This is a genomic window from Cryobacterium sp. M96, from assembly GCF_002929845.1.
In the GTDB taxonomy this organism is placed as follows: Bacteria; Actinomycetota; Actinomycetes; order Actinomycetales; family Microbacteriaceae; genus Cryobacterium; species Cryobacterium sandaracinum.
Genome location: NZ_PJJS01000043.1, coordinates 57,442 through 104,887 on the forward strand (window position 1 = coordinate 57,442; position 47,446 = coordinate 104,887).

39 protein-coding genes, 2 pseudogenes and 1 riboswitch are annotated in these 47,446 nt (G+C 68.1%); of the genes and pseudogenes, 21 read left to right on the forward strand and 20 right to left on the reverse strand.

Features of this window, described 5'->3' with window-relative positions:
• Positions 1 to 56 precede the first annotated feature (56 nt).
• Entirely contained in the window at positions 57 to 1,862 is a 1,806-nt protein-coding gene (locus CXY79_RS06545) for a biotin carboxylase N-terminal domain-containing protein (RefSeq protein ID WP_104100335.1), read from the forward strand.
• Between the two features lie 87 nt (positions 1,863 to 1,949).
• On the opposite strand, the gene CXY79_RS06550 is transcribed toward CXY79_RS06545, so the two are convergent.
• A complete protein-coding gene (locus tag CXY79_RS06550) occupies positions 1,950 to 3,386 on the reverse strand; it encodes an NAD(P)H-quinone dehydrogenase (RefSeq protein WP_104100336.1) in 1,437 nt (478 codons plus the stop codon).
• 191 nt (positions 3,387 to 3,577) lie between these two features.
• On the opposite strand from CXY79_RS06550, the gene CXY79_RS06555 reads away from it, so the two are divergent.
• Complete coding sequence (locus tag CXY79_RS06555; RefSeq protein ID WP_104100337.1) at positions 3,578 to 4,411, forward strand: purine-nucleoside phosphorylase; 834 nt, start codon at positions 3,578 to 3,580, stop codon at positions 4,409 to 4,411.
• Positions 4,412 to 4,539: 128 nt separating this feature from the next.
• Entirely contained in the window at positions 4,540 to 6,339 is a 1,800-nt protein-coding gene (locus CXY79_RS06560; RefSeq protein ID WP_104100376.1) for a phospho-sugar mutase, read from the forward strand.
• 113 nt (positions 6,340 to 6,452) lie between these two features.
• Here CXY79_RS06560 and CXY79_RS06565 read toward each other — a convergent pair whose 3' ends face one another.
• From CXY79_RS06565 to CXY79_RS06610, 10 genes are all read right to left on the reverse strand, one after another.
• Positions 6,453 to 6,725, reverse strand: a complete 273-nt coding sequence (locus tag CXY79_RS06565) for a PTS sugar transporter subunit IIB (RefSeq protein ID WP_104100338.1) — start codon at positions 6,723 to 6,725, stop codon at positions 6,453 to 6,455.
• Positions 6,722 to 7,186: a PTS sugar transporter subunit IIA gene (locus CXY79_RS06570; protein ID WP_104100339.1), complete on the reverse strand. Its 465-nt coding sequence runs from the start codon at positions 7,184 to 7,186 to the stop codon at positions 6,722 to 6,724. Before CXY79_RS06570 ends, CXY79_RS06565 begins: the two co-directional genes overlap by 4 nt.
• 41 nt (positions 7,187 to 7,227) lie before the next feature.
• Entirely contained in the window at positions 7,228 to 8,349 is a 1,122-nt protein-coding gene (locus CXY79_RS06575; RefSeq protein ID WP_104100340.1) for an adenosine deaminase, read from the reverse strand.
• Between the two features lie 95 nt (positions 8,350 to 8,444).
• Entirely contained in the window at positions 8,445 to 9,758 is a 1,314-nt protein-coding gene (locus CXY79_RS06580) for a thymidine phosphorylase (RefSeq protein ID WP_104100341.1), read from the reverse strand.
• A gap of 2 nt (positions 9,759 to 9,760) precedes the next feature.
• Positions 9,761 to 10,198, reverse strand: coding sequence for a cytidine deaminase (locus CXY79_RS06585; protein WP_255409024.1), 438 nt, complete (start codon positions 10,196 to 10,198; stop codon positions 9,761 to 9,763).
• On the reverse strand, positions 10,195 to 11,490 hold the full coding sequence (locus CXY79_RS06590) for an ABC transporter permease (RefSeq protein ID WP_369827948.1): 1,296 nt from the start codon (positions 11,488 to 11,490) through the stop codon (positions 10,195 to 10,197). The genes CXY79_RS06585 and CXY79_RS06590 overlap by 4 nt, the downstream gene beginning before the upstream one ends.
• Positions 11,487 to 12,755, reverse strand: a complete 1,269-nt coding sequence (locus CXY79_RS06595) for an ABC transporter permease (protein ID WP_166784761.1) — start codon at positions 12,753 to 12,755, stop codon at positions 11,487 to 11,489. The genes CXY79_RS06590 and CXY79_RS06595 overlap by 4 nt, the downstream gene beginning before the upstream one ends.
• Positions 12,752 to 14,272 (reverse strand): ABC transporter ATP-binding protein, encoded by a 1,521-nt coding sequence (locus CXY79_RS06600; protein WP_104100342.1) that lies wholly within the window; start codon positions 14,270 to 14,272, stop codon positions 12,752 to 12,754. The genes CXY79_RS06595 and CXY79_RS06600 overlap by 4 nt, the downstream gene beginning before the upstream one ends.
• Before the next feature lie 177 nt (positions 14,273 to 14,449).
• Entirely contained in the window at positions 14,450 to 15,544 is a 1,095-nt protein-coding gene (locus tag CXY79_RS06605; RefSeq protein ID WP_104100343.1) for a BMP family protein, read from the reverse strand.
• A gap of 212 nt (positions 15,545 to 15,756) precedes the next feature.
• Positions 15,757 to 16,878: a mannose-1-phosphate guanylyltransferase gene (locus CXY79_RS06610; protein WP_104100344.1), complete on the reverse strand. Its 1,122-nt coding sequence runs from the start codon at positions 16,876 to 16,878 to the stop codon at positions 15,757 to 15,759.
• 79 nt (positions 16,879 to 16,957) lie between these two features.
• Here CXY79_RS06610 and CXY79_RS06615 point away from each other — a divergent pair, with 79 nt between their 5' ends.
• From CXY79_RS06615 to CXY79_RS06655, 10 genes are all read left to right on the forward strand, one after another.
• Positions 16,958 to 18,112 (forward strand): glycosyltransferase family 1 protein, encoded by a 1,155-nt coding sequence (locus tag CXY79_RS06615; protein ID WP_104100345.1) that lies wholly within the window; start codon positions 16,958 to 16,960, stop codon positions 18,110 to 18,112.
• Between the two features lie 113 nt (positions 18,113 to 18,225).
• On the forward strand, positions 18,226 to 18,639 hold the full coding sequence (sdhC, locus tag CXY79_RS06620) for a succinate dehydrogenase, cytochrome b556 subunit (protein WP_104100346.1): 414 nt from the start codon (positions 18,226 to 18,228) through the stop codon (positions 18,637 to 18,639).
• Positions 18,640 to 18,652: 13 nt separating this feature from the next.
• Positions 18,653 to 19,105, forward strand: coding sequence for a succinate dehydrogenase hydrophobic membrane anchor subunit (locus CXY79_RS06625; protein ID WP_104100347.1), 453 nt, complete (start codon positions 18,653 to 18,655; stop codon positions 19,103 to 19,105).
• Positions 19,106 to 19,122: 17 nt separating this feature from the next.
• Positions 19,123 to 20,937 carry a succinate dehydrogenase flavoprotein subunit gene (sdhA, locus tag CXY79_RS06630; RefSeq protein ID WP_104100348.1) on the forward strand — a complete coding sequence of 605 codons (1,815 nt, stop codon included), beginning with the start codon at positions 19,123 to 19,125 and terminating at the stop codon, positions 20,935 to 20,937.
• 1 nt (position 20,938) lies between these two features.
• Complete coding sequence (locus CXY79_RS06635) at positions 20,939 to 21,727, forward strand: succinate dehydrogenase iron-sulfur subunit (protein ID WP_174721886.1); 789 nt, start codon at positions 20,939 to 20,941, stop codon at positions 21,725 to 21,727.
• Positions 21,728 to 21,826: 99 nt separating this feature from the next.
• A complete protein-coding gene (locus tag CXY79_RS06640) occupies positions 21,827 to 22,918 on the forward strand; it encodes a YihY/virulence factor BrkB family protein (RefSeq protein ID WP_104100349.1) in 1,092 nt (363 codons plus the stop codon).
• 190 nt (positions 22,919 to 23,108) lie between these two features.
• Entirely contained in the window at positions 23,109 to 23,876 is a 768-nt protein-coding gene (locus CXY79_RS06645) for an exodeoxyribonuclease III (protein ID WP_233191326.1), read from the forward strand.
• A gap of 64 nt (positions 23,877 to 23,940) precedes the next feature.
• On the forward strand, positions 23,941 to 24,945 hold the full coding sequence (gene trpS / locus CXY79_RS06650) for a tryptophan--tRNA ligase (protein WP_104100351.1): 1,005 nt from the start codon (positions 23,941 to 23,943) through the stop codon (positions 24,943 to 24,945).
• Between the two features lie 19 nt (positions 24,946 to 24,964).
• A complete protein-coding gene (locus CXY79_RS16180; RefSeq protein WP_199186732.1) occupies positions 24,965 to 25,102 on the forward strand; it encodes a hypothetical protein in 138 nt (45 codons plus the stop codon).
• Between the two features lie 3 nt (positions 25,103 to 25,105).
• Positions 25,106 to 25,909 (forward strand): HAD family hydrolase, encoded by an 804-nt coding sequence (locus CXY79_RS06655; protein ID WP_104100352.1) that lies wholly within the window; start codon positions 25,106 to 25,108, stop codon positions 25,907 to 25,909.
• 529 nt (positions 25,910 to 26,438) lie between these two features.
• On the opposite strand, the gene CXY79_RS06660 is transcribed toward CXY79_RS06655, so the two are convergent.
• From CXY79_RS06660 to CXY79_RS06675, 4 genes are all read right to left on the reverse strand, one after another.
• Entirely contained in the window at positions 26,439 to 27,329 is an 891-nt protein-coding gene (locus tag CXY79_RS06660; protein WP_104100353.1) for an endonuclease domain-containing protein, read from the reverse strand.
• A gap of 418 nt (positions 27,330 to 27,747) precedes the next feature.
• Positions 27,748 to 29,262, reverse strand: a complete 1,515-nt coding sequence (gene glpK, locus CXY79_RS06665; protein ID WP_104100354.1) for a glycerol kinase GlpK — start codon at positions 29,260 to 29,262, stop codon at positions 27,748 to 27,750.
• Between the two features lie 68 nt (positions 29,263 to 29,330).
• Entirely contained in the window at positions 29,331 to 30,095 is a 765-nt protein-coding gene (locus tag CXY79_RS06670; RefSeq protein WP_104100355.1) for an MIP/aquaporin family protein, read from the reverse strand.
• A gap of 206 nt (positions 30,096 to 30,301) precedes the next feature.
• Positions 30,302 to 31,990, reverse strand: a complete 1,689-nt coding sequence (locus CXY79_RS06675) for a glycerol-3-phosphate dehydrogenase/oxidase (protein ID WP_233191328.1) — start codon at positions 31,988 to 31,990, stop codon at positions 30,302 to 30,304.
• 168 nt (positions 31,991 to 32,158) lie between these two features.
• Between CXY79_RS06675 and CXY79_RS06680 the strand changes: the two genes are divergently transcribed.
• Positions 32,159 to 33,127 (forward strand): sugar-binding transcriptional regulator, encoded by a 969-nt coding sequence (locus CXY79_RS06680; RefSeq protein WP_104100381.1) that lies wholly within the window; start codon positions 32,159 to 32,161, stop codon positions 33,125 to 33,127.
• Positions 33,128 to 33,185: 58 nt separating this feature from the next.
• Here CXY79_RS06680 and CXY79_RS06685 read toward each other — a convergent pair whose 3' ends face one another.
• From CXY79_RS06685 to dhaK, 4 genes are all read right to left on the reverse strand, one after another.
• Positions 33,186 to 34,331: a glycerol dehydrogenase gene (locus tag CXY79_RS06685; protein ID WP_104100357.1), complete on the reverse strand. Its 1,146-nt coding sequence runs from the start codon at positions 34,329 to 34,331 to the stop codon at positions 33,186 to 33,188.
• A gap of 338 nt (positions 34,332 to 34,669) precedes the next feature.
• Entirely contained in the window at positions 34,670 to 37,120 is a 2,451-nt protein-coding gene (gene ptsP, locus CXY79_RS06690; RefSeq protein WP_104100358.1) for a phosphoenolpyruvate--protein phosphotransferase, read from the reverse strand.
• 3 nt (positions 37,121 to 37,123) lie between these two features.
• Positions 37,124 to 37,768, reverse strand: coding sequence for a dihydroxyacetone kinase subunit DhaL (dhaL, locus tag CXY79_RS06695; protein WP_104100359.1), 645 nt, complete (start codon positions 37,766 to 37,768; stop codon positions 37,124 to 37,126).
• Positions 37,769 to 37,772: 4 nt separating this feature from the next.
• Positions 37,773 to 38,771, reverse strand: coding sequence for a dihydroxyacetone kinase subunit DhaK (dhaK, locus tag CXY79_RS06700; protein WP_104100360.1), 999 nt, complete (start codon positions 38,769 to 38,771; stop codon positions 37,773 to 37,775).
• Between the two features lie 208 nt (positions 38,772 to 38,979).
• Here dhaK and CXY79_RS06705 point away from each other — a divergent pair, with 208 nt between their 5' ends.
• The 6 genes and pseudogenes from CXY79_RS06705 (at position 38,980) to CXY79_RS06730 (ending at position 44,639) form a co-directional block, all read left to right on the forward strand.
• A complete protein-coding gene (locus tag CXY79_RS06705; protein WP_104100361.1) occupies positions 38,980 to 39,765 on the forward strand; it encodes an IclR family transcriptional regulator in 786 nt (261 codons plus the stop codon).
• Between the two features lie 81 nt (positions 39,766 to 39,846).
• Positions 39,847 to 39,978: riboswitch (FMN riboswitch) on the forward strand.
• Positions 39,979 to 40,076: 98 nt separating this feature from the next.
• Positions 40,077 to 41,093, forward strand: coding sequence for a bifunctional diaminohydroxyphosphoribosylaminopyrimidine deaminase/5-amino-6-(5-phosphoribosylamino)uracil reductase RibD (gene ribD / locus CXY79_RS06710; RefSeq protein WP_104100362.1), 1,017 nt, complete (start codon positions 40,077 to 40,079; stop codon positions 41,091 to 41,093).
• 7 nt (positions 41,094 to 41,100) lie between these two features.
• Positions 41,101 to 41,733 carry a riboflavin synthase gene (locus tag CXY79_RS06715; protein ID WP_104100363.1) on the forward strand — a complete coding sequence of 211 codons (633 nt, stop codon included), beginning with the start codon at positions 41,101 to 41,103 and terminating at the stop codon, positions 41,731 to 41,733.
• A complete protein-coding gene (gene ribB, locus CXY79_RS06720) occupies positions 41,730 to 42,992 on the forward strand; it encodes a 3,4-dihydroxy-2-butanone-4-phosphate synthase (protein ID WP_104100364.1) in 1,263 nt (420 codons plus the stop codon). Before CXY79_RS06715 ends, ribB begins: the two co-directional genes overlap by 4 nt.
• Positions 42,989 to 43,459: a 6,7-dimethyl-8-ribityllumazine synthase gene (ribH, locus tag CXY79_RS06725; RefSeq protein ID WP_104100365.1), complete on the forward strand. Its 471-nt coding sequence runs from the start codon at positions 42,989 to 42,991 to the stop codon at positions 43,457 to 43,459. The genes ribB and ribH overlap by 4 nt, the downstream gene beginning before the upstream one ends.
• 94 nt (positions 43,460 to 43,553) lie before the next feature.
• A pseudogene (locus CXY79_RS06730) lies at positions 43,554 to 44,639 on the forward strand (MFS transporter).
• Positions 44,640 to 44,771: 132 nt separating this feature from the next.
• On the opposite strand, the pseudogene CXY79_RS06735 reads toward CXY79_RS06730, so the two are convergent.
• A pseudogene (locus tag CXY79_RS06735) lies at positions 44,772 to 44,948 on the reverse strand (ATP-binding cassette domain-containing protein); the annotation flags it as partial.
• Between the two features lie 145 nt (positions 44,949 to 45,093).
• Here CXY79_RS06735 and CXY79_RS16425 point away from each other — a divergent pair.
• On the forward strand, positions 45,094 to 47,289 hold the full coding sequence (locus CXY79_RS16425) for an ABC transporter ATP-binding protein (protein ID WP_233191329.1): 2,196 nt from the start codon (positions 45,094 to 45,096) through the stop codon (positions 47,287 to 47,289).
• The last annotated feature ends 157 nt before the right edge of the window (positions 47,290 to 47,446 follow it).

The following is a 47,446-nucleotide window of genomic DNA, read 5'->3' on the forward strand; positions in this document are numbered from 1 at the left end:
CTTTTTGTGGGAGAGAACCAAAAACCCGGTCGCTCTGCCCCATAAGCTAGGGCACTGTGCCCCCAATAACGAAGGTCCTCATCGCAAACCGGGGCGAAATCGCCGTCCGGGTGGTCCGAGCCGCAAAAGACAGCGGCATTGCCTCGGTTGCCGTCTACGCTGACCAGGATCGCGACTCGATGCATTCGCATCTGGCCGACGAGGCCTACGGTCTCGACGGAACCACGAGCGCCGACACCTACCTCGTCATCGAAAAGCTGCTCTCCGTGGCCCGACGGTCCGGCGCCGATGCCGTGCACCCCGGCTACGGGTTCCTCGCCGAGAACGCCGACTTCGCCCGCGCCGTGATCGGGGCCGGCCTGATTTGGATCGGCCCCTCCCCCGACGCCATCGAGAAGCTCGGCGACAAGGTCTCCGCACGGCACGTCGCCGAGAAGGTGCATGCGCCGATGGCGCCCGGCACCCTCAACCCGGTGGCGGATGCCGCGGAGGTGCTCGATTTCGTCGACCTCCACGGCCTGCCGGTTGCGATCAAGGCGGCCTTTGGCGGCGGCGGTCGCGGCCTCAAGGTCGCCCGCACCCGCGAGGAGGTGCCCGAGCTCTTCGACTCCGCCACCCGCGAGGCCATTGCCGCGTTCGGTCGCGGCGAATGCTTCGTCGAAAAGTACCTGGACAAGCCGCGCCACGTCGAGACCCAGTGCCTCGCCGACGCATCCGGCACGGTCGTCGTCGTCTCCACCCGCGATTGTTCCCTGCAGCGCCGCCACCAGAAGCTGGTCGAGGAGGCCCCCGCGCCGTTCCTGACCGACGCGCAGCGTAACGAGATGTATCGCGCGTCCAAGGCGATCCTCGCCGAGGTCGGCTACGTGGGCGCCGGCACCTGCGAGTTCCTGATCGGCCAGGACGGCACCGTCTCGTTCCTGGAGGTCAACACCCGGCTGCAGGTCGAGCATCCCGTGTCCGAGGAAGTGACCGGAATCGATTTGGTGCGCGAGCAGTTCCGCCTGGCCGAGGGCGGTCGCCTCGACTACCCCGACCCGGAGCCGATCGGACACTCCTTCGAGTTCCGCATCAACGGCGAGGATGCCGGCCGCGGCTTCATGCCGGCCCCCGGCCCCGTGCACGTCTTCAAGCCCTCCGGGGGCCCCGGGGTGCGCGTGGACAGCGGCGTCACCGCCGGCGACGTCATCTCGGGTTCGTTCGACTCCCTTCTCGCAAAGCTCATCGTCACCGGCGCCACCCGCGAGGAAGCGCTCGAGCGTTCCCGCCGGGCCCTGGACGAGTTCGAGGTCGCGGGTCTCCCCACCGTGCTGCCGTTCCACCGCCGGATCGTGCGCGACCCCGCGTTCGCCCCCGCCGACGGTGAGCCGTTCACGATCTTCACCCGGTGGATCGAAACCGAGTTCGTCAACGACATCGAGCCGTGGAACGGCTCGCCGGAAGTGCTGACCGGCCCCGCTAAGCGCCACAACGTCGTCGTCGAGGTGGAGGGGCGACGGATCGAGGTCAGTCTGCCGGTCCGCCTGCTGCCCGGCGCCGCCTCCGAGAACACGGCCGGCCCGGCACCCCGTCGGCGCGGCGGCTCCCCCTCCGTCAGCTCGGCCACCGGCGACGCCGTACACGCCCCGATGCAGGCGACCATCGTGAAGCTGGCCGTGGCCGAGGGCGACCTCGTCGTCAAGGGTGATCTGCTGCTGGTGCTGGAGGCCATGAAGATGGAGCAACCACTGACCGCCCACAAGGACGGCATCGTCGGCAACGTGGGGGCGATCATCGGCGCGACCGTGGCCTCTGGCTTCCTGCTGATGGCCGTCATGGACGCCGTTGAAGCCGTGGACGCCGTGGAAGCCGTGGACGCCTGACCCGCGTCACCGGCTGACACGTCAACGCCCTCGTTCCAAGAACGAGGGCGTTGTCTTTTCTTTCGTTTGTGGTGTCTCTCGAAGGCGTCAGAGCACGATGTGCATGGCGCGGGCGGCATCCGTGATCGAATGCGTCAGCGACGGGTAGACCGGGAACGCTCGTGCGACCTCGTCGACGGTGAGCCGGTGCTCCACGGCCAGGGCGAGCGGGAAGATCAGTTCGCTGGCCTTAGGGGCCACGATCACGCCGCCGATGACGGTGCCGGTGGTGGTGGTGGCGAACAGCTTCACGAAGCCGTCCTTGATGCCCATCATCTTGGCCCGAGGGTTCGAAGCGAGCGGGAGCTTGTAGATGCTGCCGCGAGTGAGGCCGTCCTCGATCTGCTTCTGGGTCCAGCCGACCGTGGCGATCTCCGGCTGCGTGAAGATGTTGGCCGCGACGTTGCGAATCTCGATCGGGTTGACCGCGTCGCCCATGGCGTGGAACACGGCCGTGCGGCCCATCATCGAGGCGACGGATGCCAGCGGCAGCTCGGTCGTGCAGTCCCCGGCCGCGTAGATGTTCGGCATCGACGTGCGCGCGACCCGGTTCACCCGGATGTGACCGGAGTCGGTGAGCTGCACGTCGGCTTCCTCGAGGCCGAGGCCCTTCGTGTTCGGCACGGACCCGACCGCGATCAGGCAGTGGCTACCCTCGACGGTTCGGCCGTCGGCCAGCGTGGCCAGCACTCCACCCACCGTGCGCACGACGGACTCGGCGCGGGACTTGCTGAGCACGACCATGCCGTTGCGCTTGAATACGTTCTCGACCACGTTCGCGGCGTCGGCGTCCTCACCGGGCAGCACGCGGTCGCGGCTGGAAATCAGGGTGACCTTGGCACCGAGGGCGCGGTAGGCGGAGGCGAATTCGGCCCCGGTCACCCCGGAGCCCACGACGATAAGGTGATCGGGTACGGCCCGCAGGTTGTAGAGCTGCGTCCAGGTAAGGATGCGCTCGCCGTCGGGGAGCGCGGTGGGCAGGATGCGCGGGGTTGCCCCGACGGAGACGACGATCGTGTCGGCCTCGATCCGGTCGAAGTCCGTGCCGGAGCCGTCTTCGGCCGTGGACACGATCACGCCGCTGGTACCGTCCAGCCGGCCGTGGCCGTGCACCAGGTTGACCCCGGCGCGCATGAGGGTGGACTTCATGTCTTCGGACTGCTGGCGGGCCAGTGCCAGGAGCCGCTTGTTGACCGCGGCGAGGTTGATGGCCACCTCGGGGCGGGCCGGCTTGCCTTTTTCGCCGCGCACGAACAGCTGTACGCCGAGCTCGGTCGCGTCGTGGATCGAGTTGGTGGCCTCGGCCGTCGCGATGAGGGACTTGGACGGGACGACGTCCGTGATCACGGCCGAACCGCCGACGCCGACACGCTCGATCAGGGTGACCTCGGCGCCCTGCTGAGCGCCGGCCAGGGCGGCCTCGTACCCGCCGGGGCCTCCGCCGAGGATAGCGATGCGCTGCTTGCGTTCGAAGTCGTAGGCCATGCTCATATTCTCCTGCCCCGGCGCGCCCGCCGCCAAACCCCGGGGCTCCGCTCCCCCGTCGACGAACCAATTCGACGGAGATTCTGCCCAAAATTGACGTTCAGGCCTCTTTTTCGCCGTGAAATCCCAAAATCTCCGTCGAATTGAACAAGGGAACGGTCCCGAAATCGGCGGGCAATTAGAGTAGGGGGATGCTGAAGACCGACAATAACTTGCTTGACGCGCCAGAAACCGATCCGTTTGATGTTGCACGGACCGCCGCTTCTGAAATCGCCGAAGCCACGGGCGTAGCCCGCCACGACATCGCCCTGACCCTGGGCAGCGGATGGGGCAAGGCCGCCGATCTCATCGGCGAGACCACGCACACCCTCGACGCGCAGTACATCACCGGTTTCAGTGCACCCGCCCTGGCCGGCCACGCCGGCACGCTGCGCTCGGTGCTGCTGCCCAGCGGCAAGCGCGCCCTCCTCATCGGCGCCCGCACGCACTATTACGAAGGCCACGGCGTGCGCCGGGTCGTGCACAGCGTGCGCACCGCCGCCGCCACCGGCGCGACGACCATGATCCTCACCAACGGTGCCGGCGGCATCCGGGAGACCTGGAAAGCCGGCACCCCCGTGCTGATCAGCGACCATATCAACCTCACCGCCGACTCGCCCCTCGAGGGCGCGACGTTCGTCGACCTGACCGACCTCTACTCGCGCCGCCTGCGCGACCTGGCCCGCACCATCGACCCATCGCTCGACGAGGGCGTGTACTGCCAGTTCCGCGGCCCGCACTACGAGACGCCGGCCGAGGTGCAGATGGCCAAGGTCATCGGCGGCCACATCGTCGGCATGTCGACCGCCCTCGAGGCGATCGCCGCCCGCCAGTCGGGCATGGAGATCCTCGGTCTGTCGCTGATCACCAACCTCGCGGCCGGAATCCAGCAGGACCCGCTCAGCCACTCGGAGGTGCTCGAGGCCGGAAAGCTCGCCGAGCCCGTCATCAGCGCGCTCCTCGCCCGGATCGTGGCCGCACTGTGAGCCTCGACAATACCGACCCGCAGATCACCGGCCGGCATTCCGCCGCCGCCGACGCTGCTCCCGCGTCCGCTGCCGGTGCCGATGCCGCCACCGGCACCGGCGCCACCGAAACAGTCCTGCCCGACACGATGGTCATCAACACCATCGGCGCCGACGACGACACAGGCACCGGCACCGGCACCAGCACGGATGCCGTGAGCGGCAGCGAGACCGGCACCGACTCCGCTCCGGCCGCGGCTGCCACGCCGACCGTGATCGCCGTGGCCAATGCCTGGCTCAGCCAGGACCCCGATCCCGAGACCCAGGCCGAGCTGCGCCTCCTGCTGCGCGGGGCCGGCGACGGCGACGCCGTCGCACTCGCGGAGCTGCACGCCCGCTTCGACGAGCGCCTCGCCTTCGGCACGGCGGGTCTGCGCGGCGCCATCGCCGCAGGCTCCAACCGGATGAACCGCGTACTCGTCTGCCAGGCAGCCGCCGGCCTCGCCGCGTTCCTGACGAAGAACGCCGCCCCGGGCCGGGTCCCCTCGGTCGTCATCGGCTATGACGGGCGCAAGAACTCGCAGGTCTTCGCCACTGACTCGGCCGCGATCATGGCCGGTGCCGGGGTACGCGCCATCCTGCTCCCCCGTTTACTACCGACCCCCGTGCTCGCGTTCGCTGTGCGCCACCTCGACGTCGGCGCGGGCATCATGGTCACCGCCTCGCACAACCCGCCCAACGACAACGGCTACAAGGTCTACCTGGGCGGCGCCAACCAAGGCTCCCAGATCGTTTCGCCCGACGACGCCGCGATCGCGGCCGAGATCCTGCGCGTCGCCGCGGAGGAACGGGTTCCCGACCTGCCCCGGGCACCCTACGAGACGGCGCCCGAGTCGATCGTGCAGGCCTACATCGACGCGACGGCAGGTCTTGCCCGCCGGCCCCTCGCGCAGGTCAACACGGTTTACACGGCCCTGCACGGCGTCGGCTGGGACACCACCCGCCGGGTGCTTCAAGCCGCCGGCTTCGATCTTCCCACGCTCGTCGACGCCCAGATCGCCCCGGATGCCGCCTTCCCCACTGTCTCCTTCCCCAACCCCGAAGAACCCGGCGCGATGGACCTCGCCTACGAGACGGCCCGTGAGACCGGCGCCGAGCTGATCATCGCCAACGACCCCGACGCCGACCGCCTTGCGATCGCCATCCCGCAAGAGGGGTCCCCCGACGGGTACCGGCGCCTCAGCGGCAACGAGGTCGGGGCGATCCTCGGCTGGCGAGCCGCGGAACTGGCCGCGAGCGTCACCGGTGACGGCGGCGCCACCGGCACCCTCGCGTGCTCCATCGTCTCCACCCCGGCGCTGGAGGCCGTGGCGAAGGCTTACGGGCTGCGGTTCACCGACACCCTCACCGGCTTCAAGTGGGTATCGCGCGCGCCCGACCTGATCTTCGGCTTCGAGGAGGCCCTCGGCTACCTCGTTAACCCCGAGACCGTGCGCGACAAAGACGGCATCTCCGCCGCCGTGGCGCTGCTCTCCCTGGTCAGCAATCTGAAGGCGGAGGGCGTCACCCTCGCCCAGCACCTCGACCGTTTCAGTGAACGCTTCGGCCACTTCGCCTCCGGCCAGATCTCGGTGCGCGTCACCGACCTGACCGAGATCGAGCAGGTCATGGCGCGGCTGCGCGAGACACCCCCGGTCTTCGTCGGCAGCATCGCCGTCGACCACATCGACGACCTCTCCGGGGGCTTCAACGGCCTGCCGCCCAGCGACGTGCTGCGCATCCGGCTGGCCGACGGCTCCCGCGTCATGGTGCGCCCGAGCGGCACCGAGCCCAAGCTCAAGGTCTACCTCGACACCAGCAGTTCCGTCGGCACGGTCGCCGAACGCCGGGCCGCCGCCGAGGCAACCCTCGCGGAGCTCGACCGGGGCATGCGCGACCTGATCGCGTAGCCCCGCGAAACGCGGTGCAGCATCCGTTCGCACGGCGCGCGGGTGTTGCGCCGTTGCGCGGGTGGCGTGCCTCGCGCGTAACGGCGCAGCTGCAGCGCACCGCCGCGAGGGCGTCAGCCCAGGGCGGTCTCCAGCTTGGCGGTGAGCTCGTCCACATCGAAGTAGTTGTCGATCACGACGATATCGGCATTGGTCTTGCCGATGGCGTCGACCAGCTCCGACGAGGTCAGGATGACCTGGGCATCCGCCCCGACCGTGCTCACCCCGGCGATGTCGGTGGCCGTGACGAAAGCTTCGATATCGAGGCGTTTGAGCGCGCGCTCGGCGTTGATTTTGAGGATGGCGGAGGTTCCCACTCCCACCCCGCAGAGTGCGACGATCTTCATGAGGGCTCCTCGGTTGCGGTCGGCACGCCGAGCAGGGCGCGGATGGCGTCGGCATCCGTGGCCGCGGCGAGCGAGGGGATGACGTGCGCGTCGTTGAAGACGTTGGCCAGCTCGGCCACGAGCAGCACGTGCTCGTCGGAGCTGGTGACGGCGAGCCCGAGCACCACGCTGACCGGGTCGTTGTGCGGATGTCCGAACGCGACCGGGTCGGCCAGGGTCACGATGCTGAGACCCTCGGTGTGCACATCGGGTCCGGGTCGGGCGTGCGCGAGCGCCAGCCCGGGGGCGATGACCACGTAGGCACCGAATTCCTCGATGACGGCGATCATGCGCTTCGTGTATTCGGGGGCGGTGGCGCCGGAGCGCTCGAGGGCGTCACCGGCGGCGGCCACCGCGCCGCGCCAGTCGTCGACGTGGACGCCGATCGCGATGGCTTCGAGGGGCAGGGGCGGAAGGGGCATGGGAACTTTCACGGGGTAGGGGGTCGGCTTTCGCGAGTCGCTCAGGCGCTTTCGAAACCGGCGACGATGGCGTCCGCCAGCTCTTCGCGTTCGTCGAGCGGAAGGAACGCGGCCTGCGCCGCGTTGAGCTGGAAGACCTCGAGGTCGTCGATGTCGTAGCCGAACGCATCGCTGAGCAGCGCGAGTTCCTGGGTCAGGGTGGTGCTGCTCATCAGGCGGTTGTCGGTGTTGACCGTGACCCGGAAGCCCAGCTGGTAGAGCAGGTCGAAGGGGTGGTCGAGCAGGTCCGCGCCCCACGCGGCGATTGCGCCGGTCTGCAGGTTGGACGACGGGCTGAGCTCGAGGGCGATGTCGCGGTCGCGCACCCACTGCGCCACCGGGCCGAGCGTGACATAGGTGTTCTCCGCGTCTTCGCGGCCGATCACGATTTCCTCGGCGAGACGCACGCCGTGGCCCAGGCGCAATGCCCGGCCGTCGTAGAGTGCCCCGCGGATGCTCTCCAACCCGTCAGCCTCGCCCGCATGCACGGTGACGGGCAGGAAGGCCTTCGCGAGGAAGTCGAACGCGTCCCGGTGGTGGTGGGCCGGGAACCCCAGTTCGGCCCCGGCGATGTCGAAGCCGACAACCCCGTTGGAACGATGCCGCACGGCGAGTTCCGCGATCTCCAGGCTGCGCTCGGCATGCCTCATGGCCGTGATCAGCTGGCCGATCCGAATGCGGGACCCGGCACCCGCGACCAGCGCGATGCCGGCCTCGATGCCCTCCTGCACCGCCTCGACGCTCTGGTCGAGGGTGAGGCCGCGGGCCAGGTGCTGCTCGGGGGCCCAGCGGATCTCCCCGTAGATCACGCCGTCGGCGGCGAGGTCCTCCACGAATTCGCGGGCCACGCGCACCAGGGCCTCGCGGGTCTGCATCACGCCGACGGTGACGTCGAAAGTCTTCAGGTAGTCGACCAGGGTGCCGGAGTCGGCCTGGGTGCTGAACCAGGAGCCGAGCGATCGGGCATCCGTCGCCGGCAGCGCCAGCCCGACCGCGCCGGCCAGCTCGATGATGGTCTGCGGGCGCAGGCCGCCGTCGAGGTGGTCGTGCAGGGAGATCTTCGGCAGTGCGTTGATGCTCGTGCCGGCACCGGGCAGCAGGTAGTCCTCAGGGCTCGTGTTCACCTCCCTAATCTACCGGCTGGGTGCTGAGAGTCACACTGCTGGCTGAGCCGGCCCGCACATCCGTTCAGATGCACGGGCCGAGACCGGCGGGCGGTTCAGCGGCCGATGCGCTCGGCGATCAGCGGGCCGCCGTCCTGCACGGGCTCGCCGGGGTCGCCGATGCGATATGCGCCGTCCACGGCCTCCAGGGCCCGCGCGAAGCGCTCGGGTTCGTCGGCACTGAGGGTGAACAGGGGCTGGCCGGCGCGCACGGTATCGCCCGGCTTGGCGTGCAGGTCGATGCCGGCGGCGTGCTGCACCGGATCTTGCTTGCGGGCGCGGCCGGCGCCGAGGCGCCAGGCGCCGATGCCGAACGGCAGCGCCTGCTGCTCGACGAGCACACCGTCGCGCAGGGCGGTGACGACGTGGGTCTCGCGGGCCACGGGCAGCGGGGCGTCGGGATCGCCGCCCTGGGCACGGATCACGTCGCGCCACTTGTCCATGGCGCGTCCGTCCGTGAGAGCGGATTCCACGTCGACGTCGGTGATGCCCACCAGAGCGAGCATCTCCCGGGCCAGGGCCACGGTGAGCTCGACGACATCCGCCGGCCCGCCGCCGGCGAGAACCTCGACCGATTCACGCACCTCGTTGGCGTTTCCGATCGCGAGCCCGAGCGGCACGTTCATATTGGTGAGCAGAGCGGATGTCGCCACGCCGGCGTCCTCGCCGAGGGCGACCATGGTGCGGGCGAGCTCCCGGGACCGTTCGATGTCTTTCAGGAACGCGCCCGACCCGAACTTCACGTCCAGGACGAGGGCGCCGGTGCCCTCCGCGATCTTCTTCGACATGATCGACGACGCGATCAGCGGGATCGCCTCGACGGTGCCGGTGATGTCGCGCAGCGCGTAGAGCTTGCCGTCGGCCGGGGCCAGACCGCCGCCGGCGGCGCAGATCACGCCGCCGAATTCCTGCAGCTGCGCGAACATCTCCTCGTTGGTGAGGTGCGCACGCCAGCCGGGGATGGATTCGAGCTTGTCGAGGGTGCCGCCGGTGTGGCCGAGGCCGCGGCCGGACAGCTGCGGCACGGCCGCACCGAAGACCGCCACGAGTGGCATCAGCGGCAGGGTGATCTTGTCGCCGACGCCGCCGGTGGAGTGCTTGTCGGTGGTCGGCTTGCCGAGTCCGGCGAAGCTCATCCGCTCGCCGCTGCTCAGCATCGCCATGGTGAGATCCTTGATCTCCCGGCGATTCATGCCGTTCAGGAAGATCGCCATGGTCATGGCGGCCATCTGCTCGTCGCCGACGTAACCGCGCGTGTACGCGTCGATCAGCCAGTCGATCTGCGGCGTGCTGAGCTCGCCCCGATCACGCTTGGCATGGATCAGGTCCACGGCGTCGAAGGCCTCGATACGGTTCTCGTTGGTGCTCACAGCTACTCTTCCTGATATTCGGCGAGCTGCCTCGGCCCGAAGGCGTCCGGCAGCACTTCATCGATGGTGCGCACACCCGACACCGTCTCCAGCAGCATGCCGGGCGCGGAATGTTCGTACAACAGCTGGCGGCAGCGGCCGCAGGGCATCAGCGTTCGGCCGTTGCCGTCGACGCAGGTGAACGCGACGAGGTGGCCTCCCCCGGTCAGGTGCAGCACGGAGACGAGGGCGCATTCGGCGCAGAGGGTGAGCCCGTAGGAGGCGTTCTCCACGTTGCATCCGCTGATCACACGACCGTCGGTGACCTGCGCCGCGGCGCCGACCGGGAACTTCGAGTACGGCACATAGGCCTGGGCCATCGCCGTCGTCGCGGCCTCCCGCAGCGCCGCCCAGTCGATGTCGCCGGCCGCTGGCGAGGCGCCGTGGCTCACGCCGGTCACGATTTGATGTAGGGCTTGCCGGATGCCGCCGGTCCCCGCGACGTTCCGACGAACCCGGCAACGGCGGCGATGGTGATCAGGTACGGCAGCATGAGCATGAACTCGCTCGGCACCGGCGAACCGATGACACTGAGCACGTTCTGCAAGTTGCTCGCGAACCCGAACAGGAGGGCGGCCAGCGTGGCCCGGATCGGATCCCAACGGCCGAAGATCACGGCGGCCAGCGCGATGAAGCCGGCTCCGGCGGTCATCTCCTTGCCGAAAGCGCCCACCGAACCGAGGGTGAAGTAGGCGCCGCCGAGGCCGACGATCGCGCCGGCGAGCGACACGTTCCAGAACCGGGTGCGGCCGACGTTGATGCCGACGGTGTCTGCCGCCTGGGGGTGCTCGCCCACGCTGCGGAGGCGCAGGCCCCACCGGGTGTGGAAGATGCCGTAGTACACCAAGGCGACGGCCACATACATGATGTAGACGATCAGGGTCTGCCGGAACAAGACCGGTCCGATGATCGGGATCTCGCTGAGCAGCGGGATGTTGATCCGCTCGAATCGAGGCGGCTGGTTGAGCAGGGCCGCGTTGGGCGCCATCACCTGGGAGTAAAGGAAACCGGTGACGCCGATCACGAGAACGTTGAGCACGACACCGACGATGACCTGGTCGACGAAGTACTTGATCGAGAACGAGGCGAGCACCATCGAAACGAGAACGCCGGCGAACATGGCCGCGACGAGGCCGAGGATGGGCTGGTTGGTCAGGGACGCCACCATGGCCGAGGTGAACGCCCCGGCGAGCAGTTGCCCCTCAATGGCGATGTTGACCACGCCGACCCGTTCGGAGATGACACCGCCGAGAGCACCGAAGATCAGCGGTACAGCCAGGCTGAGCGAACCGAACAGCAGCCCGGGCACCGGGATGGACTCGCCGGCGGCGGCCCAGACCAGGAATCCGATCAGGAAGAGCACCGCGTAGACGGAGATAAGCCAGATCGGCACCTGACGCCGGGACTGCACCAGCCACACGCTCACGCCCGTGATCACAAGCAGCAGCACACTGATGACGATGCCGGTCAGCCGGGTGGGCAGCAGGAGATCGGGAAGCTGGATCAGGTCGCTCGAGGTGGAGAGCCGCATGGTGCTGACGCCCTCGCGGCCGAAGGCCACGAAGAGCGCGAAGGCGACGACGGTGAAAATCGCCAGGGCGATGGGCGACTTCCAACTCTTCACGATTTTGAAGTCGGGGCGATCGTCGGCGGTCGACGATACGGGCTGGACGGCCGGGGCAACGGTGCTCACTGTGCAGCCACCTCCTGGGAAACGTTGGGCAGTGCCCGGCGGGGCGCGGAGCCCGGGGCCGGCAGTCGGAAGATGGCCCGCACGAGAGGCGGAGCCGCGATGAAAAGCACGATCAGTGACTGCACGACGAGCACGATGTCGATCGGCACACCCTCGGCCGCCTGCATCGAGAAACCGCCGGCCTTGAACGCGCCGAACAGGATGCCCGCGGCGAACACACCCCAGGGCTTGGAACGGCCCAGCAGCGCGACCGTGATCGCATCGAAGCCGATGCCGGAGTCCAGTCCGGCGCCGAAACCGCTGGTCGTGGTTCCGAGCACCTGGTTGATGCCGGCCAGGCCGATCAGTCCGCCCGAGAACAGCATCGCGTAGACGTAGATGCGCTTGACGCTGATGCCGGCGACGCGCGCCGCGTGGGGGTTCAGTCCCACGGCCCGGAACTGGAAGCCCAGGTTCGACCGGGACAGCAGCCACCAGGTGAAAACCGTGGCGGCGATGGCCAGGATGAAGCCGAAGTGCAGCGAGTACGTCGAGCCGAGAAGGTCGGGGAAGACCGCGGTGACCTTCGTCGCCGGGCTCTTCGGGTTGTTCGATCCGGGGGTCTTCAGGAAGCCCTCGCGCAGCAGGTAGCTGACCAGGTAGAACGCGACGTAGTTGAGCATGATCGTGGTGATCACCTCATGGGCGCCGGTGCGGGCCTTGAGCAGACCCACGATCCCACCCCAGAGGGCGCCGCCGAGCACGCCGGCCACGAGGGCCGCGACCATGTGCAGGCCGTAGGGCAGGTCGACGGCGAAACCGACCCAGCCGCCGAGGGCGGCGGCGATCAGCATCTGGCCGCGGCCACCGATGTTGAACATGCCCACCCGGAAGCCCAGCGCCACGCCGAGCCCCGCCATGATCAGCGGGGTCGCGAAGGTGAGCGTCTCGGTGAGCGGCTTGATGCCGGCGGCGAAGCTCGGTCGACGGAAGTTGTAGACCGACCCCTGGAACAGGGCCGAGTAGGCGCCGGACACGGAATACCAGACTTCCCGCAGCAGGTCGCCGGGCCGGGAGAAGAAGTAGCCTGCGGCTTCCTGAACGCCCTCGTTGGTGAAGGCGATCATGATGCCGCCGACGAAGAGCGCGAGCACGACGGCGAGCACGGAGATGATCGCGTTGCCGGTGGTGATCTCGCGAAACGCCTGGTTCCAGCGGGACGGCTGTTCGGGGGCCGGGCTTGACGGCGTTCCTGACTCGGTCGTGGGACCCTGTGTCGCGCTCACGCGGCAGCTCCTTCTCCGGCGGGCGTTTCGCCGGCCATCATCAAACCGAGTACGGCGCGCGGCGTGTCACCGGGAACGATGCCGACGATGCGACCGCGGTACATGACCATGATCCGGTCCGCGAGGGCTGCCACCTCGTCGAGCTCCGTCGAGATGACGATCACGGGCGTGCCGGCATCCCGGGTGGCCACGATGCGTTCGTGGACGAACTCCACCGAGCCGACGTCGAGCCCGCGGGTGGGCTGGGCTGCGACGAAGAGGCGCAGATCGCGGCCGAGCTCGCGGGCGAGCACGACCTTCTGCTGGTTGCCGCCGGAGAGCTTGCCGACCGGGGTCTCGATGCCCTGGGCGCGCACGTCGAACTCCGTGACTTTTTTTTCGGCGAACGCGGCGAGGAAGGCCCGCTGCACGTTCCACCGTTTGACGAAGGGGAGCTTGTTCGAGCGGTCGAGCATGAGGTTCTCGGCGATGGTGAACTCACCGACCAGTCCGTCTTCGTTGCGGTCTTCCGGCACGAATCCGACTCCGGCGTCGAGTACCTGGCGCACCGAATGCCCGCGCAGCGACTTGCCGTCGAGGGTGATCTCCCCGGAGACCCGCGATTGGAGCCCCATCATCGCCTCGGTGAGTTCGGTCTGGCCGTTTCCCTGCACCCCGGCGATGGCCAGGATCTCGCCCTTGTGCACCTCGAAGCTGACGTTGTTGACCAGGATCTGGCCGTGCGGGCCCAGCACGGTGAGGTTCTTCACCGACAGAACCACCTCACCGGGCAGTGCCGGGGACTTGTCCACGGTGAGGTCGACCGCACGGCCGACCATCTGGGTGGCCAGCTCGACGTTGCTCGCGGTCGGGGACGCCTCGCCGACGACCTTGCCCAGACGGATGACGGTGATCCGGTCGGCGACTTCGCGCACCTCGCGCAGCTTGTGGGTGATGAACACGATGGAGGTACCGCTCGCCTTGAGCTGGCGCATGATGACCATCAGCTCGTCGGTCTCCTGCGGCGTGAGCACGGCGGTGGGCTCGTCGAAGACGAGCACCTTCGCGTCGCGCGAGAGCGCCTTGATGATCTCGACCCGCTGCTGCACGCCGACGGGGAGGTCTTCGACGAGCGCATCCGGGTCGACGTCGAACCCGAACCGTCGGGAGATCTCGCGCACGTGCTTGCGGGCCGCGGGCAGGTCGAGGCGACCGCCCGCCTTGGTCTCCTCATGCCCGAGCATGACGTTCTCGGCGACGGTGAACACCGGGATGAGCATGAAGTGCTGGTGCACCATGCCGATGCCGGCGGCCATGGCGTCGCCGGGGCCGCTGAAGTGCTGCACCACGTCGTCGAGGAGGATATCGCCCTCCTCGGCCCGGTACAGGCCGTAGAGCACGTTCATCAGGGTGGATTTCCCCGCGCCGTTTTCGCCGAGCAGTGCGTGGATTTCTCCGGCCTCGACGGTGAGGTCAATGTGGTCATTCGCGACCAGGGCACCGAATCGCTTCGTAATGCCTCGAAGTTCGAGCTTCATGTCGTCGATTCTATTCAGTGACGAGCGAAAGTTGACGCTCTTGCTCATATGTTGGCGGGGTGGCACCGTTCGCTTGGGTGTGCAGGCATCCCGGCCGACGACATCCGCCCACTGACGCAAGAGGGGAGGCCCGCAAGATGCGTGCCTCCCCGACTGCGTCTGAGTGCTGCTTCGGTGCTACTTCGGGGTCGCGGGCGACTCAACCTTGAGAGCACCGCTGATGATGTCGGCCTTGATGGCCTCGATCTCGGTCATGACCGCGGGGTCGACCTTGGACTCCCAGTCGTGGAGCGGGGCGATGTCGACGCCCTCGTTCTCGAGCGTGCCGACGTAGGGGGTGGACGAGAAGTCGCCCTCAGCGTCGTCGAGGATGATCTGCTCGGTGGCATCCGTCATCTGCTTGAGTACCGAGGTGAGGTACAGCGATGCGAACTCGGGCGTGGTCTCGAACAGGTCGCTGTCGACACCGATGATGGCGACGTCCTTGCCGGAGTCCTGAATGGCCTGCGCGGTGCCCTGGAAGAGCGGTCCGGCGACCGGGAGGATGATGTCAGCGCCGGCGTCGATCAGAGTGGTGCTGAGCGCCTTGCCCTGGTTGATGTCGTCGAAGCCACCGGCGAACAGGCCGGTCTGGGTGGCCTTGTCCCAGCCGCTGACGGTGACGTCGGTGCCCTTCTTCTCGTTGTGGTACGCGACGCCGTCGACAAAGCCGTCCATGAAGATGGTGACCGACGGGAACTGGAGTCCGCCGTAGGTGCCGACGACTCCGGTCTTGGTGGTGCCCGCGGCCAGGTAGCCGGCCAGGAACGCGGCCTGCGCCGTGTCGTACAGCACCGGCTTCACGTTGTCGAGCGTCAGCGGGCTGAAGTCGTCATTGGAGAGCGCGGAGTCGATCAGCGCGAAGTTGGTGTCGGGCGCGGCCTGGGCGGCATCGCGGGTGGCGTTGGAGAGGGCGAAACCGACGGTGAGGACGAAGTCGCAACCCTGGTCGACCATGCTCGAGACGTTCGGGCCGTACTGGTCTTCCGACTTGGACTCGGCCTGCTGGAATTCGATGCCGAGCTCGTCGGAGGCCTTGGTGATGCCCTCGAAGCTGGACTGGTTGAAGGACTTGTCGTCGAAGCCGCCGAAGTCGGAGACGATGCAGGGCAGGTAGTCGGATTCGGCACCGCCACCAGCGGTTCCCTCATCGGTCGGCGCCGGCGCACAGGCTGCGAGAAGGGCCACGACGCCCAACGTGGCAAGGCCGCTGAATGCGACCCGTCGTTTCATGATTGTCAAAATGACCTCCAATGGTCGCCCGGCGCGGGTTCGCAAGGGGCTGTATTGGTTTACACGCTATCGAATGATTCTCTGCTCAGAGGAGCAAAACGGGCCCGTGGGCGAAAGGTTATCAAGACGCGATACTGGTCCGCGGGAGGCCCGCCGGACGCCCCGGCCGAATCGGGCCCGAAAATGCCCTCGATCGGGGGGTTTGATGCCGATTAGAGCACGTCGTTGCTGCCGGACAGCTTTAGCGCGTCGACGACGGCCTTGACCTTCTGCGCGTTGGCGCTGGTGGTGATGAGGAGGGCGTCCGGGGTGTCGACCACGACGATGTCCTCGACGCCGATCAGGGCGATCATGCGCCCGGTGTGGCTGACCACGATCCCGCTCGAGGAGTCCGCAAGCACCCGGGCACCGTCGCCGAGAATGGCGAGATCGCGCTTGCGGCCGTTGGCGTGGATTTTCGCGATCGATGCGAAGTCACCCACGTCGTCCCAGTCGAACTGGCCGGGGATCACGGCGAGCCTGCCGCGGGCGGCCGCCGGTTCGGCGACCGAGTAGTCGATCGCGATCTTCTTCAGGCGGGGCCAGACGCGGTCGACCACGGCGCCGCGGCGCGGGGTATCCCAGGCCTCGGCCAGTTCGAGCAGCCCGGCGAGAAGTTCGGGCTCGGACGCCCCGATCTCTTCGAGCAGGCGGTCGGCGCGGGCGATGTACATGCCGGCGTTCCAGAAATAGGTGCCGTTGGCCAGGTAGTCCTGGGCGGTGGCAAGGTCGGGCTTCTCCACGAAAGAGTCCACCGACAGGGCGCTGGCGGCGCCGGCAATGTGCAGCGCGCCGGCGGTCTTGATATAGCCGAAGCCGACGGCCGGCTCCGTGGGCTGAATGCCGATGGTGGCGATGTAGCCGGCGTCGGCGGCGCGCACGGCCTCGGCGACCGCCTGGCGGAACAGGTGGTGTCCCTTGATCACGTGGTCGGCGGCGAAGGAGCCGATGATGACGCCCGGTTCGCGTTTCTCCAGAATCGCCGCGGCCAGGCCGATGGCGGCGGTGGACTCGCGCGGCTCGCTTTCGAGCACCACGTTCAGGTCGGCGAGCTCGGGGAGCTGCTCCTCGACGGCGGCGCGGTGCGCGCGGCCGGTGACCACCATGATGCGCTGCTCGCCCGACAGAGGTGCGAGGCGATCCCAGGTGGCCCGGAGCAGGGTCTGGCCGGAGCCGGTCAGGTCGTGCAGGAATTTGGGGGCGTCGGCGCGGGACAGCGGCCACAGCCGGGATCCGATCCCACCGGCGGGAATCACGCTGTAGAAACGATCGAGTGGTTCCGTGGAAGGCAGCATTCGGCCAGACTACCGCCCGGTCCACGCCGTTCACGGTGCGTTCACCTGCCCGCCGGAGGGCGTGCCTAGGGTCACCCTCATGAGGGTTGCACTCATCACCGAAAGTTTTCTGCCCACGGTCAGCGGAGTCACCACGAGCGTGTGCAAGGTGCTCGAGCATCTTTCCCGCACGGGCCACGACGCGATGGTCATCGCCCCGGCCGGCGCCCCGGCCGAGTACGCCGGGTTCCCCGTGCACGGTGTTCCCGCGGCACGCTACCGGCAGTTCCCGGTGGGAATGCCCAGCCCGCAGGTGCACCGCCTGCTGGCCGATTTCGCCCCGGACGTGCTGCACGCTGCGTCGCCGTTCCTGCTCGGCGCACAGGGCATCGCGGCCGCGAACCGGCAGGACGTTCCCAGCGTCGCCGTTTTCCAGACGGATGTCGCCGGCTACGCCCGCCGCAACCGGCTCGGCCCGGCCGCGCAGTCCGTCTGGCGTTTCGTCAAGTGGGTGCACGAGGGAGCCGACCTCACCCTGGCTCCCTCCTCCGCGTCGATGGCGGACCTGCGCCGCATCGGCCTGCGGCGGCTGGCGCACTGGACCCGCGGCGTCGACCTGGTCGGCTACCACCCCAACCGGAGATCCGACCCGGAGGCGTCGGCGCTGCGGAGCCGGCTGGCCCCGAACGGGGAGGTCGTCGTGGGCTACGTCGGCCGCCTGGCACCGGAGAAGCAGGTGGAGAGGTTCCGGGCCCTGCGCGGGCTGCCCGGCATCCGTCTCGCCCTCGTCGGCGACGGCCCGTCGCGGCCGGCGCTCGAGCGGGAGCTCGCCGGGATGCCGGTGACCTGGCTCGGCCGCCTGGACGGGGCGGATCTCGCCCGGGCTTACGCGAGCTTCGACCTGTTCCTGCACGCGGGCACCGAGGAGACCTTCGGCCAGACCCTGCAGGAGGCGCACGCCGCCGGGCTGCCGGTCGTCGCACCGCGGGCCGGCGGCCCGATCGACCTGGTCAGCCACGGTGAAAACGGTTTCCTCTTCATTCCGGACGACGAGAGAGACCTGCGCCGCTGCGTCGCCCGGCTGGTCCTGGACCCTGCGCTGCGGCGGCGGATGGGCGAGGCGGGACGACGGAGCGTGCTCGGTCGATCCTGGGAAAACGTGTGCGGCGCGCTGCTGGCGCATTACGAGCAGGTCGTCGACGAACGAGCCGCCGTTCGCGCCTTGGTTGCGGTTCCGCTGTCAATGCAGCGCTAGCCGGACATTCGCGTTTTATCTCGGCACAGAGACACTTATAATTGTTCTATGCGCGCACGGCGCATTGTCGGCCAGCTTCGTCGAGGCCGCCACACAGCCAGGGAGGGTTGGTCATGCCAGAGCAGGCAGCGACACTGACATCCCAGCAGAAGACGACATCACGTCGCCCCGCCGGAACCCTGTATCGGGGCCGTGAGGGCATGTGGTCGTGGGTCCTCCACCGCATTACGGGTGTTGCGATCTTCTTCTTCTTGCTGGTTCACATCTTGGACACCGCGCTGGTGCGCGTCAGCCCGGAGGCCTACAACGCGGTCATCAGCAGCTATCAGACGCCGATCATGGGCCTCGGCGAAACCGCGCTCGTCGGGGCCATCGTGTTCCACGCCTTCAACGGGATTCGGATCATCCTGATCGACTTCTGGAACGCCAAGTACCAGAAGGCCATGTTCTACGTCGTGGTCGCCCTGTGGGTGGTAACGATGCTCGCCTTCGTGCCGCGCCACCTGATCAACGTGTTCAGCCACTAGAACGGGGAGAGCCATGACATCCACAATCGAAGCTCCCCGCAGCCCCTACTCCCGCGCGCCGCGCTCCCGCGGCGTGAACTGGGAGAAGTGGGGCTGGATCTACATGCGCGTCTCCGGCGTCGTGCTGGTCGTGCTCATCTTCGGACACCTCTTCGTCAACCTGATGGTCGGCGAGGGCGTCAGCGCCCTCAACTTTGCTTTCGTCGCCGGCAAGCTGACCACCCCGTTCTGGATGGTCTGGGACGTTCTCATGCTCTGGCTCGCCCTGATCCACGGCGGCAATGGCATGCGCACGCTGGTCAACGACTACGCCACGCAGCGTCTGACCCGCGGCATCCTGAAGTCCGCCATCCTGGCGGCCGTCGTGATCCTGATCGTGCTCGGCACGCTCGTGGTCTTCACGTTCGACCCTTGCCCGGCCGGTTCGCCCGCCGATCTTCTTCCTTCGTTTTGCTCGGCCATTTAGGAGCTGCTAAAACCCATATGACTACGGATGCTTCAACCGCGCCCTCAGAGTCCACCGTCATCGACGGTGTGCACTACCACCAGTTCGACATCGTCATCGTGGGAGCCGGGGGTGCCGGTATGCGTGCCGCCATCGAAGCCGGCTCCGGCGCCAGCACGGCCGTGATCTCCAAGCTGTATCCGACGCGTTCGCACACGGGTGCGGCGCAGGGCGGGATGGCCGCGGCCCTCGCCAACGTCGAAGAGGACAACTGGGAATGGCACACCTTCGACACGGTCAAGGGTGGCGACTACCTGGTGGACCAGGACGCGGCCGAGATCCTCGCCAAGGAAGCCATCGACGCGGTCATCGACCTCGAGAACATGGGCCTGCCCTTCAACCGAACGCCGGAGGGCAAGATCGACCAGCGCCGGTTCGGCGGCCACACCAGCGACCACGGCAAGGCACCGGTACGGCGGGCCTGCTACGCCGCCGACCGCACCGGCCACATGATCCTGCAGACGCTCTACCAGAACTGCGTCAAACGCGGCATCAACTTCTTCAACGAGTACTACGTGCTCGACCTGGTCATGACACCGGTCGACGGGGTCGACCAGCCCTCGGCCGTCGTCGCCTACGACCTGTCCACCGGCGAACTGCACGTCTTCCAGGCGAAGGCGTTCATCTTCGCCACCGGCGGGTTCGGCAAGATCTACAAGACCACCTCCAACGCGCACACCCTCACGGGCGACGGCGTGGGCATCGTGTGGCGCAAGGGCCTGCCGCTCGAGGACATGGAGTTCTTCCAGTTCCACCCGACCGGACTGGCGGGCCTCGGCATCCTGCTCACCGAGGGCGCGCGCGGAGAGGGCGCCATCCTCCGCAACGCGGCCGGCGAACGGTTCATGGAGCGCTACGCGCCCACCATCAAGGACCTCGCCCCGCGGGACATCATCGCCCGTTGCATGGTCAAGGAGGTCGCGGAAGGCCGCGGTGCCGGTCCCAACAAGGACTACCTGTACCTCGACTGCACCCACCTCGGTGCCGAGGTGCTCGAGACCAAGTTGCCCGACATCACCGAGTTCGCCCGCACCTACCTGGGCGTCGACCCGGTCACCGAACCGGTGCCGGTCATGCCCACCGCGCACTACGCGATGGGCGGCATCCCCACCAACGTGAACGCGGAGGTGCTGCGCAACAACACGACCGTCGTGCCCGGCCTCTACGCGGCCGGCGAATGCGCCTGCGTGTCCGTGCACGGCTCCAACCGCCTCGGCACCAACTCGTTGCTCGACATCAACGTCTTCGGCAAGCGCGCCGGCAACAACGCCGTCGCCTATGTCACGACGGCCGAGTTCACGCCGCTGCCGACCGACCCGGCCCGGGGTGTGCGGGAGCTGCTGGAAGGAATCCGCACCTCGACCGGAACCGAGCGCATCGCCGTGCTCCGCAAGGAGCTGCAGGAGACGATGGACGCCAAGGCGCAGGTGTTCCGCACCGACGAATCGCTCTCCGACGTCACCAACGTGATCCACGGCCTGCGCGAGCGGTACAAGAACATCGGCGTGCAGGACAAGGGCCGCCGGTTCAACACCGACCTTCTCGAGGCCGTCGAACTCGGCTTCCTGCTCGACCTGGCCGAGGTCGTCGTGTACTCCGCACGCAACCGCAAGGAGAGCCGCGGCGGGCACATGCGCGACGACTTCCCCCTGCGCGACGACGCAAACTACCTTGTGCACACCATGGCCTACCTGACCGGAGACCCGCTCTCCGCCGACGCCGCCGACCACATTGCGCTCGACTGGAAGCCGGTCACCATCACGCGCTACCAGCCGATGGAAAGGAAGTACTGAGTTGAGTACCGCAACCGCAACCGCAACCGCAACCGCACCGACAACTGCGAGTGCCCCGGTCGTGCCGGAGGAAATCCAGTCCTTCACCGTGACCCTGATCATCCGCCGGTACAACCCGGAGGTCGACGACGAACCGCACTGGGACGACTTCGACGTACAGATGTACCCGACGGACCGCGTGCTCGACGCTCTGCACAAGATCAAGTGGGAGCAGGACGGCTCACTGAGCTTCCGCCGCTCCTGTGCGCATGGCATCTGCGGCTCGGACGCCATGCGCATCAACGGCCGCAACCGCCTGGCCTGCAAGACCCTGATCAAGGACCTCGACATCACCAAGCCGGTATACGTGGAGGCGATCAAGGGCCTGCCGCTGGAGAAGGACCTGATCGTGGACATGGAGCCGTTCTTCGAATCGTTCCGTGCCGTGCAGCCGTTCCTGGTGGCGAACAACGCCCCCACCGATGGCAAGGAGCGCATCCAGACCGTCGCCCAGCGCGAACGCTTCGATGACACGACGAAGTGCATCCTCTGCGCCGCGTGCACGTCGAGCTGCCCGGTGTTCTGGACCGACGGACAGTACTTCGGTCCGGCCGCGATCGTCAACGCGCACCGCTTCATCTTCGACTCGCGCGACGACAACGCCGCCGTGCGCCTCGATATCCTGAACGACAAGGAAGGCGTGTGGCGCTGCCGCACGACCTTCAACTGCACCGAGGCGTGCCCCCGCGGGATCCAGGTCACGCAGGCCATCTCCGAGGTCAAGCAGGCCATGCTGCGCGGCATGGAGTAGCCGGTCCGAACCCTGGGGCCGGTCTTGTCACGACGTTTCGTCGTGGCGAGACCGGCCTTTCGCTTTCTCCGCTGCCCGGCTGCCGCTTAGGCTGAGCGGGTGAACACTCCCACGGCGATCGACCGGATCAAGACCCTCATCGCGCGGGTCATGCGCTCGCGCCCGGTGCGGGTCTTCACCCGGTTCGGTGAAAGCGGCGGCGGCATCCTGGCCGGCGGCATGTCCTACCAGGCCATCTTCGCGACGTTCGCGGCCCTCTGGCTGACCTTCTCCATCGCGGGACTGTGGATCACGTCCAATCCCGACCTCGAGCTGACGCTCTACTCCTTCATCAACCAGTCCGTGCCCGGGCTGATCGGCGAGGAAGGCGTGATTGACCCAAGCGTCCTCGCCGACGCCAGGGTCCTCGGCTGGTCCGGCGTCATCGCACTGGTCGGTCTGCTCGCGACCGTGCTCGGCTGGCTCTCGACAACGGCGCAGGCGGTGCGCACGATCTTCCGGATGCCGCCCGACAAGACCTTCATCCTCCTCGTCAAGCTGCGGGAGCTGGGCCTCGGAGTGCTGTTCGCGGTCGTGCTCGTGGTGTCGGCGTTGATCTCGATCGCGAGCACCGAGGCGCTCGGGGCCCTGTTCGGGCTTTTCGGGGTGTCCCGGGATTCGTTCTGGTTCAACGGCGCCGCCCGAGCGGTCGGCCTGCTCCTCGTGCTCCTGATCGACACGATCACCCTCGCCGCACTGTTCCGGGTGCTGTCGCGGGTGCGGATCCCCGTCCGCCAGCTCATCACCGGCTCCATTCTGGGCGCGGTGGGCCTCGGTGTCCTCAAGGTCCTCGGCAGCACGCTGCTCGCCGGCGCCGGCCGCAACCCGCTGCTCGCCGCATTCGCGGTGATCATCGGACTCCTGATCTGGTTCAACCTGACCAGCACCCTGACACTGCTCGCCGCATCCTGGATCGCCGTCGGCATGGACGACGCCGGGTTCTCACCGCGACGGATCAGCGCGGACGAGGTTGCCACCGAGAAGCGCCGGCAGGAGGAGGAGGCGTTCCGCGTGGTGGTGCAGGCCGAGCTTCGGGAGGCCCGCCTCGCGCACGACACCGCGGCCTGGCCCCAGCGGCTGCTCACCGCGCGTCGCCTGCGCGCCGCCGAGAAGCGAGCCGCTGAGCTGACGAACGACGGCCCCAAGGCCTGAGCCAAAGTAGAATTGGGGAATGCCTTCCGCCTCGACTGCCGCTTCCACTGCCGCTTCCACCCCGGCCGCGTCCGACCCTGCTTCCTCCGCCGCCTCCGCCGACTCCGCTGTGTCCGCGGCTTTCGCCGGCGAGCGCCTGCGGATCGCGAGCGTGAACGTGAACGGCGTGCGCGCCGCCTTCCGCAAGGGAATGGGCGACTGGCTGTCCGAACGCGACGTGGACATCCTCGCCCTTCAGGAGGTGCGTGCCTCGACCGAGGACCTCGAGGGTCTGCTCGGGCCGGGGTGGAGCATCCTGCACGACGCCGCCACCGCGAAGGGCCGGGCCGGGGTGGCCCTGGCCAGCCGATCGACCGCGGCCATCCACCGGGTCGAGCTCGGCTCCGCCGAATTCGACAGCGCCGGCCGCTGGCTCGAAGCCGACTACGAGGTCAACGGCAAATTGATCACCGTCGTGAGCACCTATGTGCACTCCGGCGAGGTGGGTACCCCGAAGCAGGTCGAGAAGTACAGGTTCCTCGACGCCATGCTCGAACGACTGCCCGAGCTCGCCGCGCACAGCGACCGGGCCGTCGTGCTCGGTGACCTGAACGTCGGGCACCGCACGCTCGACATCAAGAATTGGCGCGGAAACGTGAAGCGCGCCGGGTTCCTGCCCGAGGAGCGCGCCTACTTCGACCGCATCGTCGGCGCCGAAGCCGCCCCGGACTACAACGCCGGGGCCGGACTCGGCTGGATCGACGTGGGGCGCCGGTGGTCCGGCGAAGTGGACGGGCCGTTCACCTGGTGGTCGTGGCGCGGCCAGGCGTTCGACAACGACACCGGCTGGCGGATCGACTACCAGCTGGCCACAGCGGCGCTCGCGGCATCCGTCACCGGCTACGTCGTCGACCGCGCGGCCGCCTACGACCAGCGCTGGTCCGACCACACCCCCGTGGTCGTCGACTACACCATCTGACCTCCCCTCCAACTCGCGCTTTCGGCCCGGCCGGCGGCCACACGCTACGAAAAGATCTGATCCCATGGACAAGCCCCGCCTCTACTCGGGCATGCAGCCGAGCGCCGATTCCCTGCAGATCGGCAATTACATCGGCGCCCTCCTGAACTGGAAGGCGCTGCAGCAGACCCACGACGCGTACTTCTCCATCGTCGACCTGCACGCCCTGACCGTGGCGCAGGACCCGGTGAAGCTGCGGGAGAACACCCGCCGCACCGCCGCCCAATACATCGCGAGCGGCATCGACCCGTCGGCGTCGACACTGTACGTGCAGTCGCATGTCGCCGCGCACGCCCAGCTGGCCTGGGTGCTGAACACGATCACCGGTTTCGGCGAGGCCAGCCGGATGACCCAGTTCAAGGACAAATCCGCCCGGCAGGGATCGGACGCGACCACCGTGGGACTGTTCGCCTACCCGATGCTGATGGCCGCGGACATTCTGCTGTACGACACCGAGATCGTGCCGGTCGGCGAAGACCAGCGTCAACACGTCGAACTGACCCGCGACCTCGCGGCGCGCTTCAACGCCCGGTTCGGGCAGACATTCACAGTGCCGGAGGTCGCCATCGTCACGGAGACCGCCAAGATCTACGACCTGCAGAACCCGACGTCGAAGATGTCGAAGTCGGCCGAGTCGCACGCGGGCGTGATCTGGCTGCTCGACGAGCCGGCGGTGACGAATAAGAAGATCATGCGCGCGGTCACGGATGCCGAGGGCGGCGTGGTCTTCGACCGCGAGAACAAGCCGGGCGTGGCCAACCTGCTGACGATCTACTCGGTGCTCGCGGAACGCCCGGTGGGTTCGATCGAGGACGAGTACGCCGGCCGCGGCTACGGCGACCTGAAGAAGGGTCTCGCCGAGGTGGTCACGGGCACGTTCGGGCCGATCCGGGCGCGCGTTCTCGAGCTGCTCGACGACCCGGCCGAACTCGACCGACTCCTCGCCCTCAACGCGGACCGGGCGGCGACGGTGGCCAACGAGACGCTGGCGCGCGCCTACGACCGCGTCGGCCTGCTACCGCGGCGCTAGGGCGGTGGTGGCGATTGTGGTGAGCTCGCTACTGATGGGGCGGGGCCGGCCCGTCGACGTCGTCGTCGTCGTCATGGTCGTCGTCGTCATGGTCGTCATGGTCGTCATGGTCGTCGACGTCGTCGTCGACGTCGTCGTTGACGTCGTCGTCGGGTAGCGGATGTCCGCGCCCGCGCCCGCCGTCGTTCTGTTTGACCTCGATGACACCCTGTTCGCCCATCGCGGTGCCGTGGCCGACGGCATCCGCGCCTACCTCGGCTCTCTGGGCGGCACCTTCACCGACGCCGACCCCGGCGCGGCGCTGGCGCTCTGGGACGACCTGGAAGAGCGGCATTACCACGCCTACCTCGCCGGCAGTCTGGACTTCGCCGGGCAGCGCCGGGAGCGGGCCCGCGACTTCGCGGCGGCGCACGGCGTGACCCTGACCGGGCCGGCTGCGACGAGCTGGTTCGACGCGTATTTTCTTCACTATCGGGCGAGCTGGCGCCTCCACACCGATGCGCTCCCCTGCCTCGACGCGCTGGCCGTCGCCTTTCCGGGCGTGCGGATCGGGCTGATCACCAACGGTGAGTCGACGCCTCAGGGGCACAAACTGGCGGACACCGGGCTCGACGTGCGGTTGGAGCACGTGATCGCATCCGGCAGCCTGGGCTTCGCCAAGCCGGATCCTCGCATCTTCCGGCATGCCTGCATGGTGTTCGGGTCGGAGTCGGAGCAGACCGTCTACGTGGGCGACCGGCTGCGCACGGACGCGATCGGAGCCGCCGCGGCGGGGCTGACCGGAGTCTGGCTGGACCGGACCGCGGCCGGGGCTGGGGGTGGTGCTGGAGGTAGTGGTGCCGGGGCCGGGGCGGATGCGGCCGAGGCCGCCCGGCTGGGCATCATCCGGATCACCAGCCTCGCCGCGCTGCCCGGGGCCCTCGCGGCCCGCAGCCTCGCCCCACTGACCGCCGGCCCCCGCTGACGGCTGTTCCCCGCCCCGCTGACGGCTGCCCCCCCCTGACGGTGCCGCTGGGGTCCCCCTGGCCTGCCCCGGTGTGGCCAACTCAGGACATCCGTCGCATTCGTTTCTATTTGACCCGGAAACACGCGGGTCTGATACTACGATTCGGCAGATCTCCTGAGTTAGCCACACGAGGGTGGGTCTCGACCGCAAGGAGGTCGGGTCCGCGGGCGGGCCGCCCCGCTGCGCGCGCCGCCCGGCCACGCTGACGGCAACGCCGGGCTCGAAGCAGGCACGGCTCCTGCCTGCGTGGCCAACTCAGGACATCCGTAATATGCGTTCCTCTTCGCCCCGGAAACACGCGGGTCTGATACTGCGATTCGGCAGATCTCCTGAGTTAGCCACATGGGGGTGGGTCTCAACCGCATGACCGGCAGGTTGGGTGTCCGCTGAGCCGGACCCGGCAGCCCCGCGGGAGCGGATGTCGGCTTGCCGCGAACCGACTAGACGATGGAGGTGCGGGAGCGGATGTCGGCTTGCCGGGAACCGACTAGACGATGAAGGTGCGGTAGTGACTGGTCGACGCCAGAAGGCCGGTGATCGCGGCGATGACGCGCTCCGGGTGGTGGATGATGTCCCGGTAGAGAACCCGCAGAGTCAGGTACCCCCGCATGGCGAGGTCGCAGTCGCGGGTGCGGTCGCGCGCGTGCGCCTCCCAGCCGTCGTGGAACTGCCGACTGTCGGCCTCGACCGCTATGCGCCCCTCGACGATCATATCGACGCGACCGACGCCCCCGATCTCGACCTGGATCTCGACGTCGAAGCCGGCTCCCGTGATCACGAGGCGGAGCACGGTCTCCTGGCCCGATTCGCTGCGACAGTCGATGAGCGGGCGCAGGGACTGCAACTCCGCGGGCAGGGCTGCGAAGATCTGGGCCACGGTCTGCTCCGCGAGCAGTCTCTTGTACAAGGCATTATCGAGTGACGCGATCGCGAATCTCGGTTCCTGGCACCGGAAAACCTGGACCAGCGCATCGGCCAGCCCGATACGGAACTCGGTGCCGCCGCAGGGGTCGAGCAGCTGACCCCAGTGGAGTTCCACACCGTCTCGGTTGTGAGCGTTGAGCTGCTGAAATCGATCGTGCGGCGCCCGCAACCGGGAAGCGGTGGGGTCGACATGGATGTGCGCGAAGGTGCTGTCCAGGGCGAAGATCCCGGTATTCGCAACCGCGGAGACGCAGTCGAGTCGCCCACCCAGCCGCACCGCTTCGAGGATGTGCGCATCCGTATCGGGAAGCGCATAGTGCCCTCGACGCGCCCTCACCAGATATCCACTCTCCACGGCCGCCCTCAGCACCCGCCAATTGGCGCCGGCGGCGTTCAGCGCCCCGGTTTCGGCGATCTGCACATTGTGGACGCGGAAGTACTCTGCCCAAGTCATGTCGACAGTGTGGACAGCGCGGGCCCCGTCTGCCGCGTCGGTTGCCCACCTGTGGCCTGCTCCGGTCAGCCTGTGCTGTGGAGGATCCGCGGTGTCGCCGCCGACCCGTGGCTAATTCAGGAGAAACGGCTGTGAAGCGAGGGACAAACTGCACCAGTCCGGCATCCGTTGGCGCCGCCGGGGTAGATCTCCTGAGTTAGCCACACACCACCCACGGGAGCTGCCCTCCGGGAAGCGCCACGAAGGAACTGTCCGACGGGGCACGGATGCCGGCCGGCGCGAGGGGAAGACGGGGACGGGCACGGGCCACGGGGGACGGGGCACGGATGCCGAAACCCGGCGGCCAGGGGCGGCCGCCGGGTCTCGGTGGGGTGCGTCGTACGCGCGCAGGGACGCGGGGGGAAAAAGGGGTCGCGGGCTAGATCACGTCGGCGTCGACCCAGTCCAGGGATTTGGTGACGGCCTTCTTCCAGTTGCGCAGCAGACGGTCGCGCTCGGCGATGTCCAGGCTCGGCTCCCAGCGGGCGTCCTCCTGCCAGTTGGACCGCAGCTCACCGAGGTTGTTCCAGAAACCGACCGCCAGGCCGGCCGCGTAGGCGGCACCCAGGGCGGTCGTCTCCGCCACCACCGGGCGCACGACAGACACGCCGAGGATGTCGGCCTGGAACTGCATCAGCAGGTCGTTGGCCGAGGCCCCGCCGTCGACCTTGAGCTCGGTCAACGGAACACCGGCGTCGGCGTTGACCGCGTCCAGCACCTCGCGGGTCTGGTACGCGATCGCCTCGAGGGCGGCGCGGGCGATGTGGCCCTTGTTCACGTAGCTGGTGAGGCCGACCAGGGCACCACGGGCATCCGCACGCCAGTACGGCGCGAACAGGCCGGAGAAGGCGGGCACGAAGTAGGCGCCGCCGTTGTCCTCGACCGACAGGGCGAGTGCCTCGATCTCCTCCGCAGAGTTGATGATGCCCAGGTTGTCCCGCAGCCACTGCACGAGCGAGCCGGTGACCGCGATCGAGCCCTCTAGGGCGTAGTGCGGTTCGGCGTCACCGAGCTTGTAGCCGACCGTGGTGAGCAGACCGTTCTTGGAGTGGATGATTTCGGTGCCCGTATTGAAGATCAGGAAGTTACCGGTGCCATAAGTGTTCTTCGCCTCACCCTGGTCGAAGGCAGCCTGCCCGAACGTCGCGGCCTGCTGGTCACCCAGGATGCTCGCAATCGGGGTTTCGCGCAGCAGGCTGTGGCCGCTGGCGATGCCGTAGACCTCGGAGGAGGAACGGATCTCGGGCAGCATCGACTTGGGCACGTCGAACGCCGCGAGGATCTCGTCGTCCCACTGCAGGGTTTTCAGGTCCATGAACATGGTGCGGCTGGCGTTGGTGACGTCGGTTGCGTGCACACCGTCCTCGAGGCCGCCGGTCAGGTTCCAGAGAATCCAGGTGTCGGTCGTGCCGAACATGAGGTCGCCGGCCTCAGCCTTCTCTCGCGCCCCTTCGACGTTCTCGAGGATCCAGACGATTTTGGTGCCGGAGAAGTAAGTCGCCAGCGGCAGGCCGACCTGGGCCTTGAAACGATCGACACCGCCGTCGGCGGCGAGCCGGTCGACGATGGGCTGGGTACGGGTGTCTTGCCAGACAATGGCGTTGTAGACGGGGATACCGGTGTGACGGTCCCAGACGACGGCGGTCTCGCGCTGGTTCGTGATGCCCACGGCCGCGATGTCGTGGCGGGTCAGGTTGGCCTTGGCCAGAGCCTGACCGATGACCTCACGGGTGTTGCTCCAGATCTCCAACGGGTCGTGTTCGACCCAGCCTGCCCGGGGAAAGATCTGTTCGTGTTCGAGCTGACCGGTCGAAATGATCGACCCGGCCTTGTCGAAAATGATCGCACGGGAACTGGTGGTTCCCTGGTCGATTGCGATGACGTACTGTGCCATTTTTAACTCCTTTGTCAATGCTGGGTACACGGGTATTCAGGAATGGAAAAAGAAGAAGCGAGCGGCGCCTACGCGAGGATCGGCAGGAGGAACGCGGAGGTCCAGCCGGCCAGCAGGCCACCGATGACGGGACCGACGACGGGCACCCACGAGTAGGCCCAGTCGGAGGAACGCTTGCCCTTGATCGGCAACAGGAAATGCGCGATGCGCGGGCCGAGGTCACGGGCGGGGTTGATCGCGTAGCCGGTCGGTCCACCCAGCGAGGTGCCAATCACGATCACGAGCAGGGCAACCGGAAGGGCGCCAAGGGCGGCCAGGCCGCCGCTCTCGCCCTGGCGCCCGCCGCCGAACGCGATGACGACGAAGACGAGCACGAAGGTGCCGATGATCTCGGTAATGAGGTTCCAGCCGTAGGAACGGATGGCCGGACCGGTCGCGAACACGCCGAGCTTGTTGGCCGGCTCCGGTTCCTGGTCGAAGTGCTGCTTGTAGGCGAGCCAGACGACGGTGGCACCCAGGATGGCACCAACCAACTGAGCCCCGATGTACGCCGCCACGGACACAGCGTTGACCGGAACCCCCGAGCCGAACTCGGTGGCCCCGGACGACACGAGTCCCAAGGTGACGGCGGGGTTCAGGTGAGCGCCCGAGTTATAGGAGACGATCACGCCGGCGTACACCGCGAGGCCCCAGCCGATGGTGACCATCAGGAATCCGCCGCCGAAGCCCTTGTTCTTGGTCAGGGCGACGTTGGCGACCACCCCGCAGCCCAGCAGGATCAGGAGAGCGGTTCCCACCACTTCCGAGAGAAATACGATACCGAGATTGTCCACGTTGACATCCTTTTAGGTCATTGAAATGAAGAAAGCGAAGGAAACGGATAGTAGAAAACCTAGCGACTCGAGACCGCCGATGGTCCTGACCTTTCTGCACGTTTGTGCAGATCAGCCTTCAAGTCTGCGGGTACGGAGCCGGGCCGGAGGGCAGGCTGCGGGCGGGCGACCGCAGCGCCCGCCCGCAGGGCAGTCCCGAGCAGTCCCTAGACGGCCGGCACGGCCGGCGTTTCCGCCGGGGCCAGGTGCACGCCGTACATGTCGCGCAGTGTATTCACCGCGGTGTCGACCTCATGCGCGCTCCGGGCGGCGTCCCAGCCGAGGACCGGTGCGAGCACGCCGGCCAGCTCGGTGAGCAGCGGCAGAGTCACTTCGCCGCGGAAAGCGATGCTGGTGCGGCGCAGCAGCAGGTCCATCAGGTGCATGACCGATTCCGCCCGGGCGATGAGCTCGATTTCGCGCCGGGTGTAGCCGGGGTGCTGCATGAGCGGCGCGTCCGGTTCGGCGGTGAGCCAGGTGATCACCTCGGTGGCTCGCGTGCCGTACCGGGTCAGCAGCACATCGGCACGCTCGGCGCCGACCTTGTCGCCGTTGGCGGCAACCCAGACCCCGCGTGCGGCATCCGTCGCCGGGAAGTCTCGACCGCCACCGATGGGCAGGCCGACCGTCGAGACGGTGCGCGGCAGGCCGAGCAGGGTCAGGATGTCGCCGCTCAGGTGTTCGGCCAGGGCGCGGAAGGTCGTCCACTTGCCGCCGACCAGGCTCAGCAGGGTGCCGGGCCGGGCGCCGAGCGGGCGCGATTCGATGCGGTAGTCGCGCGAGACGAAACCGGGCGCCTCGTCGTCGTGGCGGGGCAGCGGGCGCACGCCGGCGAACCGGAACACTATCTGCGACCGGTCGACGGCCACCTTTGGGAAAACGTGGTTGACGAGTTCGAAGAAGTAGTCAACCTCGGCTTCGGTGCAGCGCGCCGGCTGAGTCATGTCGTGCTCGAGGTCGGTCGTGCCGACGAGAACGCGGCCCGCAAGCGGGAAGATCAGCACGATGCGGCCGTCTTTGTGCTCGAAAAAGATCTCGCGGCCGCCGGTCGCGGCGAGCAGTTCGGGGTTGTCGAGCACGACGTGCGACCCCTTGGTGCCGCCCATATAGGTGCTGGCCTGGCCGAGGGCCGTGTTCGTGAGGTCGGTCCACGGTCCGGACGTGTTGACCACGATGTCGGCCTCGAAGCTGAATTCGGCGCCGGAGACCGTGTTGCGCAGGCGCACACCCGCAGCATCCATGCCGACGGCCTCGATGTAGTTGGCGCTCCGGGCGTGGGTACCGGCGGCCAGGCCGTCGGCCAGCACGTCGAGGGCGAGGCGCTCCGGGTCGTGCATGGAGGCGTCGTAGTAGGTGGCCGTGTACTTGAGGCCCGGGTTGATCTGCGGCAGCACTTCGAGCGACGCCTTCTTGCCGAGGAATTCATGCCGGGGCACATTGCCGCCGTCGCGGGAGAAGGAATCGTAGAGCATCATGCCGATCTTGATCAGAAGAGCTCCGCGCTCCTGGGCCGCACCCTGTTTGTGAGTGAGGAACCGCATCGGCGCCGACATCACTCCGGAAAAGGTGGAGTAGATCGGGATGGTCGTCTTGAGCGGCTTGACGTAATGGGGGGCGATCTTGAGAAGGCTGTTGCGCTCCTCCACAGACTCCTTGACCAAGCGGAATTCGCCGTTCTCGAGGTAGCGCACACCGCCGTGGATCATGTGCGAGGAGGCCGAGGATGCGCCGGAAACGTAGTCGCCCTTGTCGACGATGGCGACGTCCACGCCCTGCAGGGCCAGATCGCGGAAGGTCGCGATGCCGTTGATGCCGGCTCCGATGATGAGAACTTGAGCGCGGGGGCGGTCCTGGATGGCGGCCTGGGCGGCGGCACCACTGGACTGTGACGGTGCGGAAGATGACTGATCGGGTGTGGACAGCACTGTTCGCTCACTTCTCTGTGGGTGGAGGGGAATTGCTTCTACCCTGCTAGGTTCGACACAAACGGTCAAGAGGTTTGAACATACGTGCAAGGAGTTAAAATGGCCCATCCAGACGATCCGTCCCTGTCGGACCGAACCAGTGACGCGCTCACGGCGGCCCACCTGTATTACATGCAGGACCTGACCATGGAGGCCATCGCGCGGGAACTGCACACCTCCCGCTCCTCGGTGTCCCGTCTGCTCAGCCAGGCCAGAACCAGCGGGTTGGTCGACATCCAGATCCGGTCCCCGCTCGACGCGACGAGCCGGGTGGAGAAGCTCATCCTGAACCGCTTCCAGGTCACCGCGCACGTCGTGCCGGTGCCCGACCACGCCAGCGACGTCGATCGGTTGGAGCGCGTGGCCCTCTCGGTTGCACGGATTCTCGGCGAGTTCTTCGACTCGAACATGATCATGGGCATCGCCTGGGGCTCCACGATGAATGCGGTCAGCCGCCACGTGACCCCTAAACGCACTCACAACGCACAGATCGTGCAGCTGAACGGCGCCGGCAACACACGCAGCACCGGCCTCGACTACGCCAACGAGATCCTGCAGCGGTTCAGCAACGCGTTCGGCGCCCGCCTGGAACAGTTCCCGGTTCCTACCTTCTTCGACGACCCGGCCACACGCACGGCGTACTGGCGGGAGCGCGGCTTGCGCCGGCTGTTGGAAATGCAGAGGAACATGGACGTCGCGCTCTTCAGCGTGGGTTCGCCCTTCTCCAACGTCCCCAGCCACGTCTACGTCGGAGGCTACCTGGACGACGACGAGCTCACCGCTCTTAGCGACGCCGGGGTCGTCGGCGACGTCGCGACAGTCTTCTACCGCGCGGACGGCTCGACCGACGGCATCCCGCTCAATGATCGCGGCACCGGCCCGGAACTGTCGGTGCTGCGCCGCACCCCCCGGCGCATCTGCGTCGTCTCGGGCCAGTCCAAGGTGGACAGTCTCCGCGGCGCGCTGGCCGCGAACCTGATCACCGACCTGTTCATCGACGAGAGCAGCGCCCGGGCACTGTGCGAGTGAGCAGACGGAGGCCCGCCGGCAGCCACTGAGGGTTCGTGGCGACCGGCGGGCCGACGGATCAATGCTTCTGCACGTACTTGACGGGAGCGGGCAGGCCGCGCGCCGCGCGCACGGACCGCGAGAGCCCCTCGATCGACTTGAGGGCGTCGAGAACGTCGTCTGCAGTGACCACGAACGGCATGTTGTGAATCGTCTCACCCGGCAGGGTTGACGCCGTGGCGATGGCCCTCAGCTCCTTCTCGTCGTCCAGGCTGAGACCGATCTCGGTCAGCGTGGTGGGCAATCCGACGAGAGTGGTGAACTCGATGAAGTCTTCCACCTCGGTGCGTGGCGCGCCCTCGAGGACCAGCTGGGTCAGCGAGCCGATGTTCACCTTCTGACCGTGGGTGAGACCGTGGGTCTGCGGGGCCGCGGTCAGGCCGTTGTGGATGGCGTGGGCGGCGGCCAGACCGCCCGACTCGAAACCGAGTCCGGACAGAAGCGTATTCGCCTCCACCAGCTTCTCGAGAGCAGGTGTGACCAGGTTGTCACGCACGGCATCGAGGGCCGGAAGGGCGTTCTCCCAGATGACGTCCCACGACAACTTGGCCAGCGCGGTGCCGGTCTGGGTCGGCAGCCCCCCGGCCATCGTGGTCGCATGGGCAGCCGCCGTGGCCCGGGCTTCGAGCCAGGTCGCCAGCGCGTCGCCGACTCCGGCGATGAGGAACTCGACCGGCGCGTTGGCCACGATCTGGGTGTCGATCAGCACGAGGTCGGGGTTGCGCGGGAAGAAACGGTATTCGACAAACTCGCCCTCCTCCGTGTAGATCACCGAGAGTGCGGAGGTGGGAGCGTCGGTCGACGCCACGGTGGGCACGCTGACCCAACGAATTCCAGCCAGGAAGCCGGCGGCCTTGGCCGAGTCGATCGTGCTTCCGCCGCCCAAGCCGATGATCACGTCGGCCGTGGTTACGCGGATCTTCTCGACCAGCGCGTCGACCGCGGACGCAGTCGCAAAGCGGTCGAATTCGACCCGTTCGACGCGGAGGCCGGCAGCAGCGAAGCTCGCCGAGACCTGCTGCCCTGCGAAACCCCACACGACGTCATCAGCGACGATCAGGGGGGCGGAGCCGATCTGGGATACGAATTCACCGAGGCGATCGATCGCTCCCTTGCCTTGGACGTAACGTCCGGGGCTCATGACTGTGCGGATTGAAGTGGTCATCGTGGAACTTCTTCCTGGTCGAACTGCGTCTACATCTTTGTGGGACGGTGGCGGTGAACCGGTCTTCCGGGGCACAGATTTCACATTACGCCCGCCGATTCGACCGACATCGGCTGCCCTGCAGCGGGCGACCGTGCGAGCGCACCCTCCGAGCGGTTTCCGGCACATCCGCCCAGTCTGATGTCACGGCTCAGAGATCGGATCTGACGCACAAACACGCGCTCTTGGCCAATTTTTTGAATGCTATTCAGGATTTACAGGAAATACGTCGCTGTTTCTGAAAGCCAGCGTTGCACATTTGTGCAGATCGGACGCCCGGGAGGGGCCGACACCGGCAGCTACGCCCGTGTCGGCTCCAGCAGGAGCGCGGCGGCGGATCGCGCCGCGCCGGCGCTGCCGGCGGCGACCGCGGCGAGTGCGGCATCCCGGCACTGGTCCACCGTCACGCCGCGTAGGAACTCGGCCACGCCGCCCAGGGCTCGCGGGGACATCGACAGGCTGGTCGCCCCGAGCCCCACCAGGATGGCGGCAAGCATCGGATCTGCCGCGGCCTCACCGCAGACCCCGACCGGCTTGCCGGCCGCCAGACCGGCCTGGCAGGCCTCCCGGATCATCCGCAAGACCGCCGGCTGCCAGGGGTCGTTGAGCAGGGCGAGCTCCCCCATCAGCCGATCGGCCGCCATGGTGTACTGGGCGAGGTCGTTGGTCCCCAGACTCGCGAAGTCCACCCGTTCGAGGATGGGGCCCGCCGTGATAGCGGCGGCGGGAGTCTCGATCATCACGCCCACGTTGTGCAGGCCGTGCGCGGCACAGCGGGCCGCGAAGTCCACGGACTCGTCGACGGTCGCGATCATCGGCGCCATGACGCCGACGTCGGCGTCTTCCGCGGCGGCCGCCGCTGCGATGGCCTGCAGCTGGGTGTCCAGCAGTTCCGGCCGCTGCCACGCTGTGCGATACCCCCGGATGCCCAGGGCAGGGTTGACTTCGTCGGCCGCCGTGACGAAGGCCAGCGGCTTATCGGCTCCCGCATCCAGCGTTCGGATAGTGACCTTCTTCCCGGGGAATCCGGCGAACACCTGCCGGTACGCGGCGACCTGTTCGTCGAGTCCCGGAGCCTCGGCGTGGTCGAGGAAGCAGAATTCGGTGCGGAAGAGGCCGACACCCTCGGCGTTCGCCTCGATCGCGGCGGCAACGCTGTCAGGCGAAGCCACGTTCGCGAGGAGTTGCACGCGGTGCCCGTCCCTGGTCCTTCCCGTACCGTCGAAGGTGATCACCCGGCGGATCTGTTCCTCGGCTCGCAACACTTGGTCGTCGGTGGGGGCCACGACGATCTCACCGGTCGTGCCGTCAACGATCACCACGCTTCCCTCGGGCAGGTCCATCGCATCGCGGGCCGCCACCACGGCAGGCAAGCCAAGCGCCCGCGCGAGAATGGCCGTATGGGAGGTGGGCCCGCCCTCGACGGTGACGATCGCCCGACACACCGTGGGGTCGATCAGCGCCGTGTCGGCGGGGGCCAGGTCCCGGGCCACGAGCACATACGGCTCCACACGATCCGGCAGGCCCGGTGCCGGTCGGCCGAGCAACTCGGACACGATGCGGTTGCGCACGTCGTGCAGGTCCGAGACACGTTCGGCGAGGAGCCCACCCTGCTCCTTAAAAACCGCTGTGACCTCGCCCACAGCCGCCCAGACGGCACGCTCCGGAGTGTGGCCCTGCCCGGTCACTCGGGAAACGGCAGCATCGATCAGCCCGGGATCCGCCGCCATCAGCGCCGTTGCCTCCAGGATCCCACGCGCCGCTCCCGACACCCGGGCCGCCTTGTCCCGCAGGGCCAGGGCTACGGATGCCGCGGCGGCCACGATCCTCTCCGCGGCCGCCGCCCGCTCGCGCAGGGGGAGTGCGACTGCCGGCCCCGGCTCGTTCACCGGTTCCTGCATCCGCACGATCGGACCGACGGCGAAGCCGGGGCTCACGCCCAGAGGCCCGCTCGACGGCGCCCCGCCCTGCGGCCGGGCCTGCGGCCGCGACGCGGAACGCGCCGGCCTGGGCGCGGGAGCGTGGGCGGCCGCGAGCTCGCCGAAGCCCTTCCCGACCAGTTCACTCACGGCCTCGAGCGCCTCCACAGCCTGCCGCCCGGCCGCCGCGACGGAGATCGTGTCGCCCTTCCGGGCGCCGACGGTCAACAGGGCAGTCGGGCTGTTAGCCGGCACCGGGGGCCGGCCGGTACGGAGGTTGGCGACCGTCACCGTCGCCTCAAAAGCGCTGATGGCGGTGACGAGCATCGAGACCGGTCTCGCGTGCAGGCCGTCGGGGTTCAGCAACGTCACCTCGATCGTGTGTTCCGCCGCCGGGCCGGAGTCGACCGGCAGGCCGGCCGGGTCCTCGTCGCCCAGGTGACTTTGCTTGGCACGAAGAGCACCTCGGGCCTCACGTTCCACTTCGTCAAGGGTGGCGCCACCCGCCGCGCGCACCACTGCCGCCATCAGGCCCTCTACGAAGGGACCGCTGCTGAGCCGGACGGGCAGGTCGGGGTCGTCCGAGAACTCCAGCGCCATTTCCGCGCTCATCACAGCCGATCCCAGATCCATCATCACGAGCACGCCCTCGGGAGAGGAAACCTCGGCGATGGCCTCGGCGACTTTGGACGCGTCCGTTCCGATCACCCCTGCGCCGGCACCGGCTGCGATCGCGATGGCCGGGCCGTTGACCCCGACCATTTCCACTGCGAGGTCCACTGCTGCCTGCGCGAGCCGGGGGCTGTGCGATACCACTACGATTCCGATCACGATCTACTCCTTGTCGAGGATCTCGGCCAGAGCCTGGAAAAGCAGCGACGTCGACGCGGCTCCCGGGTCGATGTGGCCGATGCTGCGTTCCCCCAGGTAACTGGCCCTGCCCTTGCGGGCGATCAGGGGTGCGGTGGCATCCCGCCCCGCTTGTGCAGCGGAGTAGGCAGCACGGGCCGCCGAGGAGATATCGGAGAAAACGACGAGGTCGGCGTCGAACGCGTCGAGCGCGGGAGCGAGGACGTCGAACATGGTCTTATCCCCGGCCTCGGCCTTGCCGCGGGCAACGACGCCGCCCAGCCCTGCACGAAGCGCGGCCGCCAGGCCGGGCGCGTCCAGGGTGCTGACCGGTCCTGCCGAGGTACCGATCCGCAGGAAGAAGGTGCCGTACAGGGGGCCGCTGGCACCACCCACGGACGTCACCAGGGTCATGCCCACGCCCTTGAACAGTTCGTCGACGGCCACGACCGGTGAGGCCTGGATTTTCTCGAGGACCGCATCCATGCCGCGGGTCATGTTCGAGCCGTGGTCCGCGTCGCCGATGGCCGAATCCAGTTCGGTGAGGTAGGAGACCTGCTCGGTCACCAAGTCGCGAAAACGGGTGAGCCAGCCGGTGAGCTGGTCAAGGCTGATCGTGTCATTCGTCATGGTGCTAGATTCCCCAGCGCAGCCCGGCGGTGTTCACCGGCGCATCCCACAGATGAAGCAGGTCCTCGTCGGCCTTGAGGATCGTGACGGAGCAGCCCGCCATGTCCAGCGCGGTGATGTAGTTGCCCACGAGGGAGCGGGCAACCGTGATGCCGGCGGCCTCGAGGATCTTCCTGACTTCGGCATACATGACATAGAGCTCGATCAACGGGGTTCCGCCCAGCCCATTCACCATCACGATCGTCGGGGCGCCGGTGAAGTCCAGGTCGGCGAGGATCGGCTCGACGAGCAGACGGGCAACCTCGGCGGCCCCGGCCAGCGGCACCCGGCGGCGGCCCGGCTCCCCGTGAATGCCCACGCCGATCTCCATCTCGCCTTCGGCAAGTTCGAAGGTCGGTTTCCCGGCCGCGGGAACCGTGCAGCTGCTGAGGGCCACGCCCATGGAACGGCCGGACTCATTGACCTGGCGGGCCACCGCGGTGACGGCCGCGAGGTCGCGGCCTTCCTCGGCTGCCGCACCCGCGATCTTCTCGAGCAGGACAGTGGTTCCGACGCCCCGGCGGCCTGCGGTGAAGGTGGAATCCTCGACCGCGACGTCGTCGTTGACGACCACGACGGCAACCTCGATCCCGGTCTCAGCCGCGGCCAGTTCCGCGCCCATTTCGAAGTTCATCACGTCGCCCGTGTAGTTCTTGACGATGTGCAGCACGCCCGCTCCGCTGTCCACGACTTTCGTGGCCTCGAGCATCTGGTCGGGTGTCGGCGAGGTGAAGACCGCCCCGGCGCAGGCCGCGTCAAGCATTCCCACACCGACGAAACCGCCGTGGAGCGGCTCATGGCCGGTTCCCCCACCAGAGAGCAGGGCGACTTTGCCTGCTCTGGTCGGGTCTGTCCGGTAGATGATGCGGTTGACGTGGTCGACGCGAAGTTCCGGGTGTGCGGCCGCCACGCCGATGAGGGAATCGGCGAGAACCGTCTCCGGGGAATTGATTAGTTTCTTCATGTTGAGACCTCCAGGATTATCTTCATGTTTGCTCTCCGTTGAACTTTTCGAGCTGGATCCGCGAGACACTTTCCCTCGCGACTCAAAGAAATACAGAACGCAATTCGATAATGTCGAATATCCTCCAGAGAGTGGCCCAATGTCAACACGTCGCATGAAGACGCGTTGGTGACGCGGCATACTTAAGGAATCAACCGGAGGTGCAGCTGTGATTCAAGCCATCGATCGTGCGGCGAAAGTGCTGTCGACGTTGCAGGGCGCACGCCACCTCGGCATAACCGAACTCGCCACCGAACTCTGGTTGCCGGTCTCGACCGTGCACGGCATCGTCAAATCGCTGCAGGGCCACGGTCTTGTCGCGCAGGAGCCTGGCGGCACCCGGTACATGCTCGGCCCGGCCCTGCTCAAACTCTCGAATGTCTACCTCGACACGCTCGACGTGCGCGCGCGGGCCATGCGCTGGACCCTCGAACTCGCGCGCAGAACCGGACTGTCCACACGTCTGGGGGTGCAATTGTTCGACGAGGTCATCATCATTCACCACAACCAGCGGCCTGACGGCAGCCAGCAGATGCCCGAAACGGGCCTGTCCATCCCGGCCCACGCCTCGGCAATGGGCAAAGTCCTCCTCGCATACAGTCCGGAATACGCCTCCGGACTGCTGGGGAGGCCCCTGCGCAGTCTCACCGGCGCCACGATCACCGACCCGGCTCAGCTGGCCATCCAATTCGTGTCGATCGTGAGCGACGGCATCGCCACCGAAGAGGACGAGGCCGTGCTGGGCGAGTCGTCGATCGCGGCGCCCGTGGTCGACACCCGCGGCAATGTCATAGCCGCGGTCGCCGTTGTCGTACCGTCGAGCGAGTGGCCTCCCGACTCCAGCGTGCTGAACGGATTGCGTGAGACGGCCCGGAACATCTCCCGGGAACTCGGCGCCAGCACCTGGCCGCCGCGGGCCCTCCAACCGGCCGTCGCCGCGCATCCGCAGTCGTGAGCGCCCATCGCAGGCCGCACTCTCGAACGGGAATTTTTCTATGGCCGACGCGTTGGGATATAACTAGTAGTAGTTATATGAAACGTGCTCCGGGGTCGGTGTAAGTCCGAACCGGCGGTGAAAGTCCGCGACCCGTGCCGCTCCCAAAGCGGAACGGTTGAGCTGGTGAAATTCCAGCACCGACGGTTAAAGTCCGGATGAGAGGCGCACGAGTCGATGGACCATTCCGGTCGGTCGGCGGGTTTCGCAACCCACATGGTGTTCGCCGCACCGAAAACCCGGAGTTCGTTGCACCAACGGACAGGACGGGAATGACGGACCAAGCGGCGCTCGAGGCCACCATGCGGCGTGCGCTCGCGCTGGCCGCGAATGGGCCGGCCACAGGCCCGAACCCCCGCGTCGGCTGTGTTCTCCTCGACGATTCCGGGCAGGTCCTGGCCGAAGGCTGGCATCTCGGCGCCGGAACCCCCCACGCCGAGGTTGTCGCCCTGAGCCGGCTCGCCGCCGGCGCCGCCCGCGGTGCCACCGCCGTCGTCACCCTCGAACCCTGCAACCACACCGGCCGCACCGGCCCCTGCTCGCTCGCCCTGATCGACGCCGGCGTCCGCCGGGTCGTCTACGCCGTCGCCGACCCCGGCGTCGGCTCCTCGGGCGGGGCCGACCGGCTCCACGGCGCCGGAATCGACGTCACCGGCGGGCTGCTCGCCGACGAGGTCGAACCATTCCTCGCCGACTGGCTCGTCGCCGCCCGTCTCGGGCGCCCGTTCGTGACGCTCAAGTGGGCGTCGAGCCTCGACGGGCGCGCGGCGGCCGACGACGGGACCAGCCGCTGGATCACCGGACCGGAGGCCCGGCAGGACGTGCACCGGCGGCGCGCGGCAGCCGGCGCCATCCTCGTCGGCACCGGCACCGCGCTCGCCGACGACCCTGCCCTGACCGCCCGCGACGCCGCTGGAAAGCTTCTGCCCACGCAGCCGGTGCCGGTCGTGATCGGCACCCGCGGCATCCCCAACGACGCCGCCCTCCGCGCCCACCCGCATCCGCCCCTCTTCTTCGCCACCGACGATCTGCTGGCCGTGCTGCACGACCTGCACCGGCGCGGCATCCGTCACGCCTTCATCGAGGGTGGGCCCACTCTCGCCAGTGCGTTCGTCGCGGCCGGGCTGGTCGACGAGTACCTCGTGTACCTCGCGCCCACGCTGCTCGGCGGCGCCCGGCTCGCCCTGGGCGACATCGGGGTGGCCGGCATCACCGACCAGCGCCGCCTGGCCATCGACCATTACGACCGACTCGGCGACGACCTCCTCGTCGTCGCCCGGCCGAGATAGGACAATCATGTTCACCGGAATCATCGAGGAACTCGGCCAGGTCGAGAAGGTGGAGCGATCCACGGATGCCGCCCGCCTCACCATCCGCGGCCCGAGAGTCGTAGCCGACGCCGGCCACGGCGACTCGATCGCGGTCAACGGCGTCTGCCTCACCGTGGTGGAGCGGACCGGCGACACCTTCACCGCCGACGTGATGGCCCAGACCCTCCTCATGTCCACCCTCGATGCCGCCCGCGCCGGCAGCCCGGTCAACCTCGAGCGCGCCGCCCTCGTCGGCGACCGCCTGGGCGGCCACATCGTGCAGGGCCACATCGACGGCACCAGCACCCTGCTGGCCGTCACCCCCGGTGAGGCCTGGCGGGTGCTGCGGTTCAGCCTCTCCGCCGAACTCGCCCCGCTCGTGGTAGGCAAGGGCTCCATCGCCGTGGACGGCGTCTCGCTGACCGTCAGCAACATCAGCCCGGCGAGCGAACCGGACCAGTGGTTCGAAGTCTCTCTCATCCCCGAAACCCTCACCGTTACGACGCTGGGACAGCGCACGATCGGCGATCACGTCAACATTGAAACCGACATCCTGGCCCGCCACGTGGAGCGCATGCTCGCCCTGGCGGACGCCGGATCGAAAAGGAGCCACTCATGAGCCTCGCCGACATTCCTACCGCGCTGGATGCCCTCCGGCTCGGGAAACCGGTCATCGTCGCCGACGACGAGGGCCGTGAGAATGAGGGCGATGTGATCATCTCCGCCCAGATGGCCACGCAGGAGTGGATCGCCTGGACCGTGCGGTACTCCTCCGGCTTCATCTGCGCGCCGATGACCAACGACCTAGCCGACAAGCTCGATCTGCCGGTGATGGTGCCGAACAATGAGGACCCCCGCGGCACGAACTACACGGTGTCGGTCGACGCGGCCGACCGGCTCAGCACCGGGATCAGCGCGGCCGACCGCGCGCACACCCTGCGCGTGCTGGCCGATCCGGCCTCGACGCCGTCCAGCCTGCACCGGCCCGGCCACATCATGCCGCTGCGTGCGAGGGATGGCGGTGTGCGCGAGCGGGACGGCCACACGGAGGCGGCCGTCGACCTGATGAAACTGGCCGGCCTCGTACCGGTCGCCGGAATTTGCGAGATCGTCGCCGAAGACGGCGAGATGATGCGCCTGCCCGGGCTCCTCGCCCTCGGCGAGCGCGAGGGCGTGCTGGTGATCACCATCAAGGACCTGATCGCCTACCTGCAGGAGTTCCACACCGACACCGAGCTGCCCACAGTCAGCCCGATCCTCGAATCGCCGCGGGTGGACTTCGAGGTGGAGACCACGGTGCCCACCCGGCACGGCTACTTCCAGGTGCGCGCCTACCGGGACCGGATGACCGGCGCCGACCACGTGGCCATCGTCTCCGGCACCCCCGCCGACGGCGCGATCGTGCGGGTGCACTCCGAGTGCCTCACCGGTGAGGCGTTCGGCTCGCTCAAATGCGAGTGCGGGCCTCAACTGGATGCCGCCCTGGAGACCATTCAGGAGCTCGGCGGCGTCGTCGTCTACCTGCGCGGCCAGGAGGGCCGCGGCATCGGGCTGATCAACAAGCTGCGCGCCTACAAGCTGCAGGAGGACGGCCTGGACACCTTCGACGCCAACGTGGCGCTGGGCCTTCCCGCCGACTCCCGAGACTACGGCGCCGCCACGGCCATCCTGCACGACCTGGGCCTGTCCGCCGTGCGGCTGCTGACCAACAACCCGGAGAAGGTGCGCCAGCTCGAGGCGCACGGCATCACCGTGACCGAGCGAGTGCCGCTCGTCGTCGGCGTCGGCACGCACAATCAGGACTACCTGGCCGTCAAGCGCGACCGGATGGGCCACCACATCACAGAAGCAGACATGCTGAAAGGAATCGCACTATGAGCGGAGCAGGCTCCCCGGAGATCGAGATCGACGGAACCGGGCTGGACATCGTGATCGTCGCCGGACGCTGGCATGACGTGATCACCGACGGGCTGATCGCCGGTGCGACCCGGGTGCTCGAGGCATCCGGTGCCCGCTACTCGCTCGTGCGGGTTCCCGGCAGCTTCGAGCTGCCGGTTGCATGCAAGGTGGCCCTCGACAACGGCGCCGACGCGGTTGTCGCGCTCGGCGTGATCATTCGTGGCGGCACCCCGCACTTCGAGTACGTGTCGTCGGCGGCAACGGATGGCCTCACCCGGGTGGCGCTGGACACCGGCAAGCCGGTGGGTTTCGGCGTGCTCACCCTCGACGACGAGCAGCAGGGCCTGGACCGGGCGGGCCTGCCCGGCTCGAAGGAGGACAAGGGCGAGGAGGCGGCCGCGGCGGCCATCGCGACCGCTCAGCTGCTGCAGAAGCTGCGCGAGTAAGACACGACCATAATGCGGCGGCATCCGTATCGTTTCCGGAGCGTGGGCCGAGGATTAGCGGAGCCGAGACTCCGGACGTAGGGTGCAAGGGCGGCTGTCACAAACGGCCGCCCTTCTCGACTTCCCGCACCTGTACTCTCGACCGGAAACGAGACCACGGCGCTGCCGGCGTCCTTCGCCGTCTTCGGCGCGGCCATGGTGGCCCGCCCCATCGGCGCGCTGGTCTTCGGCCACTTCGGCGACAAGAGGGGCCGCAAGGCCACTCTCGTCGGGGCACTGCTGACCATGGGCATCGCGACCTTCCTGATCGGGGTGCTGCCCACCTACGCCATGATCGGCTGGCTCACGCCGGACCTGCTCGTGGTCCTGCGCCTCGCCCAGGGCTTCGCACTCGGCGGGGAGTGGTCCGGCGCCGCGCTGGTCGCGACCGAGAACGCCCCGGTCGGCAAGCGCGCCTGGTACGGCACGTTCCCGCAGGTCGGCGCCCCGCTCGGCTTCATCATCGCCAACGGCCTGTTCCTGGCCATCGCACTGGCCCTGCCCGGTGATGACCCGACCCGCTGACGACCCGACCCGCCCCTCGGACGCGTTCCTCGAGTGGGCGTGGCGCATCCCGTTCCTCTTCTCCGCGGTGATGGTCGTCGTCGGCCTCTGGGTACGCCCGCGCCTAGTCGAATCCGACGCCTTCACACAGGTCGTCGCCACCAAGCGTGTGGAGAAACTGCCGCTCGCGGCCGTGTTCCGGTCGCACTGGCGCCAGCTGATCCTCGGCACCTTCATCATGCTGGCCACTTACGTGCTGTTCTTCGGCGTGTTCACGTTGGCCTCCGGCCCCTGGGCCGACAGGCACGGGCGCCGCAAGACCCTGATCTTCGTGACCCTGGCGATCATCGGATTCGGCCTGCTCTTCGTGCCGCTGATGGGAATGACCTTCGGGCCGATGGGCGCGCTGCTGCCCGAGTTGTTCCCGACCAGCGTGCGCTACACCGGCTCCGCTTTCGCGTACAACATGAGCTCGATCCTCGGGGCGGCGGTGGCTCCGTTCATCGCGATCTGGCTGTGGACCCTCGGCGAGGGCAGCCCGTTCTGGGTCGGCGTCTACCTCTCGGTGATGGCCGTGATCGCCCTGGTCGCCCTGCTGCTGAGCCGCGAGACCCGCGACATCGACATCGACCACTGACCTGGCTCTCGGCTGGCTCTCGACCGGCTCTCGACCACCGGTGGTCGAACCTGTCGAGACCCGGGTCAGTCGAGGAACAGGGTGCGCAGGCGCCGGGTCGTGAAGGCCAGGCCGAGCAGGATCAGAGGTCTCGCCGGTGCGGGTCGAGACGGCGCCCAGCCTGCGCATGGTGGTGGACTTGCCGGCCCCGTTCGGGCCGAGCAGTCCGAAGGATTCGTCGGGCGCCACCTCGAAGGAGATGCCGTCCACGGCGGCGAAATCCTGGTGCCTCGTGACGAGATTTCGGGCCACGACGACGGGCTCCGGCACGGTTCCCTGCTGGAGACCGCCGGGCCCATCCCAAGCGGGATGCGGTTAAGATCATTCAGTGAGTACCCCCAGCAACCCCCGTTCCGCCGCCCGCCCGCCCACCAGCACGGCCGGTCGCACGGCCGGTCGCGGTCGCCTCGGCCGGATGGGGCGCCGCGACGATGCCGGCGGACCCCGCGCGACGTTCAGCCAGTTGGTCCCGTATCTGCTCGAGCACAAGAAGGTGCTCGGCTTCGTCATCGTACTCAGCATCCTCGGCGCCCTCGCCAGCCTCGCCCAGCCGCTCCTGGTCAGCCAGGTCATCACCATCGTGCAGGAGGGTGACGCGCTCGGCAGCCTGGTGTGGGCGCTGGTCGCACTCGTCGTCATCTCCGCCCTGATCAGCGGCTACCAGCACTATCTGCTGCAGCGCACCGGTGAGGGCGTCGTGCTCTCCAGCCGCCGCAAACTGATCGGGCGGATGCTCCGCCTTCCGATCAGCGAATTCGACACCCGCCGCACCGGCGACCTGGTCTCCCGGGTGGGGTCGGACACCACGCTGCTGCGGGCCGTGCTCACCCAGGGTTTGGTCGAGGCGATCGGCGGGTCGCTCACGTTCGTCGGCGCGCTCATCGCCATGCTCGTGATCGATCCGGTGCTGCTCGGCCTGACGGTACTGGTGATCGCCGTGTCGGTGGTCACCGTCACACTGCTGTCGCAGCGCATCCGTGCCGCCAGCCTCGCCGCGCAGGCCAAGGTCGGCGACCTCGCCGCCAGTGTCGAGCGCGCCATCAGCGCGGTGCGCACCGTGCGTGCCTCGAACGCCACCGACCGGGAGATCGCCGCCGTCGAGGAGGACGCCAAGGGCGCCTGGCGGATGGGCATCCAGGTCGCGAGGATCTCGGCCCTCGTCGTGCCGATCGCCGGCATCGCCATGCAGGTGTCGTTCCTGGTCGTGCTGGGCGTGGGCGGCTTCCGCGTGGCCAGCGGCACCATCACGATCGCGGACCTGATCGCGTTCATCCTGTTCCTGTTTCTGATGATCGTGCCGCTCGGCCAGGCGTTCGGCGCGATCACCTCCGTGAACGCCGCGCTCGGCGCCCTCGGCCGCATCCAGGAGATCATCGACCTGCCCACCGAGGACCAGTTCGACCGCGACATCGCCCCTCTGGCCATCACGGTCGGCGCCGCCAACGAGTCGGTGCGGCCGGATGCCCCGGCGATCTCGTTCGAGAACGTGCAGTTCGGCTACCTGGTCGCCTCGGCAGCGACGGATGCCGCGGGTGCGGAGGCCGGGTCGCAGGCCGGGTCGCAGGCCGGTGCTGCCGGTGTCGGCCGTGTTGCCGGCGCCGCAGCCGGTGCGGGGACTATCGGCTCTGCTGCGGCCGCGTCGGCGGATTCCGCCGCTCTTTCCGGTGCCGGGCGTTCCGCTCACACGGCTTCCGATGCCGAGCTCGTCGCCGCCGAGAACGCGATGATCGAGACCGCCGTCGCGGCTCCGTTCGTGCTCGAGACCGCCATCGTGGTTCCGGCCGTGATGGAGGCCGTGCTGGCCGAGCCCGACCTCGTCGAGGCAGATCTCGCGGCCGCTGACCGCTCCGCGGCCGCGGCCGACCATGCTGCCGAGCAGGCGACCGAACGGGCGACCGAGCGCAGCGACGCCGACGCCGCCGGCAAGCCCCGCCCGGTGCTCCGCGGCGTCTCCTTCGACGCCCCGCGCGGCAAGCGCACCGCCCTGGTCGGCCCGTCCGGTGCCGGCAAGAGCACCATCCTGGCCCTGATCGAGCGCTTCTACGACCCGACCGGAGGCGTTGTGCGCATGGGGGGACTGGACATCCGCACCCTCGACCGCACCGCGCTGCGCTCGCAGATCGGCTACGTCGAACAGGACGCCCCCGTGCTGGCCGGTTCGCTGAGAGACAACCTGACCCTGTCCACGCCCGACGCCACCGACGAGGAGTGCATCGCCGTGCTGCACGCCGTGAACCTCTCCGAGGTGCTCGAGCGCGACCCGGCCGGGCTGGGCGCGGCGGTCGGCGAGTCCGGCGTGATGCTCTCCGGCGGCGAACGCCAGCGGCTGGCGATCGCGCGCGCCCTGCTGGCCGCGCCGCCCATCCTGCTGCTGGACGAGTCCACCTCGAGTCTCGACGGCGTCAACGAGCAGAAGATGCGGGCCGCGATCGACGCGGTCGCCGTGGACCGTACCCTGATCGTGATCGCGCACCGCTTGTCGACCGTGGTCGACTCCGACCAGATCGTGGTGCTCGACCACGGTCAGGTCATCGGCACCGGTACGCACTCCGAGCTGGTCGCCTCGACGCCGCTCTACCGCGAGCTCGCCAAGCACCAGCTGCTCGTTTAGCCTGGGCTGCCCGAACCAATTCGACGGAGAATTCAGTCGAAACCGCCAGTTTTGGGCCTGAAACACCCGATCTAGCCAAAATCTCGGCTCTCCTGCTGCTTCTGTGGGTTAATCCCGGCCGGGGAGCACTGGTTTGTGGCCGCCGAGGCTGAGCATG

Excerpts from the sequence above, each read along its gene's own strand:
- CXY79_RS06560 (WP_104100376.1), top strand. The coding sequence starts at position 4,540 with ATGGTCATCAACACCATCGGCGCCGACGACGACACAGGCACCGGCACC.
- ribD (WP_104100362.1), top strand. The coding sequence starts at position 40,077 with ATGACGGACCAAGCGGCGCTCGAGGCCACCATGCGGCGTGCGCTCGCG.
- CXY79_RS06715 (WP_104100363.1), top strand. The coding sequence starts at position 41,101 with ATGTTCACCGGAATCATCGAGGAACTCGGCCAGGTCGAGAAGGTGGAG.
- CXY79_RS06680 (WP_104100381.1), top strand. The coding sequence starts at position 32,159 with ATGGCCCATCCAGACGATCCGTCCCTGTCGGACCGAACCAGTGACGCG.
- ribH (WP_104100365.1), top strand. The coding sequence starts at position 42,989 with ATGAGCGGAGCAGGCTCCCCGGAGATCGAGATCGACGGAACCGGGCTG.
- sdhA (WP_104100348.1), top strand. The coding sequence starts at position 19,123 with ATGACTACGGATGCTTCAACCGCGCCCTCAGAGTCCACCGTCATCGAC.
- sdhC (WP_104100346.1), top strand. The coding sequence starts at position 18,226 with ATGCCAGAGCAGGCAGCGACACTGACATCCCAGCAGAAGACGACATCA.
- CXY79_RS06550 (WP_104100336.1), bottom strand. The coding sequence starts at position 3,386 with ATGGCCTACGACTTCGAACGCAAGCAGCGCATCGCTATCCTCGGCGGA.
- glpK (WP_104100354.1), bottom strand. The coding sequence starts at position 29,262 with ATGGCACAGTACGTCATCGCAATCGACCAGGGAACCACCAGTTCCCGT.
- CXY79_RS06565 (WP_104100338.1), bottom strand. The coding sequence starts at position 6,725 with ATGAAGATCGTCGCACTCTGCGGGGTGGGAGTGGGAACCTCCGCCATC.
- CXY79_RS06625 (WP_104100347.1), top strand. The coding sequence starts at position 18,653 with ATGACATCCACAATCGAAGCTCCCCGCAGCCCCTACTCCCGCGCGCCG.
- trpS (WP_104100351.1), top strand. The coding sequence starts at position 23,941 with ATGGACAAGCCCCGCCTCTACTCGGGCATGCAGCCGAGCGCCGATTCC.
- CXY79_RS06645 (WP_233191326.1), top strand. The coding sequence starts at position 23,109 with ATGGGCGACTGGCTGTCCGAACGCGACGTGGACATCCTCGCCCTTCAG.
- CXY79_RS16425 (WP_233191329.1), top strand. The coding sequence starts at position 45,094 with ATGGGGCGCCGCGACGATGCCGGCGGACCCCGCGCGACGTTCAGCCAG.
- CXY79_RS06660 (WP_104100353.1), bottom strand. The coding sequence starts at position 27,329 with ATGACTTGGGCAGAGTACTTCCGCGTCCACAATGTGCAGATCGCCGAA.
- dhaK (WP_104100360.1), bottom strand. The coding sequence starts at position 38,771 with ATGAAGAAACTAATCAATTCCCCGGAGACGGTTCTCGCCGATTCCCTC.
- CXY79_RS06685 (WP_104100357.1), bottom strand. The coding sequence starts at position 34,331 with ATGACCACTTCAATCCGCACAGTCATGAGCCCCGGACGTTACGTCCAA.
- CXY79_RS06655 (WP_104100352.1), top strand. The coding sequence starts at position 25,106 with ATGTCCGCGCCCGCGCCCGCCGTCGTTCTGTTTGACCTCGATGACACC.
- CXY79_RS06600 (WP_104100342.1), bottom strand. The coding sequence starts at position 14,272 with ATGAAGCTCGAACTTCGAGGCATTACGAAGCGATTCGGTGCCCTGGTC.
- ribB (WP_104100364.1), top strand. The coding sequence starts at position 41,730 with ATGAGCCTCGCCGACATTCCTACCGCGCTGGATGCCCTCCGGCTCGGG.
- CXY79_RS06615 (WP_104100345.1), top strand. The coding sequence starts at position 16,958 with ATGAGGGTTGCACTCATCACCGAAAGTTTTCTGCCCACGGTCAGCGGA.
- CXY79_RS06610 (WP_104100344.1), bottom strand. The coding sequence starts at position 16,878 with ATGCTGCCTTCCACGGAACCACTCGATCGTTTCTACAGCGTGATTCCC.
- CXY79_RS06570 (WP_104100339.1), bottom strand. The coding sequence starts at position 7,186 with ATGCCCCTTCCGCCCCTGCCCCTCGAAGCCATCGCGATCGGCGTCCAC.
- dhaL (WP_104100359.1), bottom strand. The coding sequence starts at position 37,768 with ATGACGAATGACACGATCAGCCTTGACCAGCTCACCGGCTGGCTCACC.
- CXY79_RS06605 (WP_104100343.1), bottom strand. The coding sequence starts at position 15,544 with ATGAAACGACGGGTCGCATTCAGCGGCCTTGCCACGTTGGGCGTCGTG.
- CXY79_RS06555 (WP_104100337.1), top strand. The coding sequence starts at position 3,578 with ATGCTGAAGACCGACAATAACTTGCTTGACGCGCCAGAAACCGATCCG.